Genomic DNA, 53,129 nt, shown 5'->3' with positions numbered 1-53,129 from the left:
TTCCCCGTGCCCGTGGCCCCAAGGAGGGTGACGAAACGCTCCCCATCCCTTAGGGCCTCCAGAAGCTCCCTTATGGCCTTGGGCTGGTCCCCCTTGGGCTCGGGGCCCTGGTAGCGGAACATCCCCTCCAGTGTAGCCCAAAAGAAAACCCCCCGCCCACGGGGGGGCGGGGGGTTGGGGTAACCTCTTAGAACTTCACACTGTAGGAGATGCTGAAGCCGCGGCCATAGTCCGTGAAGTTGCTAAGGGTACCGATGGCGAACTCCCCGTAGGCCACGGTGAGGTCGTAGTACTTGGCCTCCAGGTAGAAGCCCGCCACCCGGCCGGACTGGGTGCTGGGCGTGGCCAGCCAGGGCGCAGCGATGGGGTCGGGGCTCCGGTAGACCCGGTCGCGGGCGAAGTTGAAAGCCTGGTTCCCGCTCCCCACGGTGGGCAGGCCCGTACCCACCAGGAGGTCGCCTTCGTAGTTGGCGTAGGCCACGCTGAAGTTGAGCTTGGGCGCCAGGAAGTCCTGGAGCTTGACGCCAGCCCGCCAGTAGAACTCGTAGGCGGTGGTGGGGGAGGTCACCCCAGAGCCGTTACCCTGATACTGGGTCCGCCGGTAGGAGACGGCCCCATCCAGACTCAGGCCGAAGGCAATGGGATCGGTGGAGACCTGCGCCCCGCCCTTGAGGGTGGTGTAGTCCCCCGTAGGAGAGGAGCCGCTTCCCTGGAGGAAGGTGTGGTAGCGGAAGCCTGGGTTGAGGTTGATGAAGGCCAGCTTCAAGGGCTTAGCCAGGCTGGCGTAGGCCTGGATGTCGCTGTAGCCGGAAACGTAGAAGTTGGCGTACTGAGCGGTGAGGTTGAGGGTGGGGATGAAGGCGTCTTCGGCAGTACCGTCGTGGTTCAGGCTCGCGCCCCAGCTGGAGGAGTACTTTTGGTTCTCATTGGTGTAGATATAGTTGCCTCCAGGGTTGATGGCGTCCACCTGAGTGGTGAGGTCAAAGTAGCTATTCCCACCGGTGTAGGCGGCGTTGTAGAAGCCCGTGAGGCTGAAGCCGCGGAAGGAGCCCAGGGTAACCGCGGCGCCCAGGGCATCGTAAACGCTGCCCGCGCTCAGTGCGTAGTCTCCCTCACTCTCCGCGTAGGCCTTCACGCTCACGGGGCCGAAGGCGGCGCTGGCCTCCACGCCAAGGCCCCGGGTGTCCGCGCCGTAGGGGGCGGTGGACTTGAACCCGCTGTAGTAGTTCGTATCCTCGTTCTCCGACATGCCCGCCTGGCCGTCGGCGTACTGCGGGTCCACGGCGTGGTAGTTGGCGCTGAGCTTGACGGGACCCAGGCTGGCCTCAGCCTCGCCGTAGTAGGCCCAGTCGGCGAGGGTGTTATCAAAGAAGTCCTGGAAGGGGCTGCCGGGCACCTGGGAGGAAACCCAAAGCCCCTTCAGGCTAACAGGGCCGATGCTCAGACCACCGTCTGCCCCGATGGCCGAGCGCCTCCCGAGGTTGGTGGCGTAGTTCAGGGCCAGGTCCAGCCCCTGAATGGGCTTGAAGGCGGTGCGGATGCCGAAGTACTGGCCGTCAAGGGCGGGGCTAGGGTCGCTGGTTGTAACGGCAGCAACCCCAGTCACCAGGGTTACCTCAGGAGCCAGGGGGAACTTGGTGCCGGAGAAGGTGGCCACTAGGCCCTGGCGGGGGTTGGCGCGGCCGATTTGGGGATCGCCCTTGTCGTTGTCGTTGGCGAAGAGGTAGTCGTTGAACTTAAAGAGGCTGGTGTTCCGGTGGTAGGTGACGCTGAAGGCCTGGCCGTCCACGGTGCCCTTTACGCTAGCGTTATTGAAGCGGATGTTAGGCGTGGCCGGGCTGGTGGTAAAGGCATCTGCAGTAACCGTGGCGCTGGCCTCGCTGACGGCCACCCCCTGGGCGGCGGGGGCGGTGTTCTTGACCCCGAAGGAGAGGGAGGCGCCGCCGTAGGAGATGTTCCCCTGGTTGGAGTCGGGGTTCTGGACGTTGGAGTCGGTGGCCCCGTAGACCCCGGTAGAGAAGGCGTTGCCGGGGAAGAGACGGTCGATGTCAAAGGCTGTTCCGCCCTGGGTGACCACCGTGCCGTAGGTGGCGGAGAGGCTACCCGAGATGGAGTACTGCACCTTGGAGAGCTCGGCCACCTTGCCCTCCAGGGCGGACACCTTCTCGGAGAGGCCCACCAGGTCGGAGCGCAGGGCGGCGGCGAACTCCTGCACCGCGGCCACGTCTTCCTTGGTGGCGAACTGTTCCAGGTCGGGGAGCTCGGGGGCCTGCTGCTCGGAGAGGGCTTTTTCCAAGGCGGTCACCCGGTCCTGGAGGGCGAGGACATCCTGGTTGAGGAGGACGGCCAGCTCGTTCAGGGCCTGGATGGCCTGGGCGTTGGCCTCCACCTGGGTGCCGAGGCCGGCCACGTCGCCCTTCACGCCCTCGAGGTCCTGGGCCAGGGCGTCCAGCTGCTCCGCGAGCTGCTGGGCCTGGGCCAGGGCGGTGTCCGCGGCGATGGAGGCGGCCTCCACCCGGTCGGCCAGGTCTTGGAGGGCGGCCTGGTCCATGCCGGGCTCGGGGGCAGGCTGGGCCTTGAGCTCCTCAATGAGGGCCTCGAGGCGGGCGATGTCCTCCTTGGTGGCGGCGCTGTCCTCCAGGGCGGAGACCCGCACGCCCAGGGCGGCAAGCTCAGCGGCCAGCTCCTGGACGGCGTTCTTCAGGGCCTCGAGGTCCTCGGAGGACAGGGCCTCCATGGTGGGGGACTCGCCCCCCTGCTTCATCTCCGCCTGAATCTGCTGCAGGAGGCGGTAGATGATGAGGGCGGCCTGGTAGCGGGTGAGAGTCTCGTTGCCCCGGAAGGTGCCGTCCTGGAGGCCCGCGATGATCCCCTTGGCCGCCAGGGCCTCCACCGCCTCCTTGGCCCAGTGGCCGGCGGGCACGTCGGAGAACTGGGCCAGACCGAACCCCATGGAGAGGACGGTCAGAAGCCCGGCCAAAAGCATGACTAGCCTTTTCTTCATATCTCTCCACACCTCCTTTGGAGGTTCCAGGGCCTTAACGGGCGAGTTGCCGCGTTTCCTCTCCGTTAAAACCCCGGGCGCAAGGCCAAGCCAGCGTGGCAGAGCTTTGACCTTGCATCCGGAGGTATCATAAAGGGCTCACACAAATCTTGTCAAGCCTAAAGGGGCTCCCCTATACTCCCCCTGGGGCGCTTGCCCCTCTAGGCGGGAAGCGCAGGGGGCCCTTGGCCTCACGAGGTGGCGGACCCCAGAGATGGGGATAACCAGGGGCCCAAAAGGTCCTTGGAAAAGATCGAGGGAATCCGCGGATGCCGCCCGGGGTGGACCCGCCCCGCCCGCCTGAAGACCCCCAAGGGAAAGCCGCCCCCGCGAGGGGGGGACAACCTTAAGGGGGAGGGCCTTTGGGGGAAGGCGCTGGCCTTCCCGGGAAAGGGGTGTTATGTGCGGGATCGTGGGCTATGTCGGGTTTAGGAACGCCACGGATGTCCTTTTGGATGGCCTTAAGCGGCTGGAGTACCGGGGGTACGACTCCGCGGGGGTGGCGGTGCGAACCCCTTCGGGGCTTAGGGTGGTGAAGCGCTCGGGGAAGCTTTCCGCCTTGGAGGAGGCTTTGAAGGGGGAGGGGTTGGAGGGGCCCTTGGGCCTCGGCCACACCCGCTGGGCCACCCACGGGGCCCCCACGGACCCCAATGCCCACCCCCACACCACGGAGGACGGGCGGATCGCGGTGGTCCATAACGGCATCATTGAAAACTACCTGGAGCTCAAGGAGGCCCTCCTGGCCCGGGGGCACCGCTTCCTTTCGGAGACGGACAGCGAGGTCCTGGCCCACCTCATAGAGGAGAAGTACCGGGGGGATCTCTTCCAAGCCCTCAGGGAGGCCCTGAAGGAGGTGCGGGGGGCCTACGCGGTGGTGGCGGTCCACCAGGACCACGAGGAGCTGGTGGCCGCCCGCACGGTGAGCCCCCTGGTGGTGGGCCTGGGGGAAGGGGAGAACTTCCTGGCCTCGGACGTGCCCGCCCTCCTCCCCTACACCCGCCGGGTGATCTTCCTGGAGGACGGGGATCTGGTGCGCATCCGCCGGGATGGGGTGGAGGTCACGGACCTTGAGGGCCGCCCCCTTCCTAGGCCCGTGGAGGAGGTGGACTGGAGCCTCGAGGCCGCGGAGAAGGGGGGCTTCCCCCACTACATGCTGAAGGAGATCTACGAGCAACCCTGGGTCCTGGAGAACACCCTGGGGGGGCGGCTTTCGGAGGAAAGGGGGGAGGCGGAGCTGGGCCTAGGGCTGGACCCCCTTTCCGTGGACCGGGTGCACCTCATCGCCTGCGGCACCGCGGCCTACGCGGGCTGGTACGGGAAGTACCTCCTGGAGGGCCTGGCCCGGCTTCCCGCGGACTGGGAGGTGGCCAGCGAGTACCGCTACCGTGACCCCGTGGTGGACGGGCGCACCCTGGCGGTGGCCATCAGCCAGTCGGGGGAGACCATAGACACCCTCGAGGCCCTGCGGGAGGCCCGGCGCAAGGGGGCCCGCGCCCTGGGGGTGGTGAACGCCAAGGGTTCCTCCATCACCCGGGAGGTGGAGGAGGTGCTCTACATCCACGCGGGGCCGGAGATCGGGGTGGCCTCCACCAAGGCCTACACCGCCATGCTGGCCGCCATGGCCCTCCTCGCCCTCTGGTTTGCCCGGGCCCGAAAGGTCCTTTCCCGGGAGGAGGCCCAAGCCCTCATCCGGGAGATGAAAAAGCTCCCCCGCCTGGTGGAGGAGGCCCTGGAGAAGCGGCCCCTGCTGGCCCATATCGCGGAGAAGTACCACCAGGCCCAGGACTTCCTCTTCCTGGGGCGGCACGTCCAGGCCCCCACGGCCTACGAGGGGGCCCTGAAGCTCAAGGAGATCAGCTACATCCACGCCGAGGCCTATCCCGCGGGGGAGATGAAGCACGGGCCCATCGCCCTCATAGATGAGCACCTGCCGGTGGTGGTCCTGGCCACCCGGGGGCCCCTTTACGAGAAGACCCTTTCCAACATTCAAGAGGTGCGGGCCCGGGGGGGGAAGGTGATCGCCATCGCCACCGAGGGGGATGAGGAGATCAAAAGGCTTGCCCAGGACGTGATCTACGTGCCGGAGGTCCACCCCCTCCTGGCCCCCATCGTGAGCGTGGTGCCCCTCCAGCTCCTCGCCTACGAGGTGGCCGTCCTCCTGGGCCGGGACGTGGACCAGCCCCGCAACCTGGCGAAAAGCGTCACCGTGGAATGACACTCCCCTGACCGGCCCCGCCCTAAACTGGGGGCGTGGCCACCGTGCTCCTGGTGGAGGACGAGCCCGCGGTCCGGCTTGGGGTGCGCTTGGCTTTGGAACGGGCGGGGCACCGGGTCTTGGAGGCGGAGGACGCCGCCAGCGCCTGGGTCCTTTTGGGGGAGGCGGAGGCGGTGGTCCTGGACTGGATGCTCCCCGACGAGCCCGGGGTGCGGCTTTTGGAGAGGATACGGGAAGGCCCCCACGCCGCCCTGCCCGTCCTCCTCCTCACCGCCCGGGCGGAGGTGCGGGACCGGGTGGAGGGCCTAAGGCGCGGCGCGGACGACTACCTGACGAAGCCCTTCGCCACGGAGGAGCTCTTGGCCCGCCTCGAGGCCCTCCTGCGCCGGGCAGGCCGCCCCAAGGTCCTAAAGCGGGGGCCTCTGGTCCTGGACCTGGAGCGGAGGGAGGCCCGTCTGGAGGGGAGGCCCTTGGACCTGAGCCGGCGGGAGTTTGACCTCCTGGCCTTCCTGGCCCAGCGCCCGGGCCGGGTCTATACCCGGGAGGCCCTTCTGGAGGCCGTGTGGGGTCCGGATTTCCTGGGTACCCCGAGGACTGTAGACCAGCACATCCTGCAGCTTCGGGAGAAGCTTGGGGAAGACCCCAAGGCCCCGAGGTTTTTGGAGACCGTGCGGGGGGTGGGGTACCGCTTCCGGGAGGAGGGGTGAAGGAGGCCTTGGCCGAGGCCTGGGAGGAGGCGCGGGAGGGGCTTCTCCTCCACCGGGAAAGACGGGTGGTCTACCTGAACCCCAAGGGGGCGGAGCTCCTTGGGGTGGACCGGGAAAAGGTCCTGGGGGGGCCTCTCATCCTGGCCCTGCGGGACCACCGCTTGGAGGCCCTGGCCCTCCACGGGGGGGAGCGGTTTTTGGAGGTCCGGGGCCGCCACCTTTGGGCCAAGGCCCTCCCCGGGCGGCTCTACCTTCTGGACGAGACCGAGGTCCAAAGGAGGCTTCAGGAGCTGGAGGAGGCCACGGCCCTCCTGGCCCACGAGCTCCGCACGCCCCTAGCGGGCATCGGGCCCCTCCTCGAGGCCCTCACCCCTAGGACCCAACAGGAGGAGGAGGTCCTGGCCCTCCTCAAGGGGGAGGTGGCCCGCCTGGCCCGCCTGGTCCAAGACCTCTCCCTCACCGACCCTGGGCCCAAGCGCACCTTCCTCCCGGCGGAGCTTTGGCCCAGGCTCGCCCGGCTCCTGCCCCTGGAGGGGCGGCGGGTGGAGGTGGACCTGGCCCACGCGGTGCGGGCCGACCCCGAGCGCACCTTCCAGATCCTCCTAAACCTCTTGGACAACGCCCTCAAGTACGGCCAGGACCCCATCCGCCTCCAAAGCCAGCTGGAAGGGGGGAAGGTTCTTTTGGAGGTGCGGGACGTGGGGCCTCCCCTTTCCGACTACGAGGCCCTCTTCCGCCCCCGGCACCGGGGCTTCCAGGGGGGGATGGGGTCGGGGCTGGGGCTTTACCTGGTGCGCCGCCTGGCCCGGGCCCAAGGGGGGGAGGCTTACGCCCGGAGGGAGGGTGGGGAGAACGTGTTCGGGGTGGCCTTTCCCCTAGACTGAAAGGAGGAGGCGAGATGCGCGAGAGTTTGGATCGGGCGCTGGAGGGGCTGGTTTCGGAGACCCTCAGGATGCTCTCCCTGGTGCGGGAGATGACGGAAAAGGCCACGGAGGCCCTGGTGGAGGGGAACGCCGCCAAGGCGGAGGCGGTCATCGTCCAGGACAAGGAGGTGGACGCCTTGGAGCTCAAGGTGGAGGACGAGGCCATCAAGGTCATCGCCCGCCACCAGCCTGTGGCCCGGGACCTGAGGCTTATCTTCACCGTGATCAAGAGCCTCACGGACCTAGAGCGGGCGGGGGACTACGCCATGCACGTGGCGGAGGACGCCCTCCTCCTTTCCAAGGAACCCCCCCTGAAGCGCTATGTCACCCTGCCCGAGATGGGGCGCAGGCTCCAGGAGATGATGGACGTCCTCTCCAAGGCGGTGGCCGAACGGGATGTGGCCCTGGCCCGGAAGGTTCTGGAGCTGGACGACGCAGTGGACGGGCTTTACGAGGAGGTCACCCGCGAGCTCATCACCTACATGATGGAGGACCCCCGCACCATCACCAAGGCCCTCACCCTCCTGCGGGTGGCCCGGAGCTACGAGCGGCTTGGGGACCACCTGGAAAACGTGGCCGAACGGGTGATCTACTGGCTCACGGGGGAGGTGTACAAGGCTCCGGAGGACGTGTACTGACGTGCCCCGGCATTGAAGCATCCTCCCGGGGCTTGGAGGGAAGGCGCGCTAAGTACCCCACCGAAGTGAAAGCGTAGGTGGGTACTTAAAAGGCCACCTCCCGGAAATCCCTAAGCACCCCCTTGGCCCCGGCCTCGAGGAGGGCCTCCGCCGGGTGGCCGGTGAGGAGGGCGTAGGTGGGGATGCCGGCCCCCACCGCGCTCCTTACCCCGGAGGGGGAGTCCTCAAAGGCCAGGGCCTCTTCCGGCCTCACCCCCAGGCGCGCCAGAGCCACCCGGTAGGGCAGGGGGTCGGGTTTGCCCCGGCCCACCTCCTCCGCCAGGACGAGGAGGGGGGGGCTGAGCCCCAGGGCCTCCAGCACGTGGCTGGCGTTCTCCTTGGGGGCGTTGGTCACCACCCCCCAGAGAAGGCCCTTGGCCCTCGCCTTCCCCAGGAGCTCAGGAAGCCCTGGGGTGGGGCTTAGCCCCTGGGCGAGGGCGCGGAAGCGGGCTTCCTTTTGGGCGATGAGCGCCTCGGCCTTTTCTCCGGTAAGCCCCAGGAGGTCCCGGACAATCTCCGGGTTCAGGCGGCCGGAGATCCGCGCTCGGTAGAAGGAGGGGTCCACCTCGAGGCCGAAGGGCTTTAGGGCCTCCCGCCAGGCCAGGAGGTGGAGGGGGTCGGTGTCCGCCAGGGTACCGTCCAGGTCAAAGAGGAGGGCCTTAAGCATGGTCCTTCCTCTCCGCCAGGGGCAGAAGCCCCAAGAGGGCTAGGGCTAGGGCCAGAAACCCCAAGGGAAGCCCCTCAGGGGGCAGGAGGGCGAAGAGGGCGGGGAGGAGGGTGCTCCCCGCGGCCCCGGCGTAGAAAAGGCTCGGGAGGGCCCGGTGGCCAAAGCGGGCCTGCACCAGGGCGAAAAGGGTGGAGAAGAAGGGCCCGAGGAGGAAGCCCACCAGGGGGAAGAGGTAGGCCCCCGGAGGGAAGAGGTTCAGGCTGAGAAGGAGGACCACCAGGAGGAGGAGGCGCCGTAGGACCAAGAGGGGGGTCTCCGCCACCCGCCGGGCCAAAAGGAGCCGCCCCAGGGAGAGGCCCAGCCAGTAAAGCCCGAGGAGCACCCCGCCCCAGGCGGTGGACCGGCCCAGGTGCTCCAACCAGACCCGGTTCCAGGCAGCCAGGACCCCTTCCAGCCCCGTGTAGAGCCCCACCAGGAGGAGGAAGGGGAGGACCCGCCCCCCGCCCTCCGCCTTCCGGCCCGCCACCCGGGGCGCGCCCCAGAGGAGTAGGCCCGCCCCCAGGGCCAAAAGCCCCATTAGGCTTAGGGCCAAGGGATAGGGCAGGTAGGTGAGGAGGAGGGGGGTGGCCACCGCCCCCAGACCGAAGCCCACGTTGGCCCGGTTTACGAGCTCCACCCGCCTTCCCGGGTCCAGCTCCCCCACTAGGCTATTCCCGTGGACGTTCATCACCCCTTCCCCTAGGCCCAAGAGGAAGGCCAGGCCCACCACCACGGGGAAACTGGGGGCCAGGGCCAGGCCGAAGAAGGCCAGGGCCACAAGGAGGAGCGCCCCAGGGAGGAGGGGGTGCCGGCCTTCCCCGCGGGCCAGGCGCACGCCCAAGAGGAGGCCTAAGAGGAGGGCCAGGAAGAAGGCCGAAACCCCCTCCCCCACCCCGTAGGCCGCCCGCCAGTGGGGGAGGGCCGCCCCCGGCAGGGCCACGATGACCCCCACCAGGAAAAGGGCTAGGAAGGCGCCCAAGAAAAAGCGCACGCCCCCCATTCTTCCCCCCGCTGACCCTTTGGTCAATAATGGGAGGCATGGAGGAGGCCCTGAAGCGGGCGCTGGAAGGAGAGGGGGTGTTCGCCTTTCCCGGGGTCCTGTGGGTGCGCGGGCCCGATGTCCTTTCCTTCCTCCAGGGGCAGGCCACCCGGGACGTGCGGCGCCTTTCGGGGCCTATGGGAGCCCTTTTTCTGAACCACAAGGGCCAGATTGAGGAGGCGGCGACCCTCTTCCCTCACGCGGAAGGCTTTCTCCTCGCCCCTTGGGGGCGCCTCGAGGACCTCAAGGCCCGGCTCAAGCGCTACATCGTCTTTGACCAGGTGGAGCTCGTGGAGCTTCCCCTTTACCGCTTGGTCTACCCCGATGGCCGGGAGGTTTTGGGGGAGGGTGGGGAAGGGGCCTGGCCTGCCGAGGTTTACCCGGTTTTCGCCCTGCTAAAGGGCCTTCCCCTTCTGGAGGCCATTAGGGGGGAGCTCCCCCAGGCGGTGGGCCTCGAGGGCCTGGTGGACCGGGGCAAGGGGTGCTACGTGGGCCAGGAGATCATGGCCCGCACGGAGGGGAAGGCGGTGCACCGCCACCTGGTGGGGCTTCAGGCCCTAGGCCCTTCCGCCTCCCCCGGGCCCCTTTTCCTGGAGGGGCGGGCGGTGGGGGAAGCCAAGCTCTTTCTCCCCACCCCCATGGGCCTGTTGGGCCTTGGGGTGGTGCGGAAGGAGGTGCCCTTCGGGGCGGAGGTGGAGGGGGAGGGGGGGCGGGTCCGGCTCCTCCCCTGGCCCTTCGGGGAGGAGCTATGGAGCGCGCGGAGATCCTAGGCGTGGGCACGGAGCTCATCTACGGGGAGACCCTGGACACCAACACCGCGGAGATCGCCCGCACCCTCAAGCCCTACGCCCTCAAGGTGGAAAGGACCCTCAGGATCGTGGACGAGGTGGGCCCCCTGGCGGAGGCGGTGCGGGAGGCCTGGGGGAGGGCCCGCCTCGTGGTCCTCTCCGGGGGCCTTGGCCCCACCCCGGACGACGTGACCCGGGAGGCGGTGGCCCTGGCCCTGGGGGAGCCCCTGGAGCTGGATGAGGAGGTGCTTGGGGGGATCCGGGCCCTCTTCCAGGCTCGAGGCCGCCCCATGCCCGAGGCCAACCGCAAGCAGGCCCTGAAGATCCCTTCGGCCCGCTGGCTGCAGAACCCTAGGGGCACCGCCCCGGGGTGGTGGGTGCGGAAGGAGGGGAGGGACCTGGTCCTCCTCCCCGGGCCCCCTTCGGAGTGGCGGCCCATGTGGGCGGAGGTCCTCCCCGCCCTCGGCCTCCCCCGCCGCCCTTATGCGGAGCGGGTCCTCAAGACCTGGGGCATCGGGGAATCGGACATCGTGGAGCGGCTGGGCGATCTTTTCCTTAGGGAGGCGGAAGTGGAGGTGGGCACCTACCCCAAGGTCCACGGGGTGGAGGTGGTGGTGAGGGGGGAGGAGGCCCGGGTGGCGGAGCTTTCGGAGAAGATCAAGAAAAAGCTCCTGAAGGAGATCTGGGGCGAGGGGGAACTCACCTTGGCCGAGGCGGTGAAGCGGCGGCTGGAGCTGGAGGGGGCCACCCTGGCCACCATGGAAAGCCTCACCGGGGGGCTTCTGGGCGCGGAGATCACCCGGGTGCCGGGGGCAAGCCGGGTGTACCTGGGGGGCGTGGTATCCTATTCGGTAGGGGCCAAGGCCCGCTTCGGTGTGCCGGAGGAGCTCCTTAAGCGGACGGTCTCCGAGGAAACCGCCAAGGCCATGGCGGAGGCGGCCCGGGGCATCTTCGGGGTCACCTACGCCCTTTCCACCACGGGCGTGGCGGGGCCGGACCCCCTGGAGGACAAGCCGGTGGGCACGGTCTACGTGGCCCTGGCGGGCCCTAAGGGCACGGAGGCCCGCCGCTACCGCTTCCTGGGGGACCGGGAGACCGTAAGGCTCCGCGCGGTGTACGCCGCCTTGGCCCTTCTCCTGACATGAGGCTTTTCTACGCCGTTTTTCTACCCCAAGAGATCCGGGAGGCCCTGAAGGAGGCCCAGGCCAAGGTGGCCCCCTTCAAGGGCTGGAAGACCACGCCCCCCCACCAGCTCCACCTGACCCTCCTCTTCCTGGGGGAAAGGCCCGAGAGCGAGCTGGACGAGCTTAAGGCCCTGGGGCACCGCCTCGGGCGCACCGCCCCGCCCTTCACCGCGTACCTCCGGGGCACGGGCTACTTCCCCAACGAGGGCTCCCCCCGGGTCTGGTTCGCCAAGGCCGAAGGGGAGGGCTTTACCCGGCTGGCGGAGGCTTTGAGGGCCGAACTTGGGGACCCCGATCCCAAGCCCTTCAAGCCCCACATCACCCTGGCCCGCAAGAAGGGCCCTGCCCCCCGGGTGCCCCCCGTGGTCTTCGGCCTCTCCTGGCCGGTGGAGGAGTTCGCTTTGGTGCGCTCGGAGCTTAGGCCCAAGGGGCCCGTCTATACCATTCTGGAAAGATTTCCCCTAAGAGGTGACCATGAACGAGGAGAAGCGGAAGGCTCTGGAGAACGCCCTTAAGACCATAGAGAAGACCTTTGGCAAGGGGGCCATCATGCGCCTGGGAGAGGCCCCCAAGCTCCAGGTGGACGTGATCCCCACGGGCTCCTTGGGCCTGGACCTGGCCTTGGGGATAGGGGGGATCCCCCGGGGGCGGATCGTTGAGATCTACGGCCCCGAGTCCGGAGGCAAGACCACCCTGGCCCTCACCATCATCGCCCAGGCCCAGAAGCAGGGGGGGGTGGCGGCTTTCGTGGACGCGGAGCACGCCCTGGACCCCCTTTACGCGGCCAAGCTCGGGGTGAACCTGGAAGACCTCCTGGTCTCCCAGCCCGACACCGGGGAGCAGGCCCTGGAGATCGTGGAGCTCCTCGCCCGCTCGGGGGCGGTGGACGTCATCGTGGTGGACTCCGTGGCCGCCTTGGTGCCCCGGGCGGAGATCGAGGGGGAGATGGGGGACCAGCACGTGGGCCTCCAGGCTAGGCTCATGAGCCAGGCCCTTAGGAAGCTCACCGCGGTGCTCTCCAAGAGCAACACCGCGGCCATCTTCATCAACCAGGTGCGGGAGAAGGTGGGGGTGATGTACGGCAACCCCGAGACCACCCCCGGGGGACGGGCGCTGAAGTTTTACTCCAGCGTCCGCCTGGACGTGCGCAAAAGCGGCCAACCCATCAAGGTGGGCAACGAGGCCGTGGGCATCCGGGTGAAGGTGAAGGTGGTGAAGAACAAGCTGGCCCCGCCCTTCCGCGAGGCGGAGCTGGAGATCTACTTCGGCCGGGGCCTGGACCCGGTGATGGACCTGGTGAACGTGGCCGTGGCCGCCGGGGTCATCGAGAAGGCGGGCTCCTGGTTCTCCTACGGGGAGGCCCGCCTGGGCCAGGGCAAGGAGAAGGCCGCGGACTACCTCCGGGAGCGCCCTGAGCTTCTGGAGGAGATCCGGGCCAAGGTCTTGGAGCGGGCGAGCGAGGTGGTCCTGGTGGCCTCGGAGGACGAGGGGGCGTAGATGAGCCTTTTGGACCTGCTGCTTTTGCTCTTGGTCCTGGTGCTGGCCGGGGCCCTTTTCCTCCGCCGCAAGGGGGAGGATGGGGAGGCGAGGCGCCTCCTCGAGGCCGCCCGGGAGGAGGCCCGCCTGGCCCTGGAGGCCGCCCGCGCCGAGGCCCGGACGCTCAAGGAGGAGGCGGAGGCCAAGGCCCGGCGCCTCAGGGAGGAGCTGGAGGCGGACCTGAGGCGCCGGCTGGAGGAGGAGGCTAAGGAAGCGAGGAAGCGCCTCGAGGAGGCCGAGGCCCGGCTTAAGGGGGAACGGGAGGAGCTCAAGGCGGAAAGGGAGCGCCTCCTCGCCCTCCAGGCCGAGCTAAAGGCGGAACGTGAGCGGCTTAAGGAGGAGCGGGAGGATCTCCGCCGGGAGGCCGACCGCCTTTCCAAAAGGGGCGAGGCCCTAGATGCCCGCGCCCTCCGCCTGGACGCCCTGGAGGAGGCCTTGGCCAGGCGGGAAGCGGCCCTAAAGGAAAAGGAAACCGCCCTCCTGGAAAGGGAGAAGGAGGTGGAAAGGCGCCTCTTTGAGGTGGCGGGCCTCACCCCCGAGGAGGCCCGCCGGCTGGTCTTGGAGAAGCTGGACCAGGAGCTGGAGGAGGAGAAGGCCCAAAGGGTGCGGGCCGCCGTGGAAAGGGCCCGCCTCGAGGCCAAGCGGGAGGCCCAGAAGATCCTGGCCCAGGCCATGCAGCGCCAGGCCTCGGAGACCGCGGCCCAGCTTGCCGTTTCCGTGGTGCCCCTCCCTTCGGACGCCATGAAGGGCCGGATCATCGGGCGGGAGGGGCGGAACATCCGCACCTTTGAGGCCCTCACGGGGGTGGACCTCATCATAGACGACACCCCGGAGGCGGTGCTCCTTTCCAGCTTCAACCCCATCCGCCGCGAGGTTGCCCGCATGGCCCTGGAGGAGCTCTTGAAGGATGGCCGCATCCACCCAAGCCGGATAGAGGAGGTGGTGGAAAAGGCCAAGGGCGAGATGAAGACCTTCATCTACGAGAGGGGGGAGGAGGCCGCTTTGGAGGCCGGGGTGGTGGGGTTGAAGCCTGGCCTCATCCAGCTTTTGGGCCGCCTCCACTTCCGCTCCAGCTACGGCCAGAACGTCCTCAAGCACTCCGTCCAGGTGGCCCACCTCGCCGGCATCATGGCCGCGGAGCTGGGTCTGGATGCGGGGCTTGCTAGGAGGGCTGGGCTTCTCCACGACATCGGCAAGAGCGTGGACCGGGAGGTGGAGGGGAGCCACGTGGAGATCGGCATCGCCCTGGCCCGGCGCTTCGGGGAGCCTCTGGAGGTGGTGGACGCCATCGCTCACCACCACGACCCCGAGAACGCCGAGACCCTCTACGCCGTGTTGGTGGCCGCGGCGGACGCCCTTTCCGCCGCCCGCCCGGGGGCCAGGCGGGAGTCCTTGGAGGAGTACCTCCAGCGCCTCGAGGCCCTGGAGCGCATCGCCCTCTCCTTCCCGGGGGTGGAGACGGCCTTCGCCGTGCAGGCGGGGCGGGAGGTCCGGGTCATCGTCAAGCCGGACAAGATCACCGACGCCAAGGCCACCCTCCTCGCCCGGGAAATCGCAAGCCGCATAGAGCGGGAGATGAACTACCCCGGCCAGGTCCAGGTCACGGTGGTGCGGGAGACCCGGGCGGTGGAGTTTGCCCGGTAGGCTAGAATGGGGCGATATGCTTAGGGGCGAGGACATCGGGATTGACCTGGGGACGGCCAGCGTCCTCATCTACGTGCGGGGGAAGGGCATCGTCCTAAAAGAGCCCTCCGTGATCGCCGTGGTCCAAGGGAAGAAGGAGGTGAAGGCCGTGGGGGCCGAGGCTTACCGCATGCTGGGCCGCACCCCGGGGAACATCGTGGCCGTGCGGCCCCTTAAAGACGGGGTCATCGCCGACTACGCCCTCACGGAGAAGATGCTCCTCCTCTTCCTGCAGAAGGTGCTTTCCCCCATGAGCCGCTTCTTCAAGCCCCGGGTCATGGTGGGGGTGCCCTCGGGGGTCACGGACGTGGAGCGGCGGGCGGTGGTCCAGGCGGTCTCCACCCTGGCCCAGAAGGTCTACCTCATAGAGGAGCCCTTGGCCGCGGCCATCGGGGCGGGGATCAACGTGGCCGAGCCCACGGGGAGCATGGTGGTGGACATCGGCGGGGGCTCCACGGACATCGCCGTGATCTCCCTTGGGGGCATCGTGCGCTCGGAAAGCCTGAGGATCGCGGGGAACGAGATGGACCAGGCCATCATCCGCCACATCCGCACCAAGTACAACCTCCTCATCGGCGAGCGCACCGCGGAGGAGCTCAAGATCCAGTTGGGCCGGGCCACGCTCCTGCCCGGGGAGGAGAAGGAGGTGGCGGAGGTGAGGGGCCGCGACCTGGTCTCCGGCCTGCCCCGCACCGCGGAGATCCCCGCGGAGGACGTGGCCGAGGCCCTGAAAGAGCCCCTGGAGAAGATCTTTGAGGGGGTGAAGGCGGTCCTCGAGACCACGCCCCCTGAGCTAGCCGCGGACATCTACGAGCGGGGCATCCTCCTCACGGGGGGCGGGGCTTTCCTTAGGAACCTGGACCTTGCCCTGCAGGAGGCCACGGGGGTGCCGGTGGTGGTGGCGGAAAACCCCATTGAGGCCGTGGCCTTGGGCACGGGGAAGGCCCTGGAGATGCTCCACGTCCTGGAAAACGCCGTCCTCTCCTCCGACGACATCTTAAGGAGGTGAAGGGATGGAGATCGGGGAGATCCTGGCCCTCCTGCCCCACCGCTACCCCTTCCTCCTCATTGACCGGGTCCTCCACGCGGACGAGAAGACCTTCCGGGTCCTCAAGAACGTCACCTTCAACGAGCCCCATTTCCAGGGGCACTTCCCCGGGCGGCCCATCATGCCGGGGGTGCTGATCCTCGAGGCCATGGCCCAGGCCGCGGTGGCGGTGGTGGCCCGCCAGCCCGGGGTGAAGCCGGGGGGCCTGGCCTTCCTCGCTGGGGTGGAGGAGGCCCGCTTTAGGAAGCCCGTGGTCCCGGGGGACACCCTCATCCTGGAGGGGGAGCTCCTCCTTTTCCGCCGGGGCATCGGCAAGGTGGCGGTGCGGGCCCTGGTGGAGGGGGAGGAACGGGCGAAGGCGGTCCTCACCTTCGCCTTAGGGGAGGTCTGATGGCGGACCTCGCCCAGTACCTGAAGCGGGCCCGGGGGGGGCGGGTGGTGCGCACGGGCTTCCTCTCCCCCGAGGAGCAGGCCCTTTTGGAGGAAAGGGCCCGGGCGGAAGGCCTCAAGGTGGCCTTCTTCGGGGGCTTTCCCCTGGCGGAGCGCAAGGTGGCCGTGCTGTACCCGGAGGAAATCCCCCAGGTCTCGGACCCGGTGGAGGTGGTCTTCCTCCAAGAGGAGCCCCCGGAGCTGGGGGAGGCCATGGGGGACGTGGTGCCCTGGGAGGAAGGCTTTCTGGTGGCCCTCCTCCCCGAGGGGAAGAAGGCCCTGTCCGGCCAGGCCCTCCCCCTCCCTGAGGGCGCCCTTGGGGAGGCACAGGAACGGGTGCGCACCCTGGTGGTCCCCTCCCTAAGGGTGGATGCGGTGGGGGCCAAGGGGTTTGGGGTCTCCCGCACCTACTTCGCCCAAGGGGTGAAGGCGGGCAAGGTGCGCCTTAAGGGGAAGGCCGCCTCCCCCAAGGCGGAGATGGCCCCGGGGGATGCCCTCGAGGCCGAAGGCCTCGGCACCCTCCGCCTCCTGGAGGTGCTTGGCGAAACCCGCAAGGGGAACTATAAGATAAGGGTAGAGGTGGTGCGCCCATTGACGAAAGGGCCCGCCACCCCTTAAGCTAAGCTTTGTGCTCTTTGGTCGGGCCAAGGGAGCACGGTAAGAGCCAGCCGCCGCAAGGGGAAGGCCCCCTTGCGGAAGAACCCTGTTAGCTTACCTCGGGCGGCCCGCTTTCCCTTGAGGTGACGCATGGAGATTAAGCGGTTCGGTCGCATCCGAGAGGTTATTCCCCTTCCCCCCCTCACCGAGATCCAGGTGGAATCCTACCGGAAGGCCCTGCAGATGGACGTTCCCCCAGAAAAGCGGGAGAACGTGGGCATCCAGGCGGCCTTCAGGGAGACCTTCCCCATTGAGGAGGGGGACAAGGGCCGGGGTGGGATGGTCCTGGACTTCCTGGAGTACCGCATCGGGGAGCCCCCCTTCCCCCAGGACGAGTGCCGGGAGAAGGACCTCACCTACCAGGCCCCCCTCTACGCCCGCCTCCAGCTCATCCACAAGGACACGGGCCTCATCAAGGAGGACGAGGTCTTCCTGGGCCACATCCCCCTGATGACCGAGGACGGCTCTTTCATCATCAACGGGGCCGACCGGGTCATCGTCTCCCAGATCCACCGCTCCCCGGGGGTCTACTTCACCCCCGACCCCGCCCGCCCTGGGCGCTATGTGGCCAGCATCATCCCCCTGCCCAAGCGGGGGCCCTGGATTGACCTGGAGGTGGAGACCAGCGGGGTGGTCTCCGTCAAGATCAACAAGCGCAAGTTCCCCCTGGTCCTCCTCCTCAGGGTCCTGGGCTACGATGCCGAGACCCTTTCCCGGGAGCTTGGGGCCTACGGGGACCTGGTCCAGGGCCTCATGGACGAGTCCATCCTGGCCATGCGCCCGGAGGAGGCCCTGGTGCGCCTCTTCACCCTCCTCCGCCCCGGCGACCCCCCCAAGAAGGACAAGGCCGTGGCCTACCTCTTCGGCCTCCTGGCCGACCCCAGGCGCTACGACCTAGGGGAGGCGGGCCGGTACAAGGCGGAGGAGAAGCTCGGGGTTAGGCTTTCCGGCCGCACCCTGGCCCGGTTTGAGGACGGGGAGTTCAAGGACGAGGTCTTCCTCCCCACCCTGCGCTACCTCTTTGTCCTCACCGCGGGGGTGCTGGGGCACGAGGTGGACGATATCGACCACCTGGGCAACCGGCGTATCCGCACCGTGGGCGAGCTCATGGCCGACCAGTTCCGGGTGGGGCTTTCCCGCCTTGCCCGGGGGGTCAAGGAGCGGATGGTCATGGGTTCCGCCGACACCTTGACCCCCGCCAAGTTGGTGAACAGCCGCCCCCTCGAAGCGGCCCTTAGGGAGTTCTTCAGCCGGAGCCAGCTTTCCCAGTTCAAGGACGAGACCAACCCCCTCTCCTCCCTCCGCCACAAGCGCCGCATCTCCGCCCTGGGCCCTGGGGGCCTCACCCGGGAGCGGGCGGGGTTTGACGTGCGCGACGTCCACCGCACCCACTACGGCCGCATCTGCCCGGTGGAGACCCCGGAAGGGGCCAACATCGGCCTCATCACCTCCCTGGCGGCCTACGCCCGGGTGGACGGGCTGGGCTTCATCCGCACCCCCTACCGCCGGGTGAAGGACGGGGTGGCGACGGACGAGGTGGTCTACATGACCGCCACGGAGGAGGACCGCTACACCATCGCCCAGGCCAACACCCCCCTGGAGGGGAACCGTATCGCCACCGAGCGGGTGGTGGCCCGGCGCCGGGGAGAGCCCGTGATCGTCTCCCCGGACGAGGTGGAGTTCATGGACGTCTCCCCCAAACAGGTCTTCTCCGTGAACACCAACCTCATCCCCTTCCTGGAGCACGACGACGCCAACCGGGCCCTCATGGGGTCCAACATGCAGACCCAGGCCGTGCCCCTCATCCGGGCCCAGGCCCCGGTGGTGATGACGGGCCTCGAGGAGCGGGTGGTGCGGGACAGCCTGGCCGCCCTCTACGCGGAAGAGGACGGGGAGGTGGTGGCGGTGGACGGCAACCGCATCGCCGTCCGCTACGAGGACGGCCGCCTCCTGGAGTACCCCTTGCGCCGCTTTGTGCGCTCCAACCAGGGCACCGCCCTGGACCAGCGCCCCCGGGTGGTGGTGGGGCAGCGGGTGAAGAAGGGGGACCTCCTGGCAGACGGCCCCGCCTCCGAGGAGGGCTTTTTGGCCCTGGGGCAGAACGTCTTGGTGGCCATCATGCCCTTTGACGGCTACAACTTTGAGGACGCCATCGTCATCAGCGAGGACCTCCTGAAGCGGGATTTCTACACCTCCATCCACATTGAGCGCTACGAGATCGAGGCCCAGGACACCAAGCTCGGCCCCGAGCACATCACCCGGGACATCCCCCACCTTTCCGAGGCCGCCCTACGCGACCTGGACGAGGAGGGCGTGGTCCGCATCGGGGCGGAGGTGAAGCCTGGGGACATCCTGGTGGGCCGCACCAGCTTCAAGGGGGAGCAGGAACCCTCCCCCGAGGAGCGCTTCCTCCACTCCATCTTCGGGGAGAAGGTCCGGGACGTGAAGGACACCTCCCTGCGGGTGCCCCCCGGGGAGGGTGGGATCGTGGTGCGCACCGTGCGCCTGCGCAGGGGCGACCCCGGGGTGGAGCTGAAGCCCGGGGTGCGGGAGGTGGTGCGGGTCTACGTGGCCCAAAAGCGCAAGCTCCAGGTGGGGGACAAGCTGGCCAACCGCCACGGGAACAAGGGCGTGGTGGCCAAGATCCTCCCCGTGGAGGACATGCCCCACCTGCCCGACGGCACCCCTGTGGACATCATCCTGAACCCCTTAGGCGTGCCCAGCCGGATGAACCTGGGGCAGATCCTGGAGACCCACCTGGGCCTGGCGGGCTACTTCCTGGGCCAGCGCTACATCTCCCCGGTCTTTGACGGGGCCACGGAGCCGGAGATCAAGGCCCTCCTGGCCGAGGCCTTTGACCTCTACTTCCAGCGCCGCAAGGAGGCGGGCTTCGGGGTGGACAAGCGGGAGAAGGAGGTCCTGGCCCGGGCGGAAAAGCTCGGCCTGGTGACCGCGGGGGCCTCCCCGGAGGAGCAGCTGAAGGAGCTTTTCACCCAGGGCAAGGTGGTCCTCTACGACGGCCGCACGGGGGAGCCCATCGAGGGCCCCATCGTGGTGGGGCAGATGTTCATCATGAAGCTCTACCACATGGTGGAGGACAAGATGCACGCCCGTTCCACCGGCCCCTACGCCCTCATCACCCAGCAGCCCCTTGGGGGTAAGGCCCAGTTTGGCGGACAGCGCTTCGGGGAGATGGAGGTCTGGGCCCTCGAGGCCTACGGGGCGGCCCACACCCTGCAGGAGATGCTCACCCTCAAGTCCGACGACATCGAGGGCCGCAACGCCGCCTACGAGGCCATCATCAAGGGGGAGGACGTGCCCGAGCCCTCGGTGCCCGAGTCCTTCCGCGTGCTGGTGAAGGAACTCCAGGCCCTGGCCCTGGACGTGGAAACCCTGGACGAGCGGGACAACCCCGTGGACATCTTTGAAGGCTTGGCCTCCAAGCGCTAGCGGCGCAGGATTAGGAGGAAGGATGAAAAAGGAAGTGCGCAAGGTCCGCATTGCCCTGGCCTCTCCGGAAAGGATCCGCTCTTGGAGCTACGGGGAGGTGGAGAAGCCCGAAACCATCAACTACCGCACCCTCAAGCCCGAGCGGGATGGGCTTTTTGACGAGCGCATCTTCGGCCCCACCAAGGACTACGAGTGCGCCTGCGGCAAGTACAAGCGCCAGCGCTTTGAGGGCAAGGTCTGTGAGCGGTGTGGGGTGGAGGTGACGAGGAGCATCGTCCGCCGCTACCGCATGGGCCACATTGAGCTCGCCACCCCCGCGGCCCACATCTGGTACGTGAAGGACGTGCCCTCCAAGATCGGCACCCTCCTGGACCTCTCGGCCACCGAGCTGGAGCAGGTCCTCTACTTCAGCAAGTACATCGTCCTGGACCCCAAGGGGGCTGTCCTAAACGGCATCCCCGTGGCCAAGAAACAGCTCCTCACCGATGAGGAGTACCGGGAGCTCCGCTACGGCAAGCAGGAGACCTACCCCATCCCCACTGGGGTGGACGCCCTGGTGAAGGATGGGGAGGAGGTGGTGAAGGGCCAGGAGCTGGCCCCCGGGGTGGTGAGCCGCATGGATGGGGTGGCCCTCTACCGCTTCCCCCGCCGGGTGCGCATTGAGTACCTGAGGAAGGAGCGGGCGGGCCTCCGCATCCCCCTCTCCGCCTGGGTGGAAAAGGAGGCCTACCGCCCGGGGGAGGTGGTGGCGGAACTGGCCGAGCCCTACCTCTTCCGCGCGGAGGAGGAGGGCGTGGTGGAGGTCCTGCCCCTGGGCGAGGAGGGGCACCTCCTCCTCCTGCGCCAGGGCGAGGAGGTGGTGGTCCGCTACTTCCTCCCCGTGGGGGCGGAGCCCCTTGTGGTCCACGGGGAGGTGGTGGAGCGGGGCCAGCCCTTGGCGGAGGCGAAGGGCCTTCTCCGCATGCCCCGCCACGTGGCGGCCAAGGAGGTGGAGGCCGAGGAGGAAGGGGAGACGGTCTACCTCACCTTCTTCCTGGAGTGGACGGAGCCCAAGGACTACCCCATCACGCCCCACATGAACGTGGTCGTCCCCGAGGGGGCGCGGGTGATGCCGGGCGAAAGGGTGGTGGCGGCCACTGACCCTGAGGAGGAGGTGGTGGCCGAGGCGGAGGGCATCGTCCACCTCCACGAGCCCGCCAGCATCGTGGTGATGAAGGCCCGCCTCTATCCCTTTGAGGACGACGTGGAGGTCACCACCGGGGACCGGGTGGCCCCCGGGGACATCCTGGCCGATGGCGGCCGGGTGAAGAGCGAGATCCACGGCCGGGTGGAGGTGGACCTGATCCGCAACGTGGTGCGGGTGGTGGAGTCCTACGATATCGACGCCCGCATGGGGGCCGAGGCCATCCAGGCCCTTCTTAAGGAGCTTGACCTGGAGAAGCTGGAGGCGGAGCTTTTGGAGGAGATGAAGCACCCCTCCCGGGCCCGCCGGGCCAAGGCCAGGAAGCGCCTGGAGGTGGTGCGGGCCTTCCTGGACTCCGGCAACCGGCCGGAGTGGATGGTCCTCGAGGCCGTCCCCGTCCTGCCCCCGGACCTCCGCCCCATGGTCCAGGTGGACGGGGGCCGGTTTGCCACCTCCGACCTCAACGACCTCTATCGTCGCCTCATCAACCGCAACAACCGCCTGAAGAAGCTTCTGGCCCAGGGGGCCCCGGAGATCATCATCCGCAACGAGAAGCGCATGCTCCAGGAGGCGGTGGACGCCCTCCTGGACAACGGCCGCCGGGGAAGCCCGGTGACCAACCCCGGTTCCGACCGGCCCCTCCGTAGCCTCACGGACATCCTCTCGGGCAAGCAGGGCCGTTTCCGCCAGAACCTCCTGGGCAAGCGGGTGGACTACTCGGGCCGCTCGGTGATCGTGGTGGGCCCGCAGCTCAAGCTCCACCAGTGCGGCCTGCCCAAGCGCATGGCCTTGGAGCTCTTCAAGCCCTTCCTCCTCAAGAAGATGGAGGAGAAGGGCATCGCCGCCAACGTCAAGGCGGCCCGCCGCATGCTGGAAAGGCAGCGGGACATCAAGGACGAGGTTTGGGATGCCCTGGAGGAGGTCATTCACGGCAAGGTGGTCCTCCTAAACCGGGCCCCCACCCTCCACCGCTTGGGGATCCAGGCCTTCCAGCCCGTCTTGGTGGAGGGGCAGTCCATCCAGCTCCACCCCCTGGTGTGCGAGGCCTTCAACGCCGACTTTGACGGCGACCAGATGGCCGTGCACGTGCCCCTTTCCTCCTTTGCCCAGGCGGAGGCCCGCATCCAGATGCTCTCCGCCCACAACCTCCTCTCTCCGGCTTCCGGCGAGCCCATCGCCAAGCCCAGCCGGGACATCATCCTGGGGCTTTACTACATCACCCAGGTGCGGCGGGAGAAGAAGGGGGCGGGCCTGGAGTTCGCCACTCCTGAGGAGGCCCTCCAGGCCTACGAGCGGGGGGAGGTGGCCCTGAACGCCCCCATCAAGGTGGCGGGCCAGGAGACCAGCGTGGGGCGGCTCAAGTTCGTCTTCGCCAACCCCGACGAGGCCATTTTGGCGGTGGCCCATGGCCTTCTGGACCTCCAGGACGTGGTCACCGTGCGCTACATGGGCCGGAGGCTGGAGACGAGCCCGGGCCGGATCCTTTTCGCCCGCATCGTGGCCGAGGCGGTGGGGGATGAGAAGGTGGCCCAGGAGCTCATCCAGCTGGATGTGCCCCAGGAGAAGAACTCCCTGAAGGACCTGGTCTACCGCTCCTTCCTCCGGCTTGGGGTGGAGAAGACCGCCCGGCTTCTGGATGCCCTCAAGTACTACGGCTTCACCCTCTCCACCACCAGTGGGATCACCATCGGCATTGACGACGCGGTCATCCCGGAGGAGAAGCGGAGGTACCTGGAGGAGGCCGACCGGAAGCTCATGCAGATTGAGCAGGCCTACGAGATGGGCTTCCTCACCGACCGGGAGCGCTACGACCAGGTGATCCAGCTCTGGACCGAGACCACGGAGAAGGTCACCCAGGCGGTCTTCAAGAACTTTGAGGAGAACTACCCCTTCAACCCCCTCTACGTGATGGCCCAGTCCGGGGCCCGGGGTAACCCTCAGCAGATCCGCCAGCTTTGCGGCATGCGCGGCCTCATGCAGAAGCCCTCGGGGGAGACCTTTGAGGTGCCGGTGCGCTCCTCCTTCCGCGAGGGGCTTACCGTCCTCGAGTACTTCATCTCCAGCCACGGGGCCCGCAAAGGCGGGGCGGACACCGCCTTGCGCACCGCGGACTCCGGTTACCTCACCCGCAAGCTGGTGGATGTGGCCCACGAGATCGTGGTCCGGGAGGCGGACTGCGGCACCACCAACTACATCAGCGTGCCCCTTTTCCAGCCCGACGAGGTGACCCGCACCCGCCGCCTGCGCAAGCGCTCGGACATTGAGTCCGGCTTTTACGGGCGGGTCCTGGCCCGGGAGGTGCGGGCCTTAGGCCAGGTCCTGGGGGAGGGGCGGTACCTCACCCTGGAGGACGTGGACCTCCTCATCCGGGCCGCGGAGGCGGGGGAGGTGCAGGAGGTGCCCGTGCGGAGCCCCCTCACCTGCCAGACCCGCTACGGGGTTTGCCAGAAGTGCTACGGCTACGACCTCTCTATGGCCCGCCCCGTGTCCATCGGGGAGGCGGTGGGGGTGGTGGCCGCGGAGTCCATCGGCGAGCCCGGCACCCAGCTCACCATGCGCACCTTCCACACCGGCGGGGTGGCCACGGGCACGGACATCACCCAGGGTCTGCCCCGTGTGATTGAGCTCTTTGAGGCCCGCCGCCCCAAGGCCAAGGCGGTGATCTCCGAGATCGACGGGGTGGTGCGCATTGAGGAGACGGAGGAAAAGCTTTCCGTCTTCGTGGAGTCCGAGGGGTTCAGCAAGGAGTACAAGCTCCCCAAGGAGGCCCGGCTCCTCGTTAAGGACGGGGACTACGTGGAGGCCGGCCAGCCCCTCACCCGCGGGGCCATTGACCCCCACCAGCTCCTCGAGGCCAAGGGCCCCGAGGCGGTGGAGCGCTACCTGGTGGACGAGATCCAGAAGGTCTACCGCGCCCAGGGGGTGAAGCTTCACGACAAGCACATTGAGATCGTGGTGCGGCAGATGCTCAAGTACGTGGAGGTCACGGACCCCGGGGATAGCCGCCTCCTGGAGGGCCAGGTCCTGGAGCGCTGGGACGTGGAGGCCTTAAACGAGCGCCTCATCGCCGAGGGCAAGACCCCCGTGGCCTGGAAACCCCTCCTCATGGGCGTCACCAAGAGCGCCCTCTCCACCAAAAGCTGGCTCTCCGCCGCCAGCTTCCAGAACACCACCCACGTGCTCACCGAGGCGGCCATCGCCGGGAAGAAGGACGAGCTCATCGGCCTCAAGGAAAACGTCATCCTGGGCCGCCTGATCCCCGCGGGCACGGGCTCGGACTTTGTCCGCTTCACCCAGGTAGTGGACAGCAAGACCCTGAAGGCCCTGGAGGAGGCCCGCAAGGAGGCGGTGGAGGCCCGGGAGCGCCCGGCCCGCCGCCCCGCGCGCCGGGAGCAGCCAGGGAAGGCCCTTTAGCCCCCAAGGCGGCCTGCGGGCCGCCCCTTTCCTATGCTGGCCAAGCTCTTTTCCACCTTTCGCCAAGTGGGGGAGGACCTCTTCGCCCAAGGGCTCATCTCCGCCACCGCGGGGAACTTCTCCGTGCGCACCAAGGAGGGGTTCCTCATCACCCGAAGCGGGGTGCAGAAGGCCCACCTCACGCCGGAGGACCTCCTGGAGGTGCCCCTGGATGGCCCCATCCCCCGGGGGGCCAGCGTGGAGAGCGTCATCCACCGGGCGGTCTACCGGGACACGGCGGCCAGGGCCATCGTCCACGCCCATCCCCGGGTGGCGGTGGCCCTTTCCCTGCACCTGGAAACCCTCGTCCCCCTGGACCTCGAGGGCCAGCTTTACCTGGAGGAGGTCCCCGTTCTCGCCCCCAAGACCCTTTCCGCCACGGAGGAGGCCGCCCGTGCGGTGGCGGAGGCCCTGAAGCGCCGCCCGGCCTGTCTCCTAAGGGGGCATGGGGCCTTCGCCCGCTCGGAGAAGGAAAAGCCCGAGGAGGCCCTCCTCCACGCCTTTAGCCTCCTCACCACCCTGGAGGAGTCCGCGGCCATCCTCCTCTATAGCCGCCTCTGGAGGGAAGGGTGAGGGTCGTCTTCGTGGAGGGGCAGGACCTCGAGGCCCTTAGGGTCTTCGCCCGGACCCTTCCCCATCCCTACTGGCTTCTTGAGGGGGAAGGGGTCTTCCTCCTCCAGGTCCTGGGGGCGGGGGAGGAGGCCCTGGCCCGGGCCCGCGCTCTCCCCGGGGTTAAGGTTTGGGCCTTCACCCTAAAGGAGGGGGTAGTCTATAGGGGATGCGGGAAGAGATCGGGTACATCCCCGTAGGGGAAGCGGAGCTTTACGTGGAGGACGTGGGGGACCTCAGGGCACCCCCCCTTCTCGTCCTGCACGGGGGGCCTGGGGGGAACGCCTACGCCCTCCGTGAGGGCCTGGGGGAGCACCTCCGGGCTTTTCGCACCGTCTACTTTGACCAGCGGGGTTCGGGCCGGAGCCTGGAGCTTCCCCCAGACCCCAGGCTTTTCACCATAGATGCCCTGGTGGAGGACACCCTGGCCCTGGCCGAGGCCCTTGACCTGGAGCGCTTCCGCCTTCTGGCCCACGGCTTCGGGGCCATCGTGGCCTTGGAGGTCCTCCGCCGCTACCCCGGGGTGGAAGGGATTCTGCTCCTCGGCCCCTGGGTGAGCTTCCCTTGGCTTGCGGCCCGGCTGGCCGAGGCCGCGGGGCTTGACCCCCTTCCCGACCCCGAGGCCAACCTGAAGGCCGCCCTGGAGCGGGCGGAGCCCAAGGCCCTCTTTGACCGGCTCATGTTTCCCACCCCCCACGGCCGCATGGAGTACGAGTGGGTGGTGGAGGGCTCGGGGATCCTGGGTCCGGATGCCCCCGCCCTGGCCTTCTTCCAAAACGGCCTCTGGCGCCTGGACTACACCCCCTACCTCCGCCCCTCGAGGCGCCCGGTGGAGATCCTGGTGGGGGAGAAGGACGGCACCAGCTACCCTTACGCGGAGGAGGTGGCCGAAAGGCTCTCCGCGGGCCTCCAGGTCCTGCCGGGGGCAGGCCACTACCCCTGGATAGACGCCCCCGAGGCCTTTGAGGCCGCCCTTGGGCGGGCCCTTAGGGCCCTGGTGGGAAGCCTCACCTGATAGAATGGTCCCGTCACCGGGGGTGCCCCCTTGGGGGCTGAGAAAGACCCTTGGAACCTGATCCGGGTAATGCCGGCGTAGGGAAGGTGACGCCCTCCCGGTGACAGGAGGGTTACCATGAAAAAACTCCTTTCGCTCCTGGTCCTTTTGGCCTTGGCCCTGGCCCAAGAGGTCACGCTCCTCACCCACGAGAGCTTCTCCCTGAACAAAGAGCTCATCGCCCAGTTTGAACGGCAGACGGGCCTTAAGCTCCGTATCCTCAAGGCGGGGGACGCGGGGGAGGTTTTAAACCGGGCCATCCTCACCAAAAATGCCCCCATTGCCGATGTCCTCTACGGCCTGGACAACACCTTCCTCTCCCGGGCCCTGGAGGCGGATATCCTCCTGCCCTACCGGAGCCCGGAGATCGGAAACCTAAAGGCCACGCTCCTCCTAGACCCCACCTTCCGGGCCCTGCCCGTGGACTACGGCTGGGTGAGCCTGAACTACCACAAGGCCTACTTCCAGAACCGCCCCCTTCCCAAAACCCCTTCGGACCTGGCCCGGCCCGAGTACGCCAGGCTCCTCGTGGTGCAAAACCCCGCCACCAGCTCCCCTGGCCTGGCCTTCCTCATGGCCACCGTGGGCCGCTTCGGGGAGGACGGGTACCTGGACTTCTGGGCGGCCTTGCGGGACGGGGGCGTGCGGGTGGCCAAGGGCTGGAGCGAGGCCTACTACACCCACTTCAGCCTCTACAAGGGGGACCGGCCCCTGGTGGTTTCCTACACCACAAGCCCCGCGGCCGAGGTCTATTACTCCGAGGGGCGCTACCAAGAGCCCCCCACGGGGAACCTCCTTCCGGAGCTTTCCTTCTTCCAGGTGGAGTTCGCGGGGATCCTGAAGGGGACGAGGAACCTGGAGGGCGCCCGCAAGGTTATAGACTGGCTCCTCTCCCGCCCTGTCCAGGAGAACCTGCCCACGGAGATGTGGATGTACCCCGCCCGGCGGGACGCCAGGCTCCCCGAGGTCTTCCGCTTTGCCCCTGAGCCTTTAGGCAGCGTGCGCCTGGACCCTAGGCGCATGGCGGAGGGGCGGGAGCGCTGGATTGAGGAGTGGACCAAGGTGGTCCTCCAAGGACAAAGCCCCGAGGCGGTGCGGAAGGCCCGGCGGTAAGAGGTACTCCACCGAAGCGAACGCTTCGGTGGAGTACCACTCGGTGGCCCCCTTTCCCCCACTCTTTTGGGGATTTTTCCGCTAGGAGCGTGCTCCTTTGAATTTCCTTCCCCTTTACCTCTTCCTGGCCTTCGCCCTCTTCTACCCTCTCTTCGCCCTCTTCCGCCTGGGGGTGGGGGAGGGGGTCTTCAGGGTTCTCCAAAACCCCTACTACCTGGGGCGCTACCTCTTCAGCCTGGAGTACGGCTTCCTTTCCGCGGCCCTTTCCCTGGCCCTGGCCCTGCCCTTGGCCCTTCTCTTCCGCCACCGCTTTCCCGGGCGGGAGGCCCTCCTCGCCCTCACCCTTCTCCCCTTCGTCCTCCCCACCCCGGTGGTGGCCCTGGCCCTTCTGGCCCTGGCGGGGCCCCGGGGCCTTCTTCCCGTGGACCTCTACGGTACCCTGTTCCTCCTCCTCTGGGCCGCGGTCTTCTACAACCTAGGCCTTGCCCTGAGGGTCCTCCTCCCCACCCTCCTGGCCTTGGAAGGCCTCCTCCAGGCGGCCCGCACCCTGGGGGCCACGCCCCTTAGGGCCTTCTTCCGGGTGGGGCTTCCCCTCCTCCTCCCCGCCTTGGGCTCCGCGGGGAGCCTCATCTTCATCTACGCCTTCTCCGCCTTCGGGGTGCCCCTCCTCCTGGGCGGGGGGCGGTACGCCACCTTGGAGGTGGAGGTCTACACCCTCCTGGCCCACCGCCTGGCCTTGGGGGAGGCTGCGGGGCTTATGCTTCTCCAGCTTTTCACCCTGGCCCTTTTCGCCTTCCTCCACCTCCGCTTCCGCGCCCACCCCTTACCCCCCACCCCAAGCCCCTGGCCCCACCGGAGGCCTTGGGCCCTCCTCCTCCTGGGAGGGGCCCTCCTCCTCCTCTATGCCCCCCTCCTCGCCCTTCTTCTGGAGCTCCGCCTCGAGGCCTTCCGCTCCGCTTGGGCCTCGGAGGACTTTACGCCCCTCCCCCAGGCCCTGGGGAACACCCTCCGCTTCACCGCCCTCGCCCTCCTTCTCGCCCTTCCCCTGGGCCTCCTCTACGCCCTGGCCGCCCGGCGGAGCAGGGGGGTGGACCTCCTCGGCCTCCTCCCCCTCATGGTGAGCCCGGTGGCCTTGGGGCTCGGCTACCTGGTGGCCTACCCCCCGCTTCGGGGCTCCCTGGGGCTTCTCCTTTCCGCCTACGCCCTCCTGGCCTACCCGCTCCTCGCCCGGGCCCTCCTCCCCTCCCTAAGGGCACTTCCCGAAAGCCTCCTCCAGGCGGCCCGCACCCTGGGGGCCACGCCCTTAAGGGTCTTTTTCCGGGTGGAGCTTCCCCTTCTCCTTCCCGCCTTTTCCTCTGGCCTCGCCTTGGCCCTGGCCGCCCTTCTCGGGGAGTTTGGGGCCAGCCTCGTCCTCTGGCGGCCCGAGTGGACCACCCTGACCCTGGCGGTCTACGAGCGCTTGGGCCGCCCCGGGGAGACCCCGTGGAGGGAGGCCCTGGCCCTTTCGGCCCTTCTGGCCCTCCTTTCGGGCCTCCTCTTCTTCCTCCTGGACCGGGGGCGGGCCCGGGTAAGCTAAGGGCATGCGCTTTCTGGTGCTCTCGGGGCTTTCCGGGGCGGGCAAGACCACGGCCAAAAACGCCCTGGAGGACCTGGGCTACTTCATGGTGGACAACCTCCCCCCCGCCTTCTGGCAGGGGCTTTACCAGGGCCTAGAGGCCCGGGGGGTGGAGCGGGCGGGGGTGGTGGTGGACCTGAGGGCCCGGACCTTCCTGGACGAGCTTCAAGCGGCCCTTGCCGCCCTTAGCCCCACGGTGATCTTCCTGGAGGCAAGGCCCGAGGTCCTCCTCAGGCGCTTCAACCTCACCCGCCGCCTCCACCCCTTGGGGGCCGGGAACCTTCTCAAGGAGATCGGGGAGGAGAGGAAGGCCCTAAGCCCCCTTAGGGCCCGGGCGGACCTTATCCTGGACACCTCCGACCTTTCCCCGCGGGAGCTTACGGAGGCCCTAGCCCGCTTCCTTGGGGAGGAACGGGGGTTCCTCCTCCGCCTCCTCTCCTTCGGCTTCAAGTGGGGGGTGCCCCAGGAGGCGGACCTGGTCCTGGACGTCCGCCCTTTCCCAAATCCCCACTACGACCCCCTCCTCCGCCCCAGGACCGGCCTGGACCCCGGGGTGAAGGCCTACGTCTTCCAGGAGGCCTTGGAGCCCTACTACCGCGCCCTCCTCACCACCTTGGGTCTGGCGGCGGAAGGGGCCAGGCGGGAGGGCCGAAGGGCCTACACCGCCGCCATCGGCTGTACGGGAGGCAAGCACCGGAGTGTGGCCGTGGCGGAGCGGCTTGCGGAGGAGCTTTCCGGGCGGTTCGCCCTCGAGGTGGTGCATCGGGATGTGGAGAAGGAGTAGCCTCCGTTGGCTTTACCCGGGGATGCGGGTGAAGCGCTACGCCCTCCTCGCCGCCCTGGGGGTCTTCCTCTCCGGGTTGGGCCTGAAGGAGCTCCTTCCCCCTTGGGGGCTTGGAGGGTGGGCCTGGGCCCTCCTTCTCCTGGGCCTTGCCCTCCTCGTGGGGGGGGTGCGGGCCATGAACCGGAGCATGCTTTCCGCCATCGCCATCCCCGAGGAGGTGCCCGAGCGGGTCTATGTGCGCCGTCGCCTCGAGGCCGGCCCCCGGGTGGTGGCCTTCGGGGGGGGCACCGGGCTTTCCCGGGTCCTCAAGGGGCTTAAGGAGCACACCGCCAACGCCACGGCCATCGTGGCGGTGACGGACGATGGGGGGTCCACGGGCAGGCTCAGGTTGACCTTCGGCCTCCCGGCGGTGGGGGACCTGGTGGACTGCTTGGCCGCCCTCTCCGACCACCCCGCCCTCCCCCGCCTCTTGGCCCACCGCTTTGACCGGGGGGAGCTTAAGGGCCACACCTTCGGCAACCTCTTCCTGGTCACCCTGGACCAGGTGGCAGGGGACTTCGCGGAGGCGGTGCGGGAGGCGAACGCCATCCTGAACCTAAGGGGCCAGGTCCTCCCCGCCACCCCAGAGGCCGTGCGCCTTTTCGCCCGCTTCCAGGACGGGCGGGAGGTGGTGGGGGAGGTGGCCTTGCGGGAGGCGGGGGGGCGGGTGCGGGAGGTGGCCCTTTTGCCCGAGCCCAAGGAGGTCATGCCCGAGGCCCTCCAGGCCATCCGCCGGGCGGACCTCATCCTCTTGGGGCCGGGTAGCCTCTACACCAGCGTCATCCCAAGCTTCCTCCCTGCCCCCCTGCGCAAGGCGCTCCAGGAGGCCAAGGCCCCTCTGGCCTACGCGGTGAACCTCATGACCGAGCCGGGGGAGACGGACAGCTACACCGCCTACGACCACTACAAGGCGGTGAGCTACCACTTGGGCCGCCGCCCGGAGGTGGTCCTGGTCCACACCGCCCCTATCCCCGAGGAGGTCTTGAGGCGCTACGCCGAGGAGGGGCGCTACCCTGTGGCCTTTGACCCCCGGCCCTTCCAGGCGGACGGGGTACGGGTGGTGACGGGGGATTTCCGCGAGGAGGGCCCCCTGGCCCAGCACGACCCTAAAAAGCTGGTGGAAGCCCTCCTCCACCTGGTATAACGGTGGGCGTGCTCTTTCTCTTCCAAGACCCCCTGGGCGACGACCACGGCCTTGGCTACCTCTACCCCCAGGCGGCCCTCTACCGGGAGGCGGGGGAGGGGTTTGCCGACCTCCTGGCCCTTGCCGGGGAGGCCCGGGAGGGAAAACTGGTCCTCCGGGTGCGCCTCGCCCGTTACCCCAATCCCCTCGAGGGCCCCTTGGGGTTCAGCCTGGCCACGGTGATCCTCTACCTGGACACCGCCCCCGGCGGAGCGGAGGAGCTTTCGGGGACGGGCCTAAGGACCCCTGGAGGCGAGGGGTGGGAGGTGGCCTACCTCCTCACGGGCTTTGGGGCGGAGGAGAGGACTTCTGAGGGGGAAAGGAGGGCGGTGCCTGCCCGAAGGGTGGGGGAGTGGGTGGAGGTGGAAACCTCCCTTCCCCCGGGCCCCTACGGCTACTACGGGGCCGTGGGCCTTTTTGACCCCTTCGCCCCCTGGTACCTGAGGCCCACGGGCCCCCAGGGGGGCCCCTGGACCCTCATGGCCCCGCCCGGTAGCCCCCCGGTGGTGGACCTCCTGGCCAAAGACCCCAAGCTCCAGGCCGAAGCCTACCGGACGGGGGTTCTGCGCCCGGTGCACAAAGGGGGCTTTGCCTTCCGCCGGGAAAGCCTTCTGGCCTTCGCCCTCGGGCTCCTTTCCCTGGGGCTAGCCTTCCTCCTGCGCCGCTAGGGCCCCTTCCAGGTACTCCAGATCGGCCCGAAGCTCGGCCTCTGTGGCGGAGAGCACGGGCAGAAACTCCCGGGGAAAGCCCCTTTTGAGCTGGGCCACGCAGAGGAGGAGGCCCTCCACTATGGCCTTCTCCTGGGCCCGGCGTCTCAGCCCGCCCCTGAGGGCGCTTTGGGCCAGGTGCTCCAGCCGGCGCACCAGGCAGACCCCAGGCTCCCCCCCCACCCCTGCGCAGGGGAGGCCCTCCGCCCCCGGGCAGGCGCCGTAGGCCTTGGGGTAGAGGGGAGCGAGCTCGGGGTGGCCGAGAAGGGCCATTCCCAGAGGCCCCGCATGGGCCGCTGCCAAGCGAAGGTAGCGGGCGTGGCGCCGCCTCCGGGTCTCCACCTCCATACCTCTAAGGTAGCGTCTACCCTACGGGACAAATGACCTTAAGGAAAAAGCATGCATCGCCGGGTATACTTTAGCCATGCGCGGCCTTTCCCAACGCGTCCAGGCCATGAAGCCCTCGGCCACGGTGGCGGTGAACGCCCGGGCCCTGGAGCTTAGGCGAAAGGGGGTGGACCTGGTGGCCCTCACCGCCGGGGAGCCCGACTTTGACACCCCCGAGCATGTGAAGGAGGCCGCCCGGCGGGCCCTCCTCCAGGGGAAGACCAAGTACGCTCCTCCTGCGGGCATCCCCGAGCTCCGGGAGGCCCTGGCGGAGAAGTTCCGCCGGGAAAACGGCCTGGAGGTTTCCCCCGAGGAGACCATCGTCACCGTGGGGGGGAAGCAGGCCCTCTTTAACCTCTTCCAGGCCATCCTGGACCCCGGGGACGAGGTCATCGTCCTGGCCCCCTACTGGGTAAGCTACCCGGAGATGGTGCGCTTCGCCGGGGGGGTGCCGGTGGAGGTGCGGACGCGCCCCGAGGCCGGCTTCGTCCCCGACCCCGAGGAGGTGGAAAGGGCCATCACCCCCCGCACCAAGGCCCTGGTGGTGAACTCCCCCAACAACCCCACAGGGGCCGTCTACCCGGAGGAGGTCCTGAAGGCCCTGGCCGGGCTTGCCCAAAAGCACGACTTCTACCTAGTCTCCGACGAGATCTACGAGCACCTCATCTACGAGGGGGCCCATTTCTCCCCGGGGCGGGTGGCGCCCGAGCACACCGTGACGGTGAACGGGGCGGCCAAGGCCTTCGCCATGACCGGCTGGCGCATCGGCTACGCCTGCGGGCCCAAGGGGGTGATCAAGGCCATGGCGGATGTGTCCAGCCAGTCCACCACCAGCCCGGACACCATCGCCCAATGGGCCACCCTGGAGGCCCTTACCAACCTCGAGGCCTCCCAGGCCTTCATCGCCGCCGCTCGGGAGGCCTACCGGAGGCGGCGGGGCCTTCTCCTTGAGGGCCTATCCGCCTTGGGCCTTCGGGCCGTCCGCCCCCAGGGGGCCTTCTACGTCCTCTTGGACACCACCCCCATAGCCCAGGACGAGGTGCAGGCCGCGGAAAGGCTTCTGGAAGTGGGGGTGGCCGTGGTCCCGGGGACGGACTTCGCCGCCTACGGCCATGTGCGCCTTTCCTACGCCACCAGCGAGGAGAACCTAAGAAAGGCCCTGGAACGCTTCGCCAGGCTCCTTTAGAAGAGCCTCTTTTTGGGTTTGGGGGCAAGGAGGAGGAGGGCCCCCAAGGTTACGCAAACGTCCGCCAGGTTGAAGACGGGAAACTGGGCGATGAAGGGGATGGAGGTGCCCAGGTCCAGGTAGTCCACCACCCAGCCCCGGCCCAGGCGGTCTACGCCGTTGCCCAGGGCCCCCGCGGCCACCAGGCTGAGGCCTAGGGTGAGGCCCAGGGGGTAGCGCCGGCGGGCCAGAAGGTAGAGGAGGAAGACCCCCACCAGGAGGCTCACCCAGCCTAGGAGGAAGGCCTTGCCCTGCAGAAGGCCGAACCCAGCCCCCGCGTTCCGCACCAGGGTGAGGTAGAGGAGGTCCCCAAGGAGGGGCCTCGGGGTAGGGGAGAGGTTTTCCAGGGCCCAAAGCTTCAGAATCTGGTCAAGGGCGAGGAGGAGGGGGACCAGGACCGTGGGCATGGGGAGAGTCTACCGGAAAGGGGTTTCCTTGTGGTATACTCGAAGGGCTTGCCTTCGGGCGGGGAGGTTTCCTATGTCCAAGGTCTGTGAGATCAGCGGAAAGCGGCCCATCGTGGCCAACTCCATTCAGCGGCGGGGCAAGGCCAAGCGGGAAGGGGGCGTGGGGCGGAAGACCACCGGCATCTCCAAGCGCCGCCAGTACCCCAACCTCCAGAAGATCCGTGTCCAGGTGGCGGGCCAAGAGATCACCTTCCGCGTGGCCACGAGCCACATTCCCAAGGTCTACGAGCTTCTGGAAAGGGCCAAGGGGCTTAAACTGGAGGGGCTTTCCGCCAAGGAGATCAAGCAGCGGCTCCTGAAGCTCCTCTAGATAGCCTCCCCCAAGGCCCGTGGGGACCGAGGCGCTTAGCCCTCCTGGGCACTAAGGCCCAGGAGGTTTCCCTTTTGGGGTTAAATGGGGGCATGGACAGGCCCCGTGGATGGAAGCCGGGGCACTACCTCCTCCTGGCCCTGGCCCTTTACGCCCTGGTGGTGACCTTAGCCTTTTCCGCCCGCGGCCGCCAGGTGGGCGCCTTAAGGGCGGAGGTGGCGTCCCTGCGCGAGCGCCTCGAGGCCGCCCCTGAGGGCTACCGCCTGCCCCTGCCCGGGGCCTGCCTCCCCGCCCGGGCGGAGAACCTTCCCGGAGCCCCAAGGCCCTACCGCAAGGGGGTGAACGCGGGCTTTGTCTTCCTCCAGGGGGACGCCTGCGTGCCCGTGGTGGCAGGCATGGGGGTGGTGGCCGCGGCCACGGGGGAGGTGGTGCGGGTGGAGGAAGCCTATGAGGAGCCCACTCCGGAGGCCTTCCGGGCGCTCTTGGACCGGGTGAAGGGGGGGGCGGGCCCCGAGGAGATGGACCTCTTAAAGGGCCTCGAGGTCTGGGTCCGCCATCCGGACGGCCGCACCGCGGTCTACGCCCACCTCAAGGCCCCCTACCCCGGGCTTAGGGTGGGCCAGAGGGTGCGCCGGGGGGACCCCATCGGCTACCTGGGCAACACCGGCCTAGGGGGCGGGACCCCAAGGCTCCTCTTTGAGGTCTGGGAGGGGGAGCCCGAGCGGTCGCCCTTCCTCTTCCAGGGCCTGGGGCCGGAGGAGGTCCAGGCCAAGGCCAAGGCGTTGTTCGGTTTAGAATAGCCCCCATGCGCGAGGCCTTCCGGCAGGTGTGGGCCAACCCCTACGTGCGGGTTTTGGTCTACCTCTTCCTCTTCTACCTGGCCTTCCGCCTCTTCCTCCAGGCCTGGCCTGCCCTAAAGGTCCTCCTCTTCGCTTTCGCCTTCGCCTACCTGGCCCACCCCGTGGTGCGCTTTTTGGAGAGGAGGCGCCTGCCCCGCTTCCTGGGGGTGGTCTTGGTCTACCTGGGCCTCGGCCTTTTCCTGGGCCTCGCCTCCTTCCTCACCGCAAGGACCGTTTTGGAGCTTTCCCGCCTGGCCCAGGAACTGCCCCAGCACCTGGCCCCCTTGGTGGCCTGGTTCACCGACCTGCCGCAGAGGGTAAACTCCATTCCCTTGCCTCCTGTGCTGGACCCCATTCTGGAGGAGGCGGGGAAGAACCTAGAAAACCTCCTTCAAGGGTTTGTCCAGACCCTTTTGGGCTGGTTCCGGCTCCTTCTGGACCAAGGGGGGAACCTCCTGGGCTTCCTCACGGGTTTGGTGGGGGGGGTGTTCCAGTTCTTCACCGCCTTGGTGCTTTCCGTCTACTTCCTCTACGACCTCCCCAGGATCGGCGCCTCCTTTCTAAAGGCCTTTCCCGAACCCTACCAGCCCCTGGTGGCCGAGCTTGCTGCGAAGCTTGACCGGAGCGTGGGGGGGTACGTCCGGGGACAACTGGTGGTGGCCTTTTTGGTGGGGCTGATCGTGGGGGTGGGGCTTTGGCTCATAGGGGTGCCCTTGGCCGCAAGCTTAGGTTTCCTGGCGGGGGTTTTCAACCTTATCCCCTTCGTGGGGGTTTTGGTCTCCGGGGTGCCGGCCCTTTTGCTTGCGGCCACCTTGGGCTGGCAGGGGGCTCTTCTTGCCCTTTTTGTCCTCTGGCTTGCCAACCAGCTGGAGGGGCACCTCTTCGGGCCCCTCATCGTGGGGCGGGCCACCCGGCTCCACCCCATCAGCGCCATCGCCGCCATCCTGGTGGGGGCGAGCCTTTTTGGCCTTATGGGGGCGCTCCTTGGGGTGCCTGCCGCGGCCTTCTTGAAGGTGCTCCTGGAGGATTACTACCAGAAAAGCCCCTTTTATCGGGAAGGGTGAGCCCCCCGGGAGCGTCTTCAGCGGAGGGGCGCTTTTGGGCGGGCAGGGCGCTTAGGGTAGGCGCTCTTCCTCCGTGGAAAGCTCTGGCGGCTCGAGGCTCTGGGGCAGGAGCAGGTTCAGGACCACCCCCACCAGGGCCGCCAGGGCCATGCCGCTTACCTTTAGGGGCACCGCCGCCCCCGCCACCTGCACCGTGCCCAGGTTGGCCACAGCACCCCCCAGGCCCAGGACCAGGATGGCGGAGACCACGATGAGGTTCCGGCTGTGGGTGAAGTCAATCTCCGCCTCCGCCAGGGTGCGGATGCCGATGGAGGCGATCATGCCGAAAAGGAGCATGGAGATCCCCCCCAGGACCCCTGAGGGCAGGGTCTGGAGGAGGGCGGCAAGCTTGGGGGAGAAGGAGAGGAGGATGGCGAAAAGGGCGGCCATGCGCAGGACCCGGGGGTCGTAGACCCGGGTCACCGCCAGCACCCCCGTGTTCTCGGAGTAGGTGGTGTTGGCGGGGCCGCCCAAAAGCCCGGCCAGGGAGGTGGCGAGGCCGTCCCCCAGGAGGGTGCGGTGGAGCCCAGGGCGGGCGAAGAAGTCCTTCCCCACCACCCGGCCGTTGGTGAGGATGTCCCCGATGTGCTCCATGGCCGTCACCAGGGCCACGGGGGCGATGAGGAGGATGGCCCCCCATTCCAAGGTGGCGGGGGTGAAGGCGGGCACGCCGAGCCAGGCGGCCTCCTGCAAGGGAAGGAGGTCCACCCGGCCCAGGAGGAGGGCCGCCAGGTACCCTACCCCTACCCCCACCAGCACGGGGATCATCTGGAAAAGGCCGCGGAAAAACACCGCGCTCACCAGAGCCCCCGCGAAGGTGAGGATGGCCAGAAGCCAGTCTTTGGCGGCCATCTCCACGGCCACCGGGGCCAGGGTCAGGCCGATGACCACGATGACCGGGCCGGTGACGATGGGTGGGAAGACCTTCCGCACCCGCTCGGAGCCGATGAGAAGCACCAGGAGGGCCAGGAGGGCGTACACCAGCCCCGCCGTAGCGATACCGCCCCCGATGGCGCTAAGGGAGAAGCCCGCCTCCTTGGCCGCCAGGATGGGGGCGATGAAGGCGAAGCTGGAGCCCAGGAAGACGGGCACCATGCCCCCCGTGGCCCAGTGGAAGACCAGGGTGCCCGCCCCCGCGGTGAAGAGGGCCACCGAGGGGTTAAGCCCGGTGAGCAGGGGAACCAAAACCGTGGCGCCGAACATGGCCACCGTGTGCTGGAGGCCCAATAGGAGGAGCCTGGCTTTCATACCAGGGGCATTCTACCAGTGCCCCCCCGCCGCCAGGGCTTCCCGGAACCACCCCGGCACCGTCTCGCCGAAGCGCCGTTCGGCAAACGCCCGGGCAAACTCCCCGTACCGGCCTTTTTGGATGGCCTCCCGGGCCCCTTCCGTGAGCCGGTGGAGGAAGCGCAGGTTGTGGAGGGAAAGGAGCACCGCCCCCAGCATCTCCCCGGAGCGCACCAGGTGGGAGAGGTAGGTCCGGCTGAAGGTCTGGCAGGCGTAGCAGTCGCACCCCTCCTCCAGGGGACGGGGGTCTTCCAGGTGGCGGCCCGACTTCAGGTTGAGCCTCCCCTCCGGCACCAGGGCGTAGCCGAAGCGGCCCGTGCGGGTGGGGTAGACGCAGTCAAAGAGGTCCACCCCAAGCCCCATGGCCGCCACCAGGTCCTCGGGGTGGCCCACCCCCATGAGGTAGCGGGGCTTGCCTTCGGGGAGGAGGGCGGTGGAGAGCTCCACCATGCGGAACATGGCCTCTTTGGGCTCCCCCACGGCCAGCCCCCCGATGGCGTAGCCCGGCAGGTCAAAGCGGATTGTTTCCAGGGTAGAGCGCCGCCTTAGGTCGGCCTCCGTCCCCCCTTGGGCGATGCCGAAGAGGGCCTGGTCGGGGCGGGTCTTGGCCTTGAGGCCCCGTTCCAGCCACCTTAGGGTGCGTTCCAGGGAGGCCTCGAGGTAGGCCCGGCTCGAGGGGTAGGGGGGGCACTCGTCCAGGGCCATGGCGATGTCCGAACCCAAGGCCTCCTGCACGGCCACGCTCCCTTCGGGGGTGAGCTCCACCAGGTCCCCATTTAGGTGGCTCTGGAAGACCACCCCCTTCTCGTCGATCCGGCGCAGGTGGCCCAGGCTCATCACCTGGAACCCGCCGGAGTCCGTGAGCCAAGGCCCCCCCCAGCCCGCAAACCCGTGGAGCCCCCCAAGGGCCCGCACCCGCTCGGGCCCCGGGCGGAGGAGGAGGTGGTAGGTGTTGGCCAGGAGGATCTGGCTTCCGATGGCCTTCAGGTCCTTGGGCATGAGGCCTTTCACCGAGCCCTGGGTGCCCACGGGCATGAAAAGAGGGGTTTCCACGGGGCCGTGGGGGGTGTGGAAAAGGCCAGCCCGGGCCCAGCCCGAGCGGGCGAGGATCTGGAAGGAAAAAGGGTTCATGCGAAGCGCTTTTCTACGTAGGCCTCCACCAGGGCCATGAACTCCTCCGCAATGCGCTCGCCCTTCAGGATGGTGAGGAGCTTGCCGTCGGCGTAGACCGGGGCCTTGGGCTCCTCCCCTGCGCCGGGGAGGGCGATGCCGATGTGGGCGTGCTTGCTCTCCCCGGGGCCATTGACCACGCAGCCCATCACTGCCACCTTAAGCCCCTCCACCCCGGGGTATTTCCGCCGCCACTCGGGGAGTTTGGCCCTGAGGTGGCGGTTCACCTCCAGGGCCAGCTCCTGGAAGAAGGTGCTGGTGGTGCGGCCACAGCCAGGGCAGCTCGTCACCTCGGGGGCGAAGGCGCGAAGGCCCAGGGCCTGGAGGAGTTCCTGGGCCACCTCCACCTCCCGGGTCCGGGGCTCCCCGGGGGCGGGGGTGAGGGAGATGCGGATGGTGTCCCCGATGCCCTCCAGGAGGAGGGGGGCTAAGGCGGCGGCGCTGGCCACCATGCCCTTCACCCCCATGCCCGCCTCGGTGAGGCCCAGGTGGAGGGGGGCCCTTGTCCTTCGCGCCAGCTCCCGGTAGGTCCAGAGGAGGTCTTTGGGCTTGGAGACCTTGGCAGAAAGAACGATCCGGTCCTCGGGAAGGCCCAGGGCTAAGGCGGCCTCATACGCACGCACCGCGCTTTCCACCAGGGCCTCGAGGACCACCTCCTCCGCGCCCTTGGGCTCGGGGCGCTTGGCGTTTTGGTCCATGAGCTCGGTGAGGAGGGCGGGGTCTAGGCTCCCCCAGTTGGCCCCGATGCGGATGGGCTTCCCCAAATCCAGGGCGATGCGGACCATTTCCCGGAAATTCTCATCCTTGTGGCTCCCCCGGCCCATGGTGCCCGGGTTGACGCGGAACTTGTCCAGGGCCTCGGCCATCCGGGGGTATTTGCGCAGGAGGAGATGGCCGTTGAAGTGGAAGTCCCCCACCAGAGGCACCTCCGCGCCCTCTTCCAAAAGGCGTCCCTTGATCTCGGGCACGGCCTTGGCCGCCTCCTCGTCGTTTACCGTGATGCGGACGATCTCGCTCCCCGCCCGGTAAAGCTCCAGGATCTGGGCCACCGTGGCCGGGATGTCCGCGGTGGGGGTATTGGTCATGGACTGGACGACGATGGAATGGTCCCCTCCGATGGGGACCCGGCCCACCCAGACCGTGGGGGTCTTACGCCTCATCCTCCCCATACTACCCCGGGGGCCAGGGAAGACTGAAGCTTAAAGCTCCATGCCCATGATGTGGTAGCCCGCGTCCACGTAGATGACCTCCCCGGTGATCCCGCTTCCCAAGGGGGAAAGGAGGAAAAGGCCCAGGTTCCCCACCTCCTCCTGGGTGACGTTCCGTTTTAAGGGGGCCACCCTCTCCACCCACTCGTACATCTTGGTGAAGCCGGGGATGCTCCTTGCGGCCACGGTGCGCACGGGCCCCGCGGAGATGGCGTTCACCCGCACCCCCTTGGGCCCAAGCTCGTAGGCCAGGTAGCGCACGCTGGCCTCGAGGGCCGCCTTGGCGATGGCCATCACGTTGTACTTGGGCACCACCTTCTCGCTGGCGTAGTAGGTGAGGGTGACCATGCCCCCGCCCTCCCGGAAAAGCGTCTCCGCCCGCTTGGCCACCGCCACCAGGGAGTAGGCGGAAACCTCCAGGGCTAAAAGCCAGTCCTCCCGCCTTGTATCCAGGTACCGCCCCTCCATGGCCTCCCGAGGGGCGAAGGCGATGGCGTGGACCAGGTAGTCCAGGTGCCCCCAGGCCTCCTTGAGCCCCCCAAAGAGGGCGTCCAGCTCCCTGTCTTGGGTCACGTCCGCCTGGAAGAGGAGGGCCCCCCCAAGCTCCTCGGCGAGCTTTTCCGCCTCGGGGCGGATCCGCTCCCCCTGGTAGCTCAGGGCGAGCTCGGCCCCCGCCTCCTTGAGCTTCCTAGCAATGGCAAAGCCCAGGCTCCGCTGGTTGGTGACCCCCATGACCAGGGCCTTCTTCCCCGTTAGGTCCACGGTGAGCATGGGGGGATTATACCCGGGGTAAAATAGGGGCGTCATGGTGGACCTCGAGGCCTACGGCTCCTGGGAGGAGGCCTTGCACCGGCTTGGGGAAAGCCGGAAAGCCCTCTTGGCCCTTCTCAAGCAAGCCCCCTCCCCCTGGCTTGCCCGCCCTTTGCGGGAAGGGGCCTGGACCCCCTTGATGGTGGCGGAGCACATCGCCTTGGTGGAGGACTCCACCGCCCGTGTCCTTCGCCGGCTTCGGCGGGTGCGCCAAGGGGAGGCCCTCCCCCTGCCCCAAGCGGTGCGGGGGGAGTTTAGGGACGGCAAGCCCCAGGCCCCCGAGGGGGTGAGGCCCCAAGGGGGCTTGGGGCTGGAAGAGGCCCTGGCCCTTCTGGAAAGGGCCCGGGCCTTCCTCCTGGAGGAGGCGGCCCAGGCCGACCCCCACCACCCCGCCGCCTTCCCCCACCCCTTCTTCGGAGAGCTCACCGCCTTGGGCTGGGTCCGGGCCGCGGCCTACCACGAGGCCCACCACCTGGCGCAGCTCAAAGAGGCCCTAATCCCCTAGGCCCCCTTCCGATACTCCTCCAAAAAGGCGTTTAGCGCCGCCGGGGAAACCCCGCGGATGGCCTTGCGCTTCCCCTCCCACTCCACCACCACCCCCGCGGTGGGGCTTCCCACCAGGTCCGCCACCAGCCGGGCCGCCTCCTGGTCCTCCCGCACGTTGACGAAGGTGTAGGGCACCCCCTTCTGCGCCAGGAACATCTTGACGATCTCGCAGGGGCCGCAGCCGGGCACGCCGTAGACCCGCACCATACCCCTGTAGGGTAGCATGGGCGCCTTTCTGCGTCCAGGGACGAGCGTGTAAAGTAGCCCCATGCGCCTGGTGGACCGCCACCCCGAGGTGGACCTGGACCTTCTCCTAAAGGGCTTCGTTCCCCCGCCCCGCTTCCAGGGGGCCACCTTTGACCGTTACCACCCAGACCCCTGCTACCCCTCCCAGGCCCTGGCCAAGGAGCGCCTCCGACGCTGGGTCCACGACCGGCCCAAAGGCCTCCTCCGGCCCCGCCTCCCCGGGCCCCAGGGGGTCTATCTGGATGGGGGCTTTGGGGTGGGGAAGACCCACCTCTTGGTGGCGGCCTATCTTGAGGCCCCCCTTCCCAAGGCCTTCCTCACCTTTGAGGAGCTCACCTACGCCCTGGGCCTCATGGGCCTGAGGGAGGGGGCCCGGCGCTTTTCCGCCCTGCGGTACCTCTTCATAGACGAGTTTGAGCTGGACGATCCCGGCAACGCCCAGATGGCCACCCACTTCCTGGCCCTGGTCATGGACCGGGGGGTGCGGGTGGCCACCACCTCCAACACCCCCCCAGGGGCCCTAGGGGAGGGCCGCTTCAACGCCGACCAGTTCCGCCACCAGATCCAAAGCCTGGCCCGCCGCTTCGCCGTGGAGCGCATAGAGGGGGAGGACTACCGCCACCGGGACCCGGAGCACCTTCCCCACCCCCTGGAGGAGGAAGCCCTTCTCGCCCTGTACCGGGAAGACCCGAGGCGGAAGAGCCTGGACACCTTCCCTGAGCTCCTCGCCCACCTACGCACCCTCCACCCCATCCGCTACCGCTACCTCTTTCAGGATTTAGACGCGATCTACCTTGCCGGGCTTGCCCCCATACGGGACCAGAACGACGCCCTGCGCTTCGTGCACTTCGTGGACCAAATCTACAACCTAGGCCTGGACCTCAAGCTTTCCGGGGCGCCCCTGGAGGCCCTCTTCCCCGAAAGCTACCGCCACGGCCCCTTCGCCAAGAAGTACGGGCGGGCGCTCTCCCGGCTTGCGGAGCTTTTGGGGTAGCATGGGGCCATGGACCTAGCGGAACGGCTCGGCGAGCTGGCCCAGGCCCTCTCCCAGGCCAGCGCGGCGGTGGGGGTGCTGGAGGCCATTGAGGAGGTTTTGGACGAGTACGAGGACGGGGAGCTTTCCCTGGAGGAGGCCATGGAGGAGATCCAGGGGCTGGTGGAAGAGTTCCAGGCCATCCGGGCCCTTGCGGAGATGACCCCGGAGGAGATCATGGCCATGGCCCAGGAGGAGGAGGACGAGGGGCTTAGGTCCTGATGAAGGTCATTGCCCTGGTCCTGGACTCCGTGGGGCTCGGCTACCTTCCGGATGCCCCCCTCTTCGGGGACGAGGGGGCGGACACCCTGGACCACACCCTGTTGAAGACCGGGGTGGTGCTTCCCCACCTGGCCGCCTTGGGCCTCGGTTGGGTGCCAGGGGTGCACACCTTGCCCAGGGTCCGGCCCCAGGGGGCCTTTGGCCGCATGCGGGCGGTGAACCCGGGGAAGGACACCACCACCGGCCACTTTGAGTTCGTGGGAATCCACCTGGAAAGGCCCTTCCGCACCTACCCCGAGGGGTTTCCCGAGGAGCTTTTGAGGGCTTGGGCCGAGGCCGCAGGGGTGGGGGGGTGGCTTCTGAACCGACCCTATTCCGGCACCGAGGCCATCAAAGACTACGGGGAGGCCCATCTGAAGACCGGCTTTCCCATCGTCTACACCTCCGCGGATAGCGTCTTCCAGGTGGCGGCCCACGTGGAGATCATCCCCCCGGAGGAGCTTTACCGCATCTCCGAGGTAGCCCGGGAGCTCCTCAAGGGGGAGCACCAGGTGGCCCGGGTCATCGCCCGGCCCTTCGCCGGACCTCCTGGGGCCTTCTACCGGCGGGAGGACCTAAGGCGGGACTTTGCCCTGGAGCCCCCTAGGAACGTCCTGGACCTCCTCAAGGAGGGGGGCCTCGAGGTGGTCGGCGTGGGGAAGATCCCCGACATCTACGCCCACCGGGGCTTCACCCGGGAGGTGAAGACCAAGGACAACCGGGATGGGCTTGAGAAAACCCTGGCCCTCATGGAAGAGCCCTTCCACGGCCTCCTCTTCACTAACCTGGTGGACTTTGACGCCAAGTACGGCCACCGCCGGGACCCCTTGGGCTACGCCCAGGCCTTAAGCGAGCTTGACGCCTTCCTGCCCAAGCTTCTAGAAGCCTTGGGCCCGGAGGACCACCTCTTCCTGGTTTCCGACCACGGCAACGACCCCACCTTCTTCGGCACCGACCACACCCGGGAGTACGGGATGCTCCTTTGGGTGGGGCCGGGGGTGGAGGGGGATCTGGGCACCCGAAAGACCTTCGCCGACCTTGGGGCCACCTGGGCCCGGCTTTTTGGCCTCACCTGGACCGGCCCCGGGCAGAGCCTGATCTAGCCATGGCCGTGACCTGGCGCGACCTCCTGGACATCTTCCTGGTGGCCCTTCTCCTCTACACCCTCTACCGCCTCATGGCGGGCACCCGGGCCCTCAACCTGGTCCGGGGGGTTTTGGTCTACCTTTTGGTCTGGTTCCTGGCGAGCCTCCTGGGGCTTTCCACCCTCTCTTGGCTTCTCGGGAACGCCGCCACCTTGGGGGCCTTCGCCCTCATCGTGGTCTTCCAGCCTGAGCTTAGGGCCTTTCTGGAGCGGCTTGGGCGGGGGCAACGCCTCTCCTCGGGCCCTTTGGCCCTGGAGGAGCTCCTTTTGGGGATCGCCCGCCTTTCGGAAAAGCGGCGGGGGGCCCTCATCGCCTTAGAGCGGCGCACCCCCTTGGGGGAGTACGCGGCGAGCGGGGAGATCCTGGACGCCCGGCTTTCCGCCCGCCTTCTGGAAACGCTTTTTTACCCCGGCACCCCCCTCCACGACGGGGGGGCCATCCTCCGGGGGGAACGGCTCTTCGCCGCGGGGTGTGTCTTCCCCATCTCCGAAAGCCAGATCGGCCTGGGCACGCGGCACCGGGCCGCCCTGGGGCTTTCCGAGGTTTCCGATGCCCTGGTCATCGTGGTGAGCGAGGAGACGGGGGCCATCCGGGTGGCCGAGGGGGGGCGGCTTTCGCCCCCCTTGAGCCTCGAGGCCCTTAGGGAGCGCCTCAAGGAGGTGGCCCGTGCGTGAGGTCGTGGGCTTCCTCCTGGCCCTCCTGGCCGCCCTCTTGATCTGGAACTCCCTGAGGGAACGGGCCCCGGTGGTGGAGCGGGCCCTTTCCGTGCCCCTCACCGTGGTGGGGCTCTCCCCGGAGCAGGTGGCCGAGGGGGTGCCCAAAGAGGTCCTCCTCCGTCTCAGGGGCCCCGCCCCCTTGGTGGAAGGGGTTTCTCCCCCGGTTTCCGCCTACCTGGACCTGTCCGGGGCGGAAGGGGCCTTTGCCCGGGAGGTACGGGTGGCCGTGCCCCAGGGGGTGGAGGTGCTGGAGGTGCGCCCGGCCCGGGTGGAGGGGCGGGTGGAGGCCATCCTGGAACGCCAGCTGCCCGTGGAGGTCCTGGCCCAGGGGGCCTGGGTGGTGGTGGAGCCCGCCCTGGTCCAGGCCCGGGGGCCCAGGAGCCAGGTGGAGGCCGCGGTGGCCGCGGTGGGGCTGGACCTGGGGGGGGAGACGGTTCCCCTCACCGCCTTCGGCCCCGAAGGCCCCCTTCCCGGGGTGGCCCTGACCCCGGGGGCGGTGCGGGTCCTGGAGAGGCGGGAGGCCCTGTTCCTGAAGGAGGCGTCGGTGGTCTTCCGCCCCCCGGCGGGCCTCAGGGTTCTGGACTTCGCCCCCAAAAGGGTGCGGGTGGTGGGGCCTAGGGAGGCCCTGGAGGGCTTAGAGGAGGTGGAGGCCCTGCCCCCAGGGGGCTTCCGGCCGGGGGAGGTGGAAGGTCCCTGGACCCTCCGCCTCCCCCCTGGGGTCTACCCGGTGGGGGGTGTGGTGGGCAGGGTGCGGCTTGCGCTAGAATGAACCGGATGATCTACCCCATCCGCCTCTATGGGGACCCCATCCTCCGCAAAAAGGCCCGGCCGGTGGAGGACTTTACCCGGGTGAAGCGCTTGGCGGAGGACATGCTGGAGACCATGTTTGAGGCCCGTGGGGTGGGCCTCGCTGCCCCCCAAATCGGGCTATCGGAAAGGCTTTTCGTGGCGGTGGAGTACGCGGACGAGCCCGAAGAGGACGAGAGGCCCCTGCGGGATCTGGTGCGCCGGGTCTACGTGGTGGCGAACCCCGTGATCACCCACCGGGAGGGCCTGGTGGAGGGCACCGAGGGGTGCCTTTCCCTGCCCGGCCTCTACTCCGAGGAGGTGCCCCGGGCGGAGCGCATCCGGGTGGAGTACCAGGACGAGGAGGGGCAAAAGCGCGCGTTGGAGCTGGAAGGGTACATGGCCCGGGTCTTCCAGCACGAGATAGACCACCTGGAGGGCGTCCTCTTCTTTGAGCGCCTCCCTAGGCCCAAGCGGGAGGCCTTTCTGGAGGAGAACCGCGTGGAGCTCACCCGCTTCCAAAAGGAGGCCCGGGCCTTCCTAAAGGAGCTTGCCGGGCGATGAGGGTGGCCTTTTTCGGCACGCCCCAGTGGGCGGTGCCCGTTCTAGAAGCCCTCCACGCCCACCACCCCGTGGTCCTGGTGGTGACCGGGCCCGACAAGCCCAAGGGCCGGGGCTTGAGGCCCGCCCAAAGCCCCGTGGCGGAGCGAGCGGAGGCCCTGGGGATTCCGGTCCTCAAGCCCGAGCGCCTTAAGGGGAACGAGGCCTTTCTAAAGGCCTTTAAGGAGGCGGCCCCCGAGGTGGCGATCACCGCGGCCTACGGAAAGATCCTCCCCAAGGAGCTCCTGGAGGTCCCCCCTTACGGCTTCCTCAACCTCCACCCCTCCCTCCTCCCCAAGTACCGGGGCCCCGCGCCCGTGCAGTGGGCCCTCATCCGGGGGGAGAGGGAGACGGGGGTCTCCATCATGAAGACGGAGGAGGGCTTGGACACCGGGCCCCTCTACGCGGTCTATCGCACGGAGATCGGCCCCGAGGAGGATGCCGTGGCCCTCTCCGAACGGCTTCGGGATAAGGGGATAGAGCTCCTTCTGGGGGTCCTGGAGGGGCTCCCCCACCTCACCCCCATCCCCCAGGAGGGGGAGCCCTCCTACGCCCCCCTCCTCACCAAGGAAGAGGGGCGGATCCGCTTTGGGGAAAGCGCGGAGGCCATCTATAACCGCCACCGGGGGGTTCAGCCCTGGCCGGGAAGCTACTTCTTCCACGGGGGGAAGCGGGTGCAGGCCCTGGCCCTTCGCCCGGAAGCGGGGGAGGGCCTTCCCGGGGTGGTCCAGGGGGTGGACCGGGAAGGGGTGGTGGTGGGAACCGGAAAGGGGCTCATCCGCCTCCTCACCGTGAAGCCCGAGGGGCGGAGGCCCATGCCCGCGGCCGACTGGGCCCGGGGGTACGGGGTGATCCCGGGCGCGCGGCTAGAGTAAAGACCCCTCTCCCAAAGGAGGGACCGCGTAAGGCGTTTGGGCACCCTCCCTGTAGTTTTGGGGCCCTCACCGGAGCGAAAGCTTCGGTGGGGGTGTTTAAAACTCCTCGTCCCACTCCACGATGGTCTCGCTGGTGAGGGTGGCGGAAGGGCGCCTCTCCGCGGTGGGGGCCACCTCCGCCCCCCGTTCTTTTAGGAGGCCGAACTGGGCGGCGATGCCCCTAAGCCCCGCGGTGGCCAGGACCACCACCAGGAAGATGCTTAAGCTCCAGGAGAAGTAAGGCAGAAAACCTTGGCCGATGGAGAGGTTGTTTAGGGCCGAAAGCCAAGGGAGGTTGCCGTAGTCCGCCATGATGGCCCCGAAGTAAGAAAGCCCTTCTGCGAGGAGGGGGAGGAAAAGGAGGAGGAAGGCCAGGGCCAGGAGGTTCCAGTAGACGTTCCGCCCCCCGAAGGTGAGGCGGACCAGGTAAAGGGGGAAGAGGGCCAAGGCGGCGGCCAAGAGGAAGAAGGTGGCCCTAGGGATTCCGGCTAGGTTCAGGAGGAAGAGCTGGAAGTTCAGCCAGGGGGTGGACCTGGGGCCTTCCTGGAACTGGCGGGCCAGTTCCAGGAGGGCATCGTAGAGGATGAAGGTGTCTATAACCCGAACCCCGGGCGCTTGGTAAAGGATTACGAACACCCTTCGGACCTGCTCGCTTAGGTCTGGGTTCACCAAGCTGAGAATGGGTTCGGCGTTCTTCTGGAAAAGGAAAAGCCCGGAGGCCAGATGCGCCTTTGCGCTTTCGGTGTCCCCCCGTCCTACGGCGCTGGAGGCCAGGCCCACGCTTTGGGCGATGCGGTCTAGGTCCGCCAGGAACTCAAAGACGTAGTTGTATCCAAGAGCATAGGCCACGGAACGGATCCGGGAGGCCAGGTCGGGAGAAGCCCAGGAGGCTACGTAAAAGGTTTCCACGTTAGGGGCGGTTTGGAGGCGAGAAGGTGAAGGGGATGGGGTGGACGCCGGGGCAGAAGGGGGTGCACTGGGGATGGTCTCGGTGGGAGGAGAAGTGGAGGGCGAGGGCACAGGGGCTTGGGCCTGGGGTTTGGGGCTTGGCTGGAGGCCTTTCCGCCAGGCCAAGGCCTTCTCCCTTAAAGCCGCCACCTCCGCCCGGAAGGGCTCACCCCCAGAGACCTTGGCCAGGGCCTGGACGAAATCCTGGGCCTTGAGGGTGCTTTGGGGGCTGTCCTGGATCACCAGGTACCGGGCGTAGGCCCGGGCCAGGGCCAGGTAGGCCTCGGGCCTCGAGCCCGCACCCAGGGCCCGGCCCAGGTCCTCGGCCATGGCCTGGAGGTAGTGGGCCTCCAGGCGGCGGCGGGCCTCTTCGGGGGAGAGGGAGCGGACCTCCTGCACCAGGGCCTGGGGTAGGCCCGTGGCCCGGGCGAGGCGCCCCAAGAAGGCGTCCCTTTCCTCCCTTTTTGCGGCTAGGAAGCCATCCATCAGGGCTTTCCCCAGAAGGTGGCGCACCAGAAGAAGCCGGGCCTCGAGGTCGGCCTGGCTTTTCCGGAGGAGGGCCTGCCGGGCCTCCTGTAGGTTCAAAAGCGCCGCGTCCCGCAGGACGGGGGGCAGGGCCTCCCCCTCCTGCCTCAGGAGGCTCTGGGCCCGTTCCAGGGCAGGAAGGGCTTGGGTTTGCGCTTCTATCCGCACCTGGCCCAGAGCGCCTTCCAAGCGATCGTAAAACTCAGGCAAGGATGCGGCCAAGGCCAAGACCAACCAAAGGGAGAAGGCTAAACCTCGTTTCATCCGCCAACCTCCGTGGGCGTGGCGATCCGCCTCAGGGCGTGGAGCAAGCGGCCGATGTTGGCCTCCTTGCGCGCCAGGACCCCTACATACCCCCCTTCCAAGGGCCTAAGGGCCACCAGCCCCTGGGGCAAAAGGGCGTAAAAAGCCCGGTAGCCCTGCCTTCCCAAGAGGAAGTGCACCGCCTCAAAAGGAGGCTTTTCCCCCCCAAAGAGCTCCTCATGTCCCCCTGGGCCCACCACCGCCACCCCCAGCACCCCTTCCAGCCGGGCCAGGCGACGGGCCAGGGCTTGGCGCGCCTCGGGGCTTTCCAGGTCCACCACCTCTGGGGGAAGGTCCTCCTCCCCCTCCGCTTCCGGTTCCTCCTCGGCCACCTGGGGAGCCAGGGCTTTTAGCTCCCCGATGAAGCGTTTGAGCTCCCGGGGCATCTCCCTAAAGGGCAGGAGGGCTCTGAGCTCCTGCCAGAGGGGGCCTTCCAGAAACCGGGCCCATTCCCAGGACGTAGAGGGAAGGGCCCCCTTAGCGGCCTTTAGGAGGAGGTTTCTTGCCGCCTGGGGAGAAAGATAGCGGGTTAGGATTTCCAAAAGGGCCTCTTCCATAGGCTTGGGGCTTGCCAATTCACCCTCTAGAGTGTACCATAACCGTTGGCCCGAGGGTTCGGGCGCCTACCGCTGGGGTGTCGTCTAACGGCAGGACAGCGGACTCTGGATCCGCCGGTCGTGGTTCGAGTCCACGCACCCCAGCCAAACCCCGGCCCCATCGACTAGCGGTTAGGTCACCGCCCTTTCAAGGCGGCGGCGGGGGTTCGAATCCCCCTGGGGTCACCAAACGGTCCGAGCCGCACCGCGGCCCCATCGTCTAGAGGCCTAGGACACGGCCCTCTCAAGGCCGAGACGGGGGTTCGAATCCCCCTGGGGTCACCAGCGCGGCTCGGATCGTTTTCCCTTGACACCCTTCCCTTTTCCATGCAAACTGAACCTGTTAATACCCCCTCCCGGTATGGGAGGGTGTAAGGTGGTCCATAGGAGGAAGCCATGGAGTTTACCCTGACCGGGCTGGCAGGCGGTGCCCAAAGCGAGGAGCGGTACGACGTAGTCATCGTAGGCGGGGGGCCCGCGGGCCTCACCGCGGGGATCTACACGGGCCGGGGCGGGCTCAAGACGGTCATCCTGGAGAAGGGCCTGCCCGGGGGCCAGATCGCCCAGACGGACGAGGTGGAGAACTACCCCGGCTTCCCCGAGGGCATCTCCGGTCCCGAGCTGGCGAGCCGCATGGTGCAGCAGGCAGAGAAGTTTGTGGCCCGGATCGTCATGGACGAGGTCCTGGGGATAGAGAAGCTGGAGGAGGGTTTTCTGGTGCGGGGGTTTGAGCGGCACTACCCCGCTCGGGCGGTGATCATCGCCACCGGGGCCACCCCCAGGAAGCTTGGGGTGCCTGGGGAGGAGAAGTTCTACGGGCGGGGGGTTTCCACCTGCGCCACCTGCGACGGCTTCTTCTACCGGGATAAGGAGGTGGTGGTGGTGGGTGGGGGGGACGCGGCGGTGGAGGAGGGGCTTTTCCTCACCAAGTTTGCCCGTAAGGTGACCCTGGTCCACCGCCGGGACGAGCTTAGGGCCAACAAGGTGGCCCAGGCCCGGGCCTTCCAGAACCCCAGGATGCACTTCCTCTTCTCCCACATCGTCACCGAGATCCTAGGAGAAGACCACGTCACTGGCGTGCGCCTTAAGAACTTGAAGACGGGGGAGGAGTACGTCTACCCCACGGATGGGGTCTTCGTCTTCATCGGCCACGAGCCCAACACCGCCTTCCTCCAGGGAGTGGTGGAGCTTAGGCCCGACGGCTACATTGCGGTGAGGGACGAAGTCTTCACCTCCGTGCCCGGCATCTTCGCCGCGGGGGACGTGGCCGACCCCATCTACCGCCAGCTCACCACCAGCGTGGGGGCGGGCACCCGGGCGGCCATGATGGCCGAGCGCTACCTTGCGGGGCACGGGGAGGCGGTTCGCGCAGGCTAAACGGGCGGTCTTGGGCCGGATGGCCTTCCTCCTCCTTTTGGCCCTCCTTGGGGGGGTGGGGAAGGCCCGGTTCCTCTACCTCCCCCTGGACGACCGGCCCCCCAACTGGGGGCCTTGCCGCTATGGCCTGGTCCTTTGCCCCCCTAAGGCCCTCTACCGGGGCCCGGAAGGGGCCGACCTCCCCCTCCTCCGGGCTTGGCTCCTCGCCACCCCCGGGGAGGCCCTGGTGGGGAGCCTGGACGCCTTGGCCTATGGGGGGCTTCTCCAAAGCCGCCGCCTCTTCCTTCCCCAAGAGGATGCCCTGGCCCGCCTCGCGCCCCTCCTCTCCTGGAAGGCCCGGTATGGGGGGCGGCTTTACCTCTTTGGGGTTATCCCCCGTTGGGATGCCGTCCAGAGGGATAGAAACCTCGAGGTGCTCCAGGGGGTGGCCCCCCTCTTGGGGCTTAAGGGGGTGTACCTCGAGGCCACCTGGGACGATGCGGTGCGGGGCTCCCCCGCCCTGGAGGAAGCCCGCCGTCTCCCGTACCCCACCCGCCCTGGGGCGGACGAGGCCGGGCAGGTCCTCCTCCTTCGGGCCTTGAGGCCGGGGCTTCGGGTGGCCGTGGTCTACGAGGACCCCGTCCTGGCCGGGCACGTCACCCCCTACGAGGGGCTGCCCCTAGAGGAGACGGTGGCCCGGCTCTTGGAGAGCGCTGGGGCCCGGAGGGTGCCCCTTTCGGGGGGGCCGGACCTGGTCCTTTACGTTTACGGGGGGCTCAAGCCTAGGGGGGCTCTTCTCCAGCTCCTCAGGCTCATGGGGGCCCACCGGGTGGCCCTGGTGGACCTGGCCCGGGTGAACCGGGGGGACCCCAGGTTGGTGGAAAACCTCCTGGCCCTCGGGCTTTTCCCCCGCCTCGCCGCCTACGCCGCCTGGGGCACCCCTGCCAACAACCTGGGAAGCGCCCTGGCCCAGGGGGGGCTTTTCCTCCCCGATGAGGAGGGCCGGAGGGCGCGGCTCATGGAGGCCTACTTCGCCTACTGGTGGGGGGAGGTGGGGCGGCCCTGGGTCAGGGCCCGGTTTCCCGAGCCCCTGCCGCAGGAGGCGGAAGAAGCCCTCCGGCTCTTCCGGCCTGTGCCCTGGGAAGGGGGGGTCTTGGAACTTTTGGGCCTGGCCTTCCCCTGGGGCCGGAGCTTTGAGGCGGAAGGGGCCCTCTCCCTTCGGCCCCTTCCCGGGGAAGGGCTTAGTCCCTAGGTGGCCTCCTCCTCCAGGGGGGCCTGGCGGAGCCCCGCCTTCCACTCCAGCCCTGCCCAGATGAAGGCCTCGAGGTCCCCGTCCAGGACGTTTTGGGGATCGTAGCGCATGAGGCCCGTGCGGTGGTCCTTCACGTACTGCTTGTCCAGGACGTAGCTCCGGATCTGGCTCCCCCACTCAATGGGCCGCACCTCGCCCCGAAGCTTCCTGAGTTCCTCCTGCTTCTTCCGCCACTCAAGCTCAAAAAGCCTGGAGCGGAGGACCTTTAGGGCCAGCTCCTTGTTTTTGATCTGGCTCCTTGTGGTCTGGCAGGTGACGGTGATGCCCGTGGGCAGGTGGACCACCCGTACGGCGCTATCCGTGGTGTTCACCCCTTGACCCCCGTGGCCCTGGGAGCGGAAGACGTCGATCCTCAGGTCCTCGGGGCGGATGACCACCTCCACGCTGCTGTCCACCTCGGGCATGACCTCCACCCCGGCGAAGGAGGTGTGGCGGCGGCCCGAGGCGTCAAAGGGGGAGGGGCGGACCAGGCGGTGGACCCCGGCCTCGGGGGCGAAGAGGCCGTAGGCGCTTTCCCCCCGGACGATGATCTGGGCGTAATCAATCCCCGCTTCCGCCCCTGGGGTGATGTCCACCACCTCCACCTGGAACCCCTTCCGCTCGGCGAAGCGGGTGTACATCCTGAGGAGCATCTCCGCCCAGTCGCAGGCCTCCGTGCCCCCGGCCCCCGGCTGGATGGTGAGGATGGCGTTCTTCTCCGCGTGGGGGAAGGAGAGGAGGGTTTCGTGGTAGAGCTCCTCCACCTTCCGCCCCACTTCCTCTAGCTCCGGGGCCAGGGCCTCCCGCTCCTCCGGGGGAAGCTCCTCGTGGAGCTCCAAAAGCCCCTGGAGGTCGTCCTTAAGGCCCTGGTAGGTCTCCACCACCCGCCTTAGGCGGGCGGCCTCCTGGCTCACCCTCCCTGCCTCCTCGGGGTTTTGCCAGAGGCTCGGGTCTTCCAGCCGGGGTTCCAGTTCCTTTAGGCGGGCTTCCTTGCCGGGGATGTCAAAGATACCCCCGGAGGTTCTCCAGTCGTTGGCTGAGGAGCTTCAGATCCATACCCTTATCAGTATAGAGGCGGGGAGGCTGGTCGTGTAAGGAATTATGTGTAAGGGTATGTGTATGAATGGGGGTACCAACGGGAGAGGAGGTACCCCATGGATCAGGATACCCTCCAGATGATCTTGAGGGAAGCAGTGAGGGAAACGGTAACCCAGGTTCTGCAGGCCCTGCTC

At 68.1% G+C, this 53,129-nt stretch carries 49 protein-coding genes, 3 tRNA genes and 1 riboswitch; of the genes, 39 read left to right on the top strand and 13 right to left on the bottom strand.

The features are described 5' to 3' along the window. Positions 1-187: 187 nt before the first annotated feature. Positions 188-3,004, bottom strand: a complete 2,817-nt coding sequence (locus WKI94_RS01190) for an S-layer homology domain-containing protein (protein ID WP_337843948.1) — start codon at positions 3,002-3,004, stop codon at positions 188-190. 439 nt (positions 3,005-3,443) lie between these two features. On the opposite strand from WKI94_RS01190, the gene glmS reads away from it, so the two are divergent. From glmS to phoU, 4 genes are read left to right on the top strand one after another with little or no spacing between them, the layout of a single operon-like run. Next, positions 3,444-5,258 (top strand): glutamine--fructose-6-phosphate transaminase (isomerizing), encoded by a 1,815-nt coding sequence (gene glmS, locus WKI94_RS01185; RefSeq protein WP_337843947.1) that lies wholly within the window; start codon positions 3,444-3,446, stop codon positions 5,256-5,258. A gap of 35 nt (positions 5,259-5,293) precedes the next feature. Next, positions 5,294-5,965 carry a response regulator transcription factor gene (locus tag WKI94_RS01180; RefSeq protein ID WP_337843946.1) on the top strand — a complete coding sequence of 224 codons (672 nt, stop codon included), beginning with the start codon at positions 5,294-5,296 and terminating at the stop codon, positions 5,963-5,965. Next, positions 5,962-6,849: an ATP-binding protein gene (locus tag WKI94_RS01175; protein ID WP_337843945.1), complete on the top strand. Its 888-nt coding sequence runs from the start codon at positions 5,962-5,964 to the stop codon at positions 6,847-6,849. The genes WKI94_RS01180 and WKI94_RS01175 overlap by 4 nt, the downstream gene beginning before the upstream one ends. A gap of 14 nt (positions 6,850-6,863) precedes the next feature. Further along, complete coding sequence (phoU, locus tag WKI94_RS01170) at positions 6,864-7,526, top strand: phosphate signaling complex protein PhoU (protein WP_337843944.1); 663 nt, start codon at positions 6,864-6,866, stop codon at positions 7,524-7,526. A gap of 85 nt (positions 7,527-7,611) precedes the next feature. Here phoU and WKI94_RS01165 read toward each other — a convergent pair whose 3' ends face one another. Continuing rightward, positions 7,612-8,232 carry an HAD family phosphatase gene (locus WKI94_RS01165; protein WP_337843943.1) on the bottom strand — a complete coding sequence of 207 codons (621 nt, stop codon included), beginning with the start codon at positions 8,230-8,232 and terminating at the stop codon, positions 7,612-7,614. Next, positions 8,225-9,271 carry an MFS transporter gene (locus WKI94_RS01160; protein WP_337843942.1) on the bottom strand — a complete coding sequence of 349 codons (1,047 nt, stop codon included), beginning with the start codon at positions 9,269-9,271 and terminating at the stop codon, positions 8,225-8,227. Before WKI94_RS01160 ends, WKI94_RS01165 begins: the two co-directional genes overlap by 8 nt. A gap of 38 nt (positions 9,272-9,309) precedes the next feature. Here WKI94_RS01160 and WKI94_RS01155 point away from each other — a divergent pair, with 38 nt between their 5' ends. The 18 genes from WKI94_RS01155 (at position 9,310) to WKI94_RS01070 (ending at position 31,786) form a co-directional block, all read left to right on the top strand. Next, positions 9,310-10,080, top strand: coding sequence for a glycine cleavage system protein T (locus WKI94_RS01155; protein ID WP_337843941.1), 771 nt, complete (start codon positions 9,310-9,312; stop codon positions 10,078-10,080). Then, positions 10,059-11,243 (top strand): CinA family nicotinamide mononucleotide deamidase-related protein, encoded by a 1,185-nt coding sequence (locus tag WKI94_RS01150; protein WP_337843940.1) that lies wholly within the window; start codon positions 10,059-10,061, stop codon positions 11,241-11,243. The genes WKI94_RS01155 and WKI94_RS01150 overlap by 22 nt, the downstream gene beginning before the upstream one ends. Continuing rightward, complete coding sequence (gene thpR / locus WKI94_RS01145) at positions 11,240-11,797, top strand: RNA 2',3'-cyclic phosphodiesterase (protein ID WP_337843939.1); 558 nt, start codon at positions 11,240-11,242, stop codon at positions 11,795-11,797. The genes WKI94_RS01150 and thpR overlap by 4 nt, the downstream gene beginning before the upstream one ends. Continuing rightward, complete coding sequence (gene recA / locus WKI94_RS01140; protein WP_337843938.1) at positions 11,757-12,779, top strand: recombinase RecA; 1,023 nt, start codon at positions 11,757-11,759, stop codon at positions 12,777-12,779. The genes thpR and recA overlap by 41 nt, the downstream gene beginning before the upstream one ends. Beyond that, positions 12,780-14,462: a ribonuclease Y gene (gene rny, locus WKI94_RS01135; RefSeq protein ID WP_337843937.1), complete on the top strand. Its 1,683-nt coding sequence runs from the start codon at positions 12,780-12,782 to the stop codon at positions 14,460-14,462. 16 nt (positions 14,463-14,478) lie between these two features. Further along, the gene (locus WKI94_RS01130) at positions 14,479-15,510 is read left to right on the top strand and encodes a rod shape-determining protein (protein ID WP_337843936.1); all 1,032 of its coding nucleotides are present in this window, start codon (positions 14,479-14,481) and stop codon (positions 15,508-15,510) included. A 4-nt stretch (positions 15,511-15,514) separates the two neighbouring features. After that, a complete protein-coding gene (gene fabZ / locus WKI94_RS01125) occupies positions 15,515-15,940 on the top strand; it encodes a 3-hydroxyacyl-ACP dehydratase FabZ (protein WP_337843935.1) in 426 nt (141 codons plus the stop codon). After that, on the top strand, positions 15,940-16,596 hold the full coding sequence (locus WKI94_RS01120; protein ID WP_337843934.1) for an RNA-binding protein: 657 nt from the start codon (positions 15,940-15,942) through the stop codon (positions 16,594-16,596). Before fabZ ends, WKI94_RS01120 begins: the two co-directional genes overlap by 1 nt. A gap of 129 nt (positions 16,597-16,725) precedes the next feature. Further along, complete coding sequence (locus tag WKI94_RS01115) at positions 16,726-20,085, top strand: DNA-directed RNA polymerase subunit beta (RefSeq protein WP_337843933.1); 3,360 nt, start codon at positions 16,726-16,728, stop codon at positions 20,083-20,085. 22 nt (positions 20,086-20,107) lie between these two features. After that, on the top strand, positions 20,108-24,682 hold the full coding sequence (rpoC, locus tag WKI94_RS01110; protein WP_337843932.1) for a DNA-directed RNA polymerase subunit beta': 4,575 nt from the start codon (positions 20,108-20,110) through the stop codon (positions 24,680-24,682). 33 nt (positions 24,683-24,715) lie between these two features. Next, entirely contained in the window at positions 24,716-25,294 is a 579-nt protein-coding gene (locus WKI94_RS01105; RefSeq protein WP_337843931.1) for a class II aldolase/adducin family protein, read from the top strand. Further along, a complete protein-coding gene (locus tag WKI94_RS01100; RefSeq protein WP_337843930.1) occupies positions 25,291-25,530 on the top strand; it encodes a hypothetical protein in 240 nt (79 codons plus the stop codon). The genes WKI94_RS01105 and WKI94_RS01100 overlap by 4 nt, the downstream gene beginning before the upstream one ends. Beyond that, entirely contained in the window at positions 25,500-26,345 is an 846-nt protein-coding gene (locus WKI94_RS01095; RefSeq protein WP_337843929.1) for an alpha/beta hydrolase, read from the top strand. The genes WKI94_RS01100 and WKI94_RS01095 overlap by 31 nt, the downstream gene beginning before the upstream one ends. 8 nt (positions 26,346-26,353) lie before the next feature. After that, positions 26,354-26,447, top strand: a riboswitch (TPP riboswitch). A 15-nt stretch (positions 26,448-26,462) separates the two neighbouring features. Beyond that, a complete protein-coding gene (locus WKI94_RS01090) occupies positions 26,463-27,497 on the top strand; it encodes a thiamine ABC transporter substrate-binding protein (RefSeq protein ID WP_337843928.1) in 1,035 nt (344 codons plus the stop codon). Between the two features lie 97 nt (positions 27,498-27,594). Next, positions 27,595-29,073: an ABC transporter permease subunit gene (locus tag WKI94_RS01085; protein WP_337843927.1), complete on the top strand. Its 1,479-nt coding sequence runs from the start codon at positions 27,595-27,597 to the stop codon at positions 29,071-29,073. Between the two features lie 4 nt (positions 29,074-29,077). After that, a complete protein-coding gene (gene rapZ / locus WKI94_RS01080) occupies positions 29,078-29,896 on the top strand; it encodes an RNase adapter RapZ (RefSeq protein ID WP_337843926.1) in 819 nt (272 codons plus the stop codon). Next, complete coding sequence (locus WKI94_RS01075) at positions 29,880-31,079, top strand: gluconeogenesis factor YvcK family protein (protein ID WP_337843925.1); 1,200 nt, start codon at positions 29,880-29,882, stop codon at positions 31,077-31,079. Before rapZ ends, WKI94_RS01075 begins: the two co-directional genes overlap by 17 nt. A gap of 8 nt (positions 31,080-31,087) precedes the next feature. Continuing rightward, the gene (locus WKI94_RS01070) at positions 31,088-31,786 is read left to right on the top strand and encodes a glucodextranase DOMON-like domain-containing protein (RefSeq protein ID WP_337843924.1); all 699 of its coding nucleotides are present in this window, start codon (positions 31,088-31,090) and stop codon (positions 31,784-31,786) included. Here the strand turns inward: WKI94_RS01070 and WKI94_RS01065 are convergent. Continuing rightward, a complete protein-coding gene (locus WKI94_RS01065) occupies positions 31,763-32,173 on the bottom strand; it encodes a hypothetical protein (protein WP_337843923.1) in 411 nt (136 codons plus the stop codon). The genes WKI94_RS01070 and WKI94_RS01065 overlap by 24 nt on opposite strands. A gap of 76 nt (positions 32,174-32,249) precedes the next feature. Between WKI94_RS01065 and aspC the strand changes: the two genes are divergently transcribed. Then, positions 32,250-33,398, top strand: coding sequence for an aspartate/prephenate aminotransferase (gene aspC, locus WKI94_RS01060; protein WP_337843922.1), 1,149 nt, complete (start codon positions 32,250-32,252; stop codon positions 33,396-33,398). On the opposite strand, the gene lspA is transcribed toward aspC, so the two are convergent. Then, on the bottom strand, positions 33,395-33,844 hold the full coding sequence (gene lspA, locus WKI94_RS01055; RefSeq protein ID WP_337843921.1) for a signal peptidase II: 450 nt from the start codon (positions 33,842-33,844) through the stop codon (positions 33,395-33,397). The two genes, aspC and lspA, sit on opposite strands and share 4 nt — an antisense overlap. Positions 33,845-33,917: 73 nt before the next feature. Between lspA and rpmB the strand changes: the two genes are divergently transcribed. The 3 genes from rpmB to WKI94_RS01040 all read left to right on the top strand — a co-directional run bounded on the left by rpmB (position 33,918) and on the right by WKI94_RS01040 (position 36,117). Continuing rightward, complete coding sequence (gene rpmB / locus WKI94_RS01050; RefSeq protein ID WP_337843920.1) at positions 33,918-34,214, top strand: 50S ribosomal protein L28; 297 nt, start codon at positions 33,918-33,920, stop codon at positions 34,212-34,214. Between the two features lie 92 nt (positions 34,215-34,306). Continuing rightward, complete coding sequence (locus WKI94_RS01045) at positions 34,307-35,014, top strand: M23 family metallopeptidase (protein ID WP_337843919.1); 708 nt, start codon at positions 34,307-34,309, stop codon at positions 35,012-35,014. A 5-nt stretch (positions 35,015-35,019) separates the two neighbouring features. Next, the gene (locus WKI94_RS01040; protein WP_337843918.1) at positions 35,020-36,117 is read left to right on the top strand and encodes an AI-2E family transporter; all 1,098 of its coding nucleotides are present in this window, start codon (positions 35,020-35,022) and stop codon (positions 36,115-36,117) included. A 51-nt stretch (positions 36,118-36,168) separates the two neighbouring features. On the opposite strand, the gene WKI94_RS01035 is transcribed toward WKI94_RS01040, so the two are convergent. From WKI94_RS01035 to WKI94_RS01020, 4 genes are read right to left on the bottom strand one after another with little or no spacing between them, the layout of a single operon-like run. Next, positions 36,169-37,404: a uracil-xanthine permease family protein gene (locus WKI94_RS01035; RefSeq protein ID WP_337843917.1), complete on the bottom strand. Its 1,236-nt coding sequence runs from the start codon at positions 37,402-37,404 to the stop codon at positions 36,169-36,171. Positions 37,405-37,416: 12 nt separating this feature from the next. Next, positions 37,417-38,574 (bottom strand): tRNA guanosine(34) transglycosylase Tgt, encoded by a 1,158-nt coding sequence (gene tgt / locus WKI94_RS01030; RefSeq protein ID WP_337843916.1) that lies wholly within the window; start codon positions 38,572-38,574, stop codon positions 37,417-37,419. Then, on the bottom strand, positions 38,571-39,782 hold the full coding sequence (ispG, locus tag WKI94_RS01025) for a flavodoxin-dependent (E)-4-hydroxy-3-methylbut-2-enyl-diphosphate synthase (protein ID WP_337843915.1): 1,212 nt from the start codon (positions 39,780-39,782) through the stop codon (positions 38,571-38,573). The genes tgt and ispG overlap by 4 nt, the downstream gene beginning before the upstream one ends. A gap of 30 nt (positions 39,783-39,812) precedes the next feature. Then, positions 39,813-40,592, bottom strand: coding sequence for an enoyl-ACP reductase (locus WKI94_RS01020; protein ID WP_337843914.1), 780 nt, complete (start codon positions 40,590-40,592; stop codon positions 39,813-39,815). 34 nt (positions 40,593-40,626) lie between these two features. Here WKI94_RS01020 and WKI94_RS01015 point away from each other — a divergent pair, with 34 nt between their 5' ends. After that, entirely contained in the window at positions 40,627-41,136 is a 510-nt protein-coding gene (locus WKI94_RS01015) for a DinB family protein (RefSeq protein ID WP_337843913.1), read from the top strand. Here WKI94_RS01015 and WKI94_RS01010 read toward each other — a convergent pair. Continuing rightward, the gene (locus WKI94_RS01010; RefSeq protein ID WP_337843912.1) at positions 41,133-41,384 is read right to left on the bottom strand and encodes a glutaredoxin family protein; all 252 of its coding nucleotides are present in this window, start codon (positions 41,382-41,384) and stop codon (positions 41,133-41,135) included. The genes WKI94_RS01015 and WKI94_RS01010 overlap by 4 nt on opposite strands. Before the next feature lie 61 nt (positions 41,385-41,445). On the opposite strand from WKI94_RS01010, the gene zapE reads away from it, so the two are divergent. Genes zapE through fmt form a run of 7 tightly spaced genes read left to right on the top strand, consistent with a single transcriptional unit; the run spans position 41,446 to position 46,839 of the window. After that, positions 41,446-42,417, top strand: coding sequence for a cell division protein ZapE (gene zapE, locus WKI94_RS01005; RefSeq protein WP_337843911.1), 972 nt, complete (start codon positions 41,446-41,448; stop codon positions 42,415-42,417). A 9-nt stretch (positions 42,418-42,426) separates the two neighbouring features. Further along, positions 42,427-42,678 (top strand): hypothetical protein, encoded by a 252-nt coding sequence (locus WKI94_RS01000; RefSeq protein WP_337843910.1) that lies wholly within the window; start codon positions 42,427-42,429, stop codon positions 42,676-42,678. After that, positions 42,678-43,820, top strand: coding sequence for a phosphopentomutase (locus WKI94_RS00995; RefSeq protein WP_337843909.1), 1,143 nt, complete (start codon positions 42,678-42,680; stop codon positions 43,818-43,820). The genes WKI94_RS01000 and WKI94_RS00995 overlap by 1 nt, the downstream gene beginning before the upstream one ends. 2 nt (positions 43,821-43,822) lie before the next feature. Further along, a complete protein-coding gene (cdaA, locus tag WKI94_RS00990) occupies positions 43,823-44,536 on the top strand; it encodes a diadenylate cyclase CdaA (RefSeq protein WP_337843908.1) in 714 nt (237 codons plus the stop codon). After that, positions 44,529-45,347: a hypothetical protein gene (locus tag WKI94_RS00985; protein ID WP_337843907.1), complete on the top strand. Its 819-nt coding sequence runs from the start codon at positions 44,529-44,531 to the stop codon at positions 45,345-45,347. The genes cdaA and WKI94_RS00985 overlap by 8 nt, the downstream gene beginning before the upstream one ends. 5 nt (positions 45,348-45,352) lie before the next feature. Then, entirely contained in the window at positions 45,353-45,928 is a 576-nt protein-coding gene (def, locus tag WKI94_RS00980) for a peptide deformylase (protein ID WP_337843906.1), read from the top strand. After that, positions 45,925-46,839: a methionyl-tRNA formyltransferase gene (gene fmt / locus WKI94_RS00975; protein ID WP_337843905.1), complete on the top strand. Its 915-nt coding sequence runs from the start codon at positions 45,925-45,927 to the stop codon at positions 46,837-46,839. The genes def and fmt overlap by 4 nt, the downstream gene beginning before the upstream one ends. 96 nt (positions 46,840-46,935) lie before the next feature. On the opposite strand, the gene WKI94_RS00970 is transcribed toward fmt, so the two are convergent. Both WKI94_RS00970 and WKI94_RS00965 read right to left on the bottom strand, forming a co-directional pair. After that, positions 46,936-48,615: a hypothetical protein gene (locus WKI94_RS00970; protein WP_337843904.1), complete on the bottom strand. Its 1,680-nt coding sequence runs from the start codon at positions 48,613-48,615 to the stop codon at positions 46,936-46,938. Further along, on the bottom strand, positions 48,612-49,196 hold the full coding sequence (locus tag WKI94_RS00965; protein WP_337843903.1) for a hypothetical protein: 585 nt from the start codon (positions 49,194-49,196) through the stop codon (positions 48,612-48,614). The genes WKI94_RS00970 and WKI94_RS00965 overlap by 4 nt, the downstream gene beginning before the upstream one ends. 88 nt (positions 49,197-49,284) lie before the next feature. Between WKI94_RS00965 and WKI94_RS00960 the strand changes: the two genes are divergently transcribed. From WKI94_RS00960 to WKI94_RS00940, 5 genes are all read left to right on the top strand, one after another. Further along, positions 49,285-49,358: transfer RNA gene (locus WKI94_RS00960), tRNA-Gln, on the top strand. 6 nt (positions 49,359-49,364) lie between these two features. Further along, a tRNA-Glu gene (locus tag WKI94_RS00955) sits at positions 49,365-49,439 on the top strand. A 20-nt stretch (positions 49,440-49,459) separates the two neighbouring features. Next, positions 49,460-49,535, top strand: a tRNA-Glu gene (locus WKI94_RS00950). A 111-nt stretch (positions 49,536-49,646) separates the two neighbouring features. Next, a complete protein-coding gene (gene trxB, locus WKI94_RS00945) occupies positions 49,647-50,627 on the top strand; it encodes a thioredoxin-disulfide reductase (RefSeq protein ID WP_337843902.1) in 981 nt (326 codons plus the stop codon). A gap of 19 nt (positions 50,628-50,646) precedes the next feature. Beyond that, positions 50,647-51,858 (top strand): DUF4127 family protein, encoded by a 1,212-nt coding sequence (locus WKI94_RS00940; protein WP_337843949.1) that lies wholly within the window; start codon positions 50,647-50,649, stop codon positions 51,856-51,858. Here WKI94_RS00940 and prfB read toward each other — a convergent pair. Beyond that, a protein-coding gene (gene prfB / locus WKI94_RS00935; RefSeq protein ID WP_337843901.1) for a peptide chain release factor 2 occupies positions 51,855-52,953 on the bottom strand; the annotation gives its coding sequence in 2 pieces (ribosomal slippage) (positions 51,855-52,901 and positions 52,903-52,953; 1,098 coding nt in all). The genes WKI94_RS00940 and prfB overlap by 4 nt on opposite strands. Positions 52,954-53,129: the final 176 nt, after the last annotated feature.

It is taken from the genome of Thermus sp. (genome assembly GCF_037444525.1).
Lineage (GTDB): Bacteria > Deinococcota > Deinococci > Deinococcales > Thermaceae > Thermus.
Note: the sequence above shows the minus strand (reverse complement) of the source record. Positions and strands in the feature narration are given on the sequence as shown.

Bases quoted from the DNA above. Each gene is read 5' to 3' on its own strand.
- WKI94_RS01165 (WP_337843943.1), bottom strand. From the start codon at position 8,232: ATGCTTAAGGCCCTCCTCTTTGACCTGGACGGTACCCTGGCGGACACC.
- WKI94_RS01160 (WP_337843942.1), bottom strand. From the start codon at position 9,271: ATGGGGGGCGTGCGCTTTTTCTTGGGCGCCTTCCTAGCCCTTTTCCTG.
- WKI94_RS01040 (WP_337843918.1), top strand. From the start codon at position 35,020: ATGCGCGAGGCCTTCCGGCAGGTGTGGGCCAACCCCTACGTGCGGGTT.
- WKI94_RS00940 (WP_337843949.1), top strand. From the start codon at position 50,647: ATGGCCTTCCTCCTCCTTTTGGCCCTCCTTGGGGGGGTGGGGAAGGCC.
- WKI94_RS01105 (WP_337843931.1), top strand. From the start codon at position 24,716: ATGCTGGCCAAGCTCTTTTCCACCTTTCGCCAAGTGGGGGAGGACCTC.
- cdaA (WP_337843908.1), top strand. From the start codon at position 43,823: ATGGCCGTGACCTGGCGCGACCTCCTGGACATCTTCCTGGTGGCCCTT.
- recA (WP_337843938.1), top strand. From the start codon at position 11,757: ATGAACGAGGAGAAGCGGAAGGCTCTGGAGAACGCCCTTAAGACCATA.
- WKI94_RS01000 (WP_337843910.1), top strand. From the start codon at position 42,427: ATGGACCTAGCGGAACGGCTCGGCGAGCTGGCCCAGGCCCTCTCCCAG.
- WKI94_RS01090 (WP_337843928.1), top strand. From the start codon at position 26,463: ATGAAAAAACTCCTTTCGCTCCTGGTCCTTTTGGCCTTGGCCCTGGCC.
- tgt (WP_337843916.1), bottom strand. From the start codon at position 38,574: ATGAACCCTTTTTCCTTCCAGATCCTCGCCCGCTCGGGCTGGGCCCGG.
- rpoC (WP_337843932.1), top strand. From the start codon at position 20,108: ATGAAAAAGGAAGTGCGCAAGGTCCGCATTGCCCTGGCCTCTCCGGAA.
- rny (WP_337843937.1), top strand. From the start codon at position 12,780: ATGAGCCTTTTGGACCTGCTGCTTTTGCTCTTGGTCCTGGTGCTGGCC.
- WKI94_RS01065 (WP_337843923.1), bottom strand. From the start codon at position 32,173: ATGGAGGTGGAGACCCGGAGGCGGCGCCACGCCCGCTACCTTCGCTTG.
- WKI94_RS00995 (WP_337843909.1), top strand. From the start codon at position 42,678: ATGAAGGTCATTGCCCTGGTCCTGGACTCCGTGGGGCTCGGCTACCTT.
- aspC (WP_337843922.1), top strand. From the start codon at position 32,250: ATGCGCGGCCTTTCCCAACGCGTCCAGGCCATGAAGCCCTCGGCCACG.
- fmt (WP_337843905.1), top strand. From the start codon at position 45,925: ATGAGGGTGGCCTTTTTCGGCACGCCCCAGTGGGCGGTGCCCGTTCTA.
- WKI94_RS01010 (WP_337843912.1), bottom strand. From the start codon at position 41,384: ATGGTGCGGGTCTACGGCGTGCCCGGCTGCGGCCCCTGCGAGATCGTC.
- WKI94_RS01095 (WP_337843929.1), top strand. From the start codon at position 25,500: ATGCGGGAAGAGATCGGGTACATCCCCGTAGGGGAAGCGGAGCTTTAC.
- def (WP_337843906.1), top strand. From the start codon at position 45,353: ATGATCTACCCCATCCGCCTCTATGGGGACCCCATCCTCCGCAAAAAG.
- fabZ (WP_337843935.1), top strand. From the start codon at position 15,515: ATGGAGATCGGGGAGATCCTGGCCCTCCTGCCCCACCGCTACCCCTTC.
- rapZ (WP_337843926.1), top strand. From the start codon at position 29,078: ATGCGCTTTCTGGTGCTCTCGGGGCTTTCCGGGGCGGGCAAGACCACG.
- WKI94_RS01020 (WP_337843914.1), bottom strand. From the start codon at position 40,592: ATGCTCACCGTGGACCTAACGGGGAAGAAGGCCCTGGTCATGGGGGTC.
- WKI94_RS01120 (WP_337843934.1), top strand. From the start codon at position 15,940: ATGGCGGACCTCGCCCAGTACCTGAAGCGGGCCCGGGGGGGGCGGGTG.
- WKI94_RS01155 (WP_337843941.1), top strand. From the start codon at position 9,310: ATGGAGGAGGCCCTGAAGCGGGCGCTGGAAGGAGAGGGGGTGTTCGCC.
- WKI94_RS01045 (WP_337843919.1), top strand. From the start codon at position 34,307: ATGGACAGGCCCCGTGGATGGAAGCCGGGGCACTACCTCCTCCTGGCC.
- WKI94_RS01130 (WP_337843936.1), top strand. From the start codon at position 14,479: ATGCTTAGGGGCGAGGACATCGGGATTGACCTGGGGACGGCCAGCGTC.
- WKI94_RS01075 (WP_337843925.1), top strand. From the start codon at position 29,880: ATGTGGAGAAGGAGTAGCCTCCGTTGGCTTTACCCGGGGATGCGGGTG.
- zapE (WP_337843911.1), top strand. From the start codon at position 41,446: ATGCGCCTGGTGGACCGCCACCCCGAGGTGGACCTGGACCTTCTCCTA.
- phoU (WP_337843944.1), top strand. From the start codon at position 6,864: ATGCGCGAGAGTTTGGATCGGGCGCTGGAGGGGCTGGTTTCGGAGACC.
- WKI94_RS01190 (WP_337843948.1), bottom strand. From the start codon at position 3,004: ATGAAGAAAAGGCTAGTCATGCTTTTGGCCGGGCTTCTGACCGTCCTC.
- thpR (WP_337843939.1), top strand. From the start codon at position 11,240: ATGAGGCTTTTCTACGCCGTTTTTCTACCCCAAGAGATCCGGGAGGCC.
- WKI94_RS00970 (WP_337843904.1), bottom strand. From the start codon at position 48,615: ATGAAACGAGGTTTAGCCTTCTCCCTTTGGTTGGTCTTGGCCTTGGCC.
- lspA (WP_337843921.1), bottom strand. From the start codon at position 33,844: ATGCCCACGGTCCTGGTCCCCCTCCTCCTCGCCCTTGACCAGATTCTG.
- WKI94_RS01115 (WP_337843933.1), top strand. From the start codon at position 16,726: ATGGAGATTAAGCGGTTCGGTCGCATCCGAGAGGTTATTCCCCTTCCC.
- ispG (WP_337843915.1), bottom strand. From the start codon at position 39,782: ATGGGGAGGATGAGGCGTAAGACCCCCACGGTCTGGGTGGGCCGGGTC.
- WKI94_RS01150 (WP_337843940.1), top strand. From the start codon at position 10,059: ATGGAGCGCGCGGAGATCCTAGGCGTGGGCACGGAGCTCATCTACGGG.
- WKI94_RS01015 (WP_337843913.1), top strand. From the start codon at position 40,627: ATGGTGGACCTCGAGGCCTACGGCTCCTGGGAGGAGGCCTTGCACCGG.
- rpmB (WP_337843920.1), top strand. From the start codon at position 33,918: ATGTCCAAGGTCTGTGAGATCAGCGGAAAGCGGCCCATCGTGGCCAAC.
- glmS (WP_337843947.1), top strand. From the start codon at position 3,444: ATGTGCGGGATCGTGGGCTATGTCGGGTTTAGGAACGCCACGGATGTC.
- trxB (WP_337843902.1), top strand. From the start codon at position 49,647: ATGGAGTTTACCCTGACCGGGCTGGCAGGCGGTGCCCAAAGCGAGGAG.
- WKI94_RS01035 (WP_337843917.1), bottom strand. From the start codon at position 37,404: ATGAAAGCCAGGCTCCTCCTATTGGGCCTCCAGCACACGGTGGCCATG.